Below are 55,631 nucleotides of genomic sequence, written 5' to 3'. Positions count from 1 at the left end.
TCGAAGTCGGGGTCGGGAGGCCTCACGGCTTCGGGGTCGGGCGGCCTCACGCCGTCGGGGTCGGGGCGGCCTCGCGCCCCGCTGCCCGCACCCGTCCCTCAAGGGCGCGGAGTGCGGCCCTCGGCCGTACCGCCCGGTCGGTGCGGCGGCCGGTCCGTTCAGCGGGCGAGCCTGCCGCCGTCCACCGGGACCGTGGCCCCCACGACGTACGAGGAGCGCGCGCTGCACAGCCATGCGGCGACCTCGGCGATCTCGCGGGGGCTCGCGAGGCGCTGGAGCATCGCCTTGCGCGCCATAGCATCCTCCCTGGCGGGGTGGTCCTCCGCCAGCCAGCCGGAGATCATCTCGCTGCGCGTGGCGCCGGTCGCCAGGGCGTTGACGCGGATGCCCCGGTCCGCGTACTCGTTGGCCGCCGCTTTCGTCAGGCCGATCACCGCGTGCTTGGCGGCGATGTACGGGGAGCCCGCGATGGTCGCCACGAGCCCCGCCGTGCTGCTGTTGTTGACGATGGCGCCGCCACCCCGCTCCAGCATCGCGGCCAGTTCGTGCCGCATGCAGTTCCACACGCCGCGGACGTTGGTGTCCATGACCGTGTCGTACACCTCGTCCTCCATGAGGTGCATCGGCTGCGGCAGGGCGGCGACACCCGCGTTGTTGAAGGCGGCGTCGAGGCCCCCGAAGCCGGCGACCGCGACGGCGACCGCGCGGGCCATGTCATCGGACCGGGTCACATCGGCGACGACGTACTGCGCCCGATGTCCCGACGCCGTGAGCTGGGCGGTCAGTTTGGCCAGTTCGGGCTCCCGGCGCGCGACCAGGGTGACGGCGGCGCCCTCCCGGCAGAACACCTCGGCGGCAGCAGCGCCGATACCCATGCTGGCACCCGTGATCAGCGCCGATATTCCCTCGAGAGACCCGCCACCCGTCGTCATGTGGCGTGAGGGTAGCACCGTGCTCGCTCCCCGTGACGGCCTTTCAAGTCTCCCTCGACCCGGGCCACTTCCCTTGCGCGCAGGGCGACTTGGCGCGGAATCACCGCTCAAACACCGGTGACGGTGCCGCCGGCCCGGACCCGTCAGCGCTCCGTCCCCTCGCCGGCGGTCTGGGGTTGCCGGTCCTCGGCGGCCTGCGCGGCGGCGGCGTCGACAGCAGCCGCCGCGGCGGGCGCCTCAACGGGCGCCGAGGGCTCCGTCTCCACCGGTCCGGCACAGACGCGTGCGCGGAGGTAGCCGACCACGGTGTTGCCGACGGCGACGAGGGGGACGGCCACGACCGCGCCGCCGATGCCCGCGACGAGCCCGCCCGTGGCCACCGCGAGGACGACGGCCAGCGGGTGGACCCGCACGGCGCGGCCGAGGATGAACGGCTGCAGTACGTGCCCTTCGATCTGCTGCACCACGAGGACGATCACCAAGGCGATGAGGGCGGTGAACACCCCCTGGGTGACGAGGGCGACGACCACCGCGAGCGCGCCCGAGGCGACCGCGCCGACGAGCGGCACGAAGGACGCGAGGAAGATCACGACGGCGATGGGGACGGCCAGCGGGACGCCGAGGAAGTAGATGCCCACACCGATGAAGACGGCGTCGATCAGGGCGACGATCACGGTGCCCCGGACGTAGGCCGTGAGGGTACGCCAGGCACGCGGCCCGGCTCCCGCCATGCCCGGCCGGGCGGCGGCCGGGACCAGCTTGAGCGTCCACTGCCAGATGCGCTCGCCGTCGTAGAGCAGGAAGAGCGTGGAGAACATGGCCAGCAGCAGGCCGGTGAGGACCTCGACCAGGACGGTCACGCCCTGCAGACCGGTGGAGGTGATCTCGCTCGTGCTCGTGCCGATGCTGTCGCTCAGCCGGTCGGCGATGTCGTTGATCTGCCCCTCCGTCACGTGCAGCGGGCTGTCGACGAGCCACTGCTTCAGCTCGCCGATGCCCTCCTGCACCCGTCCGGAGAGGGTGTCGAGATTGTCCAGAACCTGCCAGACCACGAACCATCCGGCCAGTCCCAGGACGACGAAGCCGAAGGCCGCGGTGAGCGCGGTGGCCAGTCCTCTGGGCAGGCCGCGCCGCTGGAGCCGCGTGACCGTCGGGTGGAGCAGTGCGGTGATCAGCAGGGCGACGGCGAAGGAGAGGACCACCAGCCGCACCGACCCGATGACCCGCATCAGCACCCAGAGGGTGGCGGCGAGCACCAGGAACCGCCAGCCCGCCTCCGCGGCGACGCGCATGCCCCACGGCACCGCCGCCGCGGCGTCGCGGGCCGCGATGCGGTCCGAGCGCCGCTCCTCGATGTGGAGGGCGTCGTCCCACGCCCCGGCGTACTCCGCCTCCTCACGGGCCTGGAGGCGGGCGCGGCGCTCACTGAAGCCGGCGACGCCCTGCTTGGCGCGGCCGAGCCAACCGCGCGGGCCGAGCGATCTCTGTGGGTTCACCGCGGAATTCCTTCTTCTTGTTGCAGACTGCGTGTCGGAACGGGCATGTGTCGCATGCCTGCGGAGGCTTCCGCGTTGGACCCGGGCGCGGGGGTGCGCGAGCCGCCCGGTCGGCGGATCAGCTGCCGCTGCTCCGGCCGAGGCTGTGGAACAGGACCACCAGAGCCGTGGCCATGACCGCCAGGTGTATCCACGCCTGATTCATGGGGACCGCCTTCCCGTGGCACGCTCGGCCACGCCCCGGGCCGGCTCGATCCGCGCACACCCCGGGTGCCTGCCCGGCGTCGGTGGAGCCAGCCGTCCGTCCTTGTGTCCGCCCTGTCGGTCCGCCGACCGGCGGCGGCACCTCGACTGGCGCTGTGCAGCGCGGGTGCCCCCGATCCGCGGCCGTACGCACGGATCGCGGCCGCGGCACGGGAGTGGCCCCCGAACTCTCGCGATCCCGGGCCATGGAGCCATGGAGCCATGGGGCAGGAGCATGCCCGTGAGGGCGGTGCGGTGCACCGGTCGAACTGCGGCGGCCGGTCACGGACTTCGCCCGGCCGGTGTCACCTCGCCGTGCCGCGCTCAGCCGTGGAGCGGCGCGCGCCCCTGTGCGCGTTCATCGGCCCGGCCTCCGGCGCCCAGCAGGCCGGTCGGTTCCACCGGACCGCGCTCCGTGAGGCGCGGCATCGCCCGCCGCGAGACGGCGGTGACGGCGAGCGGCAGGAGGGGTCGCAGGGGCTGGACGAGGCGCAGCCGAGGCGGCGCGTACACGGTCGCGGAGCGGTGGTCGACGCCTCGGGCGACCCAGGCCGCCACGCGCGGCACCGGGTAGGTCCGGCGGGCGCCCGGGGGCATGTGTGCCCGCAGTTCCCGCAGCACCGTGTGCCGGTCGGCGTCGCGGATCATGTCCGTGTCCGTCCAGTGCACGTACGCGATGCCGACACCGACTTGCCGGGACGCCAGCTCGGCGCGCAGGGACTGGGCGAACGACTCCACCCCCGCCTTCGAGGCGCAGTAAGCGCTCATCAGCGGCGCCGAGCCGAACGCCGCGGTGGAGGCGATCTGTAGGAAGTAGCCCCGGGAAGCCAGCAGGCCCGGTAGGAACGAGGAGGCGGTGAGGGCGCTGCCGACCAGGTTGACCTCGACGACGCGCCTCCACGAGGCCATGTCGGCGAGGACGAACGGGCCGCCTTCGGCGATCCCGGCGTTGGCGATCACGACGGACGGGGCGCCCAGGTCGTCGGTGACCTCCCCGGCGGTCCGCCTCATCGCCTCTTCGTCGGTGACGTCGACCTCGTAGCACCGGGTGTCGACCGGCAGGTCCCGGGCGGCCTGCTGCAGCCGTTCCTCCTCCAGCCCGAGGAGTGCGATCCTCATGCCGCGCCGGGCCATTTCCCGCGCCAGGCCGGCACCCAGCCCGCGGGCGGCGCCGGTGACGACTGCGGTACGGCCCCGCAACGCGTGAATGCGACCCATCACGGTCCTCCTCGGTGGTGGCCCCGCTGTCTCGGCGGTGGCCCCCGGTGCGCCGCCGTGGGGCGCCTGCCCGCCCGAGGGGGGCGCGAACCCCCGCATGCCGAAGGGGCGGCCGGCAGACCGCGCGGCTGCTCCCCGCGGCCCGGCCACGGCATCAGGCCGGCGGGCGCCGTTCGCCGTCCGCTGGTGCGCAGAGCCGTCGCCGGGACGCCGTCGGGGCGCTGTGCGCAGGCACCGGCACGCGGACGGCGAGGATCGCCACGTCGTCGGCGTGGTCGCTGGACAGCCCCGCGATGATCGCGTCGCAGAAGGCTTCCAGGGGCTCGCGGCTGAGGGCGGCGGCGTGTTGCCTCAGCCGGGTCAGGCCGGTGTCGAGCGGCTCGCGGCGGCGTTCGATCAGGCCGTCGGTGTAGAGCAGGACCGTGGCGTGGGCCGGCAGGCGTGCGCTGGCGTCGGTGCGCGGCCACGCCGGTTCCACGCCGAGCAGCAGACCCCTGCCGCCGTCGAGGTACCGGGTGTCGCCCTCCCGGGTGATGAGCAGGGGCGGGGGGTGGCCCGCGCTGGAGTGGTCCAGGGTCCAGCTTCCGAGTGTGTCCTGCTCCAGGATTCCGTAGATGCAGGTGGCGGTGGCGTCGGGGTTGAGGGTGTGGTGTGCGAGGTCGAGGCGTTGCAGGATTCTGTGGGGCGGTTCCTGGCGGTCGCAGCCGATGCCGCGCAGCATGTTGCGCAGCTGGCTCATGCCGATCGCGGCGCGCAGGTCGTGTCCCGTGACGTCGCCGATGATGAGGGCGGTGGCGCCCGAGGGGAGGGTGAAGCTGTCGTACCAGTCTCCGCCCACTTCGGCGGTCGTCGCGGCGGGCACGTAGCGGCCGGCGATGTGGAGCGGGCCCGTGGTGGGCAGGTCCGGCAGGAGCGAGCGCTGGAGGCGTTCGGCGATGTGCTGGGTCTGCCGGTGCAGGCGGGCGTTGTCCAGGGACAGGGCGATGCGGTGCGCCAGGTCTTCGGCGAGCGGAAGGTCGTCGGCGGTGAGCGGGGGCCGGCCTCCCGTGCGGGCGAGCGTCAGGGCTCCGAAGACCTGCCTGCGGGACCGCAGGGGCGCGATGATCGCGCTGTGGGCGTCGGGGCCGGCGGCGGGCTCCGGCTGGAGGGTGCCCGCGGTGTCGGCTGGTGGGCGGGGGCCGGCCGGCGCGGTCTGCTCCCCGAGCAGCAGCAGGGGCCCCGCACCGGCGAGGACGCGGTCCAGGGCGGCTGCCCCGCCCGCGGGGGCGGGCGGGTGGACGGCGGCGGTGGCCGGTCCGCGCTGTACGACGCACGCACGCCGCCGGCCACCGCCCCCTTCCTCGACGACGTCCACGGCGCACCAGTCCGCCAGGCGGGCCACCATGACGTGGCACACCCGTTCCAGGGCCCGTTGCGGGTCGAGCGTGCTCGACAGCGCCGTCGCGGCCTCGGCCAGCAGCGTCAGCCGGTCCAGGGCCTGCTGGACCACGTCGTCGACTTCGAAGTCGTCCACCGTCCGCCCTTTCCCTCGCCTCTGTGGGTCCGGCCCGCCTCGGGTGACCGCACGGCGCCCGGGCCCGGGTCGGGTGCGCGGGTCAGGTGCTCAGCCGGCTGTTGGTGCCGCTGCTCTCCGGAGCGCTCTCGTCGTTGAACCAGTAGTCGCCTGCGGCGAGGTAGCGGAAGGAGTGCTCCGTGGCGCTGGGCAGGGCGACGGTCACCGCGCGCCGGCCGTCCTCGCGCGGGACCAGGGTGTGCCGCCCGGGCTCCCAGTCGTTGAAGTCGCCGACGACACTGACCGGCCCGGGCGGGGCGTCTGCGGGAAGGACGAACGTGATCTCGGTACGGTCCTTGCGGACCTTGCGCTCCAGCACCGGTGCTCCTGTCTCGGCATGGCGGGTACGGCGCTCCATCCTGCGGGCGCGGGCGGCCGGAGCCCCCCGGCGCGACGATCCGACCGACGGAAAACCCGCTCAATGCACCCGAACGGTTGCCTCGGCGGGGCGCGGGAAGGCGCATTCCGCGACGGAACCCCGGAGGGCCGTCACGCCGCTCGCGCACGAAGTGGTCGGCGGCCGCTCCCCGAGGAGCTCCCTGCCCGCGCCGTCACCCGAGGAAGCTGAGCCGGACCGTGCGGTGGGGGTTGTCCCGGTTGGTGTCCACCAGGACCACCGACTGCCACGTGCCCAGGGAGAGTTCACCCCGGAGGACCGGAAGGGTGGCGTGCGGGGGGACCAGGGCGGGCAGGACGTGGTCGCGTCCGTGGCCGGGCGACCCGTGCCGGTGTCTCCAGCGGTCGTCGGGCGGGAGCAGCCCGCGCAGCGCGTCGAGCAGGTCGTCGTCGCTGCCCGCCCCCGTCTCGATGACGGCGAGCCCCGCCGTGGCGTGCGGGGTGAACAGGTTGAGCAGCCCGTCCCGCCCGCGGGCCGTCTCCCTCAGGAACGCGGCGCAGGCGTCGGTCAGGTCGTGGACGGTCTCCGCCGAACCGGTGGTGACCTCGATGGTGCGCGTGGCGAATCGGTCGTTCATGCGGCCATCCTCGTCGCTAGTGCCTGCGGTGCGGGGCATCGGACGTCTCGGCGGTTCGCGGCACCGCGCCGGCGCGGGGGGCCGGGACGGCCGCCTTCTCGCCGAGCATCCGCAGCATCGTCTCCGCCGCCCGGACGGACGCGTCGGCGCAGCAGTTGTTGAACAGCACGTGGACCGCTTCGGCCTGCTCCGCCATCTCCCGCACCCGCGGCACCCAGGGCGCCAGCTCCTCCCGCGTGTACACGTGGCGGTACTTCTCCTCCTTGCTGCCGGGGCCGGTGGAACCCCATGCGGGACTGCGCCCGTGGAAGCGCACCACCGCGAGGTCCGGCGCGGTGACGACCGAGACGGGAGGAACGGACGCGGGCAGGCCCTGGACCGTGTCGACGGCCACGGCCGTCATCCCGTGCCGGGCCAGCAGGCCGGCCGTGGCCGTCCGCCGCTGCCCGTCCCACCACCCGGGGTGGCGGAACTCCACTGCCACCGGCCAGCCGTCCGCCCGTCCGGCGCATTCCTCGACGAACGCCTCGGCCCCTGCCCCGGGGGCGAGCGACGGCGGGAACTGGAACAGCAGCGTCCCCAGCCGTCCGCCCTCGCGCAGGGGTTCGAGCGCGCCGCTGAAGCGCTGCCACACCTCCTCGCGCAGCCCGTCGTCGGCCCGTACCCAGGCGGGCCGGCCTCCCGTCGGCCGCAGGTCGGCGGGGAGGGCGGCCGCCCGGGTCGGGTGGCCGGTGAGGAGGGAGAACGCCTTGACGTCGAACCGGAAGCCGGGCGGGGTCCGCTGCACCCACAGCCGGCTGTTGCGGATGCTGGGCAGCCCGTAGTAGGTGGAGTCGACCTCCACGACCGGAAACCGGGAGGCGTAGTACCGCAGCCGTCCCTCCGGGTCGCGTCGGCCGACCGGATACCATCCGCCGGCGACCAGCGCCGGGTCCGTCCAGGAACACGCGCCCACCAGAATCTCACCCATGGGCGCGCGTGTACCCGCCAACGCCCCCGATACCGGGGCACTGCGCCGGGCGGTTCCTCACCCGGCCGGCGGATGGGCGGCGCCCCGGCCCGGGCGCCCCGCCGCCCGACGCCGGGCGGCCCTCCGCCCGCCTGCCGCCCGGGCCGGGGGTGGGCGGCCGGGGTGCGCGGGCCGGTCGTGCTCAACACACTGGTGCGGCAGGTCGTCCCCTGCCGGCCGCCGCCTCACCGAAGGAGTGGACACCGTGTCCGAACAGCCTCCGCCGCACTCCCGTCCCCGGGGCGACATCCGGGTCGCCTCCGTACCCGCCGGCCACGTGTACGTGAGGCACTGCTCCTCGCCGGACCCGGACGGCGTGCGACGGCTGAAGGACCCGCGTCCCAACGGCGCGGCCAGCACCTCCCGACGCTGGTGGCCGCCGGTGATGCTGGACCCCGACTGGGTGAACGCCCACCACCGGGACTTCGACGTCTTCCACCTGCACTTCGGGTTCGACGCCCAGAGCCCCGCGCAACTGTCGGCGCTGGTCGACACCCTCGAGCGGCACGGCAAACCCCTGGTCTACACGGTGCACGACCTGCGCAACCCCCACCAGCCCGATCCTGCCGCCCACGACGCCGCCCTGGACGTCGTCATCCCCGCCGCGGACCGGCTCATCACCCTGACGCCCGGCGCCGCCCAGAGCATCCACAGCCGCTGGAACCGCACGGCGGCCGTGCTCCCGCACCCCCACGTGGTGGAGCTGGCACGGCTGGGGCGCGCCAGGCCCTCCCGAGACCGCTTCCGGGTCGGCGTGCACGCCAAGAGCCTGAGGCCGAACATGTCCGTCCTGCCCGTCGTACGCGTCCTGGCCGACACGGTGGGCGACCTCCCGGACGCCGAGCTGTACGTGAACATCCACCGGGAGGTGACCGACCCCTGCGCCGCCTCCCACGCCCCGGAGCTCCTCCGGGAGCTGGAGGAGCTCGCCGCCCGGGGCCGCCTCACGCTGACCGTCCACGACTACTTCGACGACGGGCAGCTCTGGGACTACCTGGAGTCGCTGGACCTGTCGGTGCTCCCCTACGTGTTCGGCACCCACTCCGGATGGCTGGAGGCGTGCCACGACCTGGGCACCGCCGTGGCGGCTCCGGACTGCGGCTTCTACGACCAGCAGCGCCCCTGCCTGACCTACGGGCACACCCAGCGGGGCGGCCTCGACGAGCAGTCCCTGGCCGAGGCGGTGCGCACGGCCTACGAGGAGCGGCCGGCGCCCCGGGCCACCGCGGGCCGGCGTACGCAGGAGCGGATCGAACTCGCCGCCGCGCACCGCGCCCTGTACGCGAGCGCGCTGCGGTGAGCGGCCTGCGGGTTGCCCTCATCGCATCGGCTCGCTTCCCGATCAGCGAGCCGTTCGCGGGAGGGCTGGAAGCGCACACGTGGGGACTCGCACACACCCTGCACCGGCGCGGACACCGGGTCGAACTCTTCGCCGCGCCCGGCTCCGACCCCGCGCTCGGAGCACGCGAACTGCCCATGCGCCGTACCGAGCTGAGCGCGACGGCGCGCTCGGACGTCAGCATGCCCAGCGACACGTGGATGGAGGAGCACCACGCCTACCTGGCGCTGATGCTGGACCTGGCGCGGGACGGCGAGCACCGGTTCGACGTGGTGCACAACAACAGCCTGCACTACCTTCCCGTCGCGATGGCCCCGGCGCTGCGCGTTCCGGTGGTGACCACGCTCCACACCCCGCCCACGCCGTGGTTGGAGTCCGCCATCCACAGCGGTGACACCTGTCCTGTGACCTTCACCGCCGTGAGCCGCTTCACCGCCAACGCCTGGCGGCCCACGGTGGCTGCCGCCCGGGTCGTGCGCAACGGCGTCGACACCGACTTCTGGCGTCCCGGTCCGGGCGGCGGAGACCTGGCCTGGTCCGGCCGCCTGGTCCCGGAGAAGGGCCCCCACCTGGCGATCGAGGCCGCGCGTGCGGCCGGCCTGCCCCTCAGGCTCGCGGGGCCGATCTCGGACCGCCGGTACTTCGACGAACGGGTCGCCCCCCTGCTCGGCGAGGACGCGCGGTACGTCGGGCACCTGGACCGCCGGGGGCTCGTCGACCTCCTCGGTGCGGCGAGCGCCGCTCTGGTCACGCCCAGCTGGGACGAGCCGTACGGGCTGGTGGTCGCGGAGGCGCTGGCCTGCGGCACACCCGTGTGCGGCTTCGACCGCGGGGCGCTGTCGGAGATCCTCACCCCGGACTGCGGCCTGCTGGCTCCGCCGGGGGACGTGGAGGCCCTCGCGGAGCTCATCCCGCGGGCCGTGAAGCTCGACCGGTGTGACGCCCGGCGGCGGGCTGAGCGCTTCTGCTCCCTGGACCGCACCGCCGACGCCTACACCGGCCTGTACCAGGAGGTGATGGGGTGATCGGCTACTACGTCCACCACCAGGGCCGCGGACACCTGCACCGCGCCGAGTGCATCGCCGCCCATGTGCAGGGCCCGGTCACCGTCCTGTCCTCCCTTCCCCGGCCGCGGACGTGGGAGGGGGGCTGGGTCCCGCTCCCCCCGGACGCCGTCGACGGCCCGGTCGATCCCACGGCGCGGGGCCGACTGCACTGGGTTCCGGCCCGTCACGCGGGCCACCGCGAGCGGATGGGGATGATCGCCGACTGGATCCGCAGGGAGGGCCCCGCGCTGTTCGTCAGCGACGTGTCGGTGGAAGCCGCCACGCTGGCCCGTCTCATGGGCACCCCCGTCGTGGTCGCCGCCATGCGCGGGGACCGGGGGGACGAGGCGCACCGCCTCGCGTACGACATGGCCGAGGCCCTCATCGCCCCCTGGCCCGGCTCCCTGCCCGAGCCGGGCTGGCCGGCCCACTGGCACGCCAAGGCCCTGCACACCGGGGGCATCTCCCGCTACGACGGACGCGTCCGGCCCGGCGCCGACCGCGGGCGCGACCGCGCCCGCGCCCGCAGGGAAGTGGTGGTGATGCTGGGAGCGGGCGGGTCGGACGTCACCGACCGCCAGGTACGGGATGCGATCCGCGCCACCCCCCAGTGGTCGTGGACCTTCCTCGGCGGGCCGCGGAGCGACTGGGTCGACGACCCGTGGCCGGTGCTGTGCCGCGCGGACGTGGTCGTCACCCACGCCGGGCAGAACGCCGTGGCGGAGTGCGCCGCGGCCCGGGTCCCGGCCGTCGTCATCCCCCAGGACCGGCCCCACCGGGAGCAGCACGCGACGGCCCGAGCACTGGAGACGGCGGGCCTGGCCACCGTGCGGGACTCCTGGCCGCCTCCGGACGCGTGGCCCGGTCTGCTCGCGGAGGCCGCCGGCCGCCCGGACCGCTGGGCGCAGTGGTCGGCGGGGGACGGCGCCCGGAGCGCGGGACGGCTCCTCGACGACCTGGCCGCGCGCACACCGGGACGGTCCGCGTGCGTACCGCGGTGATCACCCTCGCGGCCGGCCGCCACGCCCACCTGCGCCTACAGCAGGCCGGTTTCGCCCGCAGCGCGCTCGCCCCCGACCACTACGTGGTCGTCTCCATGGCCGACCCCGGCATCGAGGCCCTCCTCGCCGAGGGGGCGCCGGCGGCGGACGTCATCACCCTGCCGCTGGCGGACGGGCGCCTGCCCCTCGCCGCCGCCCGCAACGCGGGGGCCTCCCGGGCCCTCGCGGCCGGCGCCGACGTCCTCGTCTTCCTCGACGTGGACTGCGTGCCCGGCCCCGCCCTCCTGGGGCGGTACGCCGGTACCGCCCGGGAGGGTGCGCTGCTCTGCGGCACCGTCTCCTACCTGCCGCCCCCGCCGCCCGGGGGCTACCGGCTCGAACAGCTGCCGGAACTGGCGGCGCCGCACGGGGGCCGTCCCGTTCCGTCGGACGACCAGGTCCTGCGCGGCGGGGACCCGCGCTTGTTCTGGTCGTTGTCCTTCGCCCTGACGGCCGCCACGTGGACCCGTATCGGCGGCTTCTGCGAGGCGTACACGGGCTACGGGGGCGAGGACACCGACTTCGCCGCCACGGCGGCCCGGCGGGGCGTGGACCTGTGGTGGGTGGGCGGCGCCCCCGCCTACCACCAGCACCATCCGACACACCACCCGCCCGTCCAGCACCTCGACGACATCCTCCGCAACGGGGCGCTCCACCGGGAGCGCTGGGGGACGTGGCCGATGGAGGGGTGGCTGCGCGACTTCGAGGCGGCGGGCCTGGTGGAGTACGTCCCGGCCACCGACACCTGGCGCAGGGGATGAGACCGGCGGCGGAAGGGCACGGCCCCGTCGGTTCGTCCACACGGCCGGGGGCACGTGCACCGTGTGGTCGCCGCGGGATGAACGGTGATGAACCAGTCCGAGTCAGAACAATCGGCCAGGAGGAATCATGAGGGCACTCACATGGCACGGCAAGCGGGACGTACGCGTCGACACCGTGCCGGACCCCACCGTCCGCAACGGCGACGACGTGGTCATCAAGGTCACGACGACCGGCTTGTGCGGCTCGGACCTGCACCTCTATGAGGTTCTCGGAGCGTTCCTCGACCCCGGCGACATCCTCGGGCACGAGCCCATGGGAATCGTCGAGGAAGTGGGGCCGGAGGTCACCTCGCTGAAACCCGGGGACCGGGTGGTGATCCCCTTCAACATCTCGTGCGGCTCGTGCTTCATGTGTGACCGGGGCCTGCAGTCCCAGTGCGAGACGACGCAGGTCCACGAGCACGGGACCGGAGCCGCCCTCTTCGGCTACACGAAGCTCTACGGGCAGGTGCCGGGCGGCCAGGCCCAGTACCTGCGCGTCCCCTTCGGGAACTCCCTGCCCATCCGGGTCCCCGACGGGCCGTCCGACGAGCGGTTCGTCTACCTGTCCGACGTGCTGCCCACGGCATGGCAGGCCGTCGAGTACGCGGCCGTTCCGCCGGGCGGCAGCGTCGCCGTCCTGGGTCTGGGGCCGATCGGCGACATGAGCTGCCGCATCGCCGCCCACCGGGGGGCCGGCACCGTCATCGGCATCGACCTCGTCCCCGAACGGCTGGAGCGCGTCGCCCGCCGCGGCATCCACGCCCTGAACCTCAAGGAGCACGGCGCCGACCTCGCGGACGCCGTCCGCGCGCTCACCGGAGGGCGGGGCCCGGACGCCGTGATCGACGCGGTGGGCATGGAGGCCCACGGCAGTCGCATCGCCGGCGCCGCACAGAGCATGACCGGCCTCCTGCCGGACGCCCTGGCCCAGCCCATGATGAAGCGGGCGGGAGTCGACCGCCTCTCCGCGCTCCACACCTCGATCGACCTCGTGCGGCGCGGCGGAACCGTCTCGGTGTCCGGGGTCTACGGCGGCGCGGTCGATCCGCTGCCGCTGCTCACCATGTTCGACAAGCAGCTGCACCTGCGCATGGGCCAGGCCAACGTCCGGCGCTGGGTCGACGACATCCTTCCGCTGCTCACCGACGAAGACCCCCTCGGCGTCGACGACTTCGCCACCCACCGACTGCCCCTGGAGCAGGCGCCGGACGCGTACGAGATGTTCCAGAAGAAGCGGGACGGGGCCGTCAAGGTCCTCTTCACACCGTGACCGGACCGGACCCGCAGGCCAGGGCTGTGACGGGAGGGCGCCGCGGGCGGCGGGTGTCCCGGTGGCATGCCGGACGGGCCCCGGAGGGGTGATCAAGCCGACGGGGGGTAGTCCCCGCATGTGACCGTCGCGGCCGGGACCGTACCCGGTCCCGGCACCGCCCCGCGGGCATGACGTGCCCCGGCTCCGCGGCGGTCGGCCTCCCGGCAGTCTGCGCGTGGAACTCCGGAGCGCAGGCGGAAGGACCCGTACAGGAAGACAGGCAGGTCGGACCATGGCCAAGCAGCCGAAGGAATCCCAACCCCCGCACGGCGAGGGCCCCAGCCCCCACAAGGGCACCGAGCAGCACGGGTGGTCCCCCGACGTGGACAGCACCCGGCAGCAGGACAACCCGAGCGCCCACCGCTCCTTCCATCCCGACCGGTACGCACCCGCCAAGGGCCCCGGCCGCACCGTCTCGAAGGAGGAGGCCGGGAACCCGCACGGCGAGCCCGTCAAGAGCACGAGCCGCCGCGGCGAAGACCACAGCAAGGCGGGCAGCGACGACGACGGCATGCACGACACGGGACCGAAGGGCCGCTCCCGGCGCCCCAGCGGGACCAGGGACGCGTCCGCCGTTACCGGCGTCGACCCGCAGGACCCCCCGCCCGACAGCAAGGCCCACTGAACGCCTCTGCCCGGCCCGGCACCCCGGCGGCCCCGGGGTGCCGGGCCGGGCGCCGGCTCAGGCCGGGCGGCGCACGACCGGCGCAGATGTGGTTCCCGCCGCTGCCGAGGGTCCGCCCGTGGCTGCGGTCCCGCTCGCGGCGGCGGGGACCCGGAACGTCGAGGGGTCCGGGTACGTCGCCTTCTCGGCGCGGACGACCGCCTCGACCTCCTCACGGAACGCGGGCTCGAAGAGCTCCACGGCCTGGAGGAGCCGCAGCCCCTCCAGGGTCGGCTCCAGCAGCGGGCGGGCCATCCGGGAGCCGCCGCCGGCGATGCCGGTGAACCCCTTGCGCGCCGCCTCCAGCCGACCGCCCGCCCGGTCCCCCAGGCCCGCCGTCGCGTACCCGACGATCAACGCGAGGTCCGCGAGGAGCCGCCGGGCGCCGCGGACCATCTCCTCGGCGCCCTGCAGGGTCTGGATCGAGCCACCCGCCACGTTGAAGTCGTCGCTGGTCCGCCGGGGGCCGCGGGCCCCGTACACGGCGAGTGCCTCCTCGAAGAGCCGACCCGCCTCGTCGACGGCCTTCATCGCCGCCACCAGTTCATCGATGCCGATCTCGCGCTCCACGCTGCCTCCTGGTCCGGAACTGTGCTGCACCGACCGTAGGAGGCGCAGGCTCCGGTGCGGAACACCTGTGCGCTGTACAGTTCACCTACTTTTTCGGCCGCGGCCGAAACCGCCGGGGCGCAGGGCCCGGTCGTCCGGCCGCGGCCCCCGTGCCCGGGTCCGTTGCGCTCTCGACGGCGCCCCGGTCCGGCTGGCGGGTGCCTCCGGAGGGCAGCTTTCCGGCCATCGCCACGCCACCGTCGACGGCTCCCGCCCGATCGGCCCCCGCGCCGTCCGGCTGCGGACCGGGCCGGGCGGCGCGGACGGAAAGGCCTCCGGGACGGGGCGCGGACGTGGATACTCGGGGCATGGCCCAGACCACCATCCCCCCGCGCGCGTGCGGCCCCGGCCGCGGCGCGGGCTCCCGGGCGGCGTGAGGCGCGCGTGGAGCTGCACATCGACCACCGCTGGCTGCTGGAGCGTCAGGAAGCGCTGTTCAAGGACGTGGAGGTGGCGGACCACTCGGCTCTGGTCGCCGCCGTCGCCCGGCACCGGGTGAACACCCCCCGCCTGCGGGAGGACCGACCGGACGCCTACTGGCGCGCGGCGGCCCTGCTGGAGGCGATCGTCCTGCTGCGGCCGCTCCCCGACCAGAACGAGTACTTCGCCTACGGGGTCGCCGTCGCCTACGTCGAGGCCTGCGGCGGGGCGGTCGACGCCCCGTACGAGCAGTGGCGCGACCTGATCACCGACGTGCGGCGGCTGCGCGCCACCGTCTTCGACGTCGCCGACCGCCTGCGCTCCTGGCAGCGGTAGGGGCCGCTCAGCGCCTGCGCTGCGCGGCCTTGAGCGCGTCGTCGACCAGCCGGACCCCGCGGGCCAGTCGGCTGAGCTGCTCCAGCTCGACCGCGTACATGTGGATGGTGTTCTCGATCACGGAATCGGCCACGCCCAGCGTCGGGAGCTCGGCCCGGCTGGTCTGGAGGGCCACGCGGACGGCGCGCATCTCGTGCTGCAACTGGAGCTGCACGTGCCGGACGAGGATCGCGGGGTGGCGGTTGAGCGTCAGGTAGCTGGCGTAGCGGGCCGGGAGGAGCTCCCGGAGCCAGCGCGTGGCCGTGCGCTCCCAGTCGTGGGTCCCGGGGGGTTTGACCTGCATGGGCCAGTCGGGATTGCGCGTGATGGTGGCCGTCTGGGGCATTCTCGTCACTTCCGAGGGTGTCGAACTCTGATCGAGACGTGCTGGTGGGCGGCCCCGGCCCAGGGGTTGACCGAGGCCGCCGGGGCGCTCTGCGGGATCCGAAAGCCTGGACTCGGCACCCGGGTCGCGACCTGAGGAGGATCGTCGTGCCGGGTGTCTCTTCAGAAGGGCGTGGGGTCGCCCTCCTTGGCATCTGGTGGATCCGGAGCGCCGCCGCCAGTAAACATATATACCGTTGAGTACGCAAGCGTATGAAAAAATTCATGCACGCGGTGGCGTGAATACGCCCCTCGTCCACCCCGCCGAGAGTGGCCTTAGAGGAAGAATCCGTGCTGGTCAGCGACCTGCTCATAGCTTTCGAGCCGGGCCTGCGTCCGTTCCGGATCGGCATCGGCCATGGCTTGGAGCAGTGCGGCGGACAGCACGCCGGGCGCCGCGTACGAGTCGAACACCAGGCGGGATCCGGTGCCGGCCGTCAGCGATACGTCCGCTTCGTCCACCAGGGGCCCCAGCGTGGGGTCCGTGATGAGCACGACGCGCAGCCCCGTGCTGCGGGCCGCCCGGATCGCCGCCAGGGTCTCCTTGGCGTGCCGGGGCATCGCGAAGGCCAGGACCCAGGTGCCGCCGGCCGCCCGGGACTGGAGCAGGGCGTCGAAGGCGACGCTGCCGCCGCGCGTGACCAGCCGTACGTCGGGGTGGATGCGCCGGGCCGCGTACGCGAAGTACTCCGCCAGCGAGACCGAGATCCGCAGCCCCAGCACGGTCAGGGGCACGGAGGCCGCCAGCTCGCGGCCGATGTCCAGGACCTGGTTGGTGTCGGCCAGCAGCCGCCGCACGTTCTCCAGGTTCTCGATCTCGGCGTCCACGGCGGCCTGGAGCTCGTTGCGGCGGATCTGCTCACGGCTGTCCGGGGACCCGGCGACCGCGCTGAGCGCGATGGGCTGGAGCACGTCCCGCAGGGCGGGGTAGCCGCTGAACCCGAGGGACGAGGCGAACCGGGTCACGGACGGCTGGCTGACGCCCACCCGCTCGGCCAGCTCGGTGATCGACAGGAACGCCGCCTCGGTGAGGTGGTCGATGAGGTACTGGGCGATGCGGCGCTGGCCGGGGGAGAGCCTGCGGCCGTCGAAGAGCGCGAGGAGCCGGTCCGCCGGGGGTTTGCCGAGCTCCGCCGGCTGACGCCCGCTCGGCGTGATCGCAGCCGCCTGCGCGCGTGCCTGCTGCCCCGATGACACCGGAGGGCCTCCTTCTCATGTCACTCGTGTTCAAACATAGCTCACGCCCTGTGGTCGCCGACGCGCCGGACCGTCCCCGTCTCCGGCACGAGGGCCGGCCCGGGCCCTGACGGCGCGAACGCGCGGCGGGACCCGCACACTCCTGTGTGCGGGTCCCGTCCGAGCCGCTCGGGTCACTTCGCGGCGGGGTTCTCCCAGCGGTAGAACTCGTGGGCCATGGCGTCCTTCGGGCCGCGCCAGGTCTGCGGGTCGTGCGGGCTGATGTAGGCGGTGAGCCGGTCGCTGAGCTCCCGGAACTCAGGGTGCTCGGTGACCTGCGCGATGGCCGGTCCGGGCGGTCGCTCGGACTCGATCAGGTGGAGGTACACGTCGCCGAACTGGAACAGGCTGCGGCGCGAGACCCCGACGAGCTGGGGAAGCTCGCCCGCGTCCGAGTCGGCGAACAGCTCGGCGATGTCGGGGGCCGATCCCGGCGCCATGCGGGCGACGATGAGAGCGCGGTGCATCCGGTGTGCTGCCTTTCGCTTCGGGGGCGGTCGGGGCGGTCAGCGGCGGCTGACGGCGGGAGCACTGCTCTCGCGCTCGCGCTGCTCGATCTTGTCCCGGATGAGGGCCATCTGGACCTTGGAGTTGCGGTTGATGTTGTCGGTCATCCACGCGTCGTCGACCGGGGCCTCGGGCTTCATCGCGAAGTCCTGCGTCCACTTCATCCGCGTGCCGCCGCCGGGCACCTCGTCGTACTGCCAGTGGATGTCCATGTGCGCGAACGGACCGGTCTCGACCCGGCGGGCGCGCACGGTGCGGCCCTTGCGGTCGGCGGTCCGCTCCGACACCCAGCTCCACACCTGGCCGTTCTCGTCGGGGTGCATGGTGAGCCGGAAGCGGGTGGTGTCCCCCTCCTCCTCCAGGATCTCCAGCGAGGCGTACTCACTGAACAGCTGCGGCCAGTTGGGGAGGTCGTTGGTCACCTCCCACACCAGGTCCAGGGGGGCGTTGACGGTGATCTCGTTCTCGGTGTGGCCTGCCATCTCATGCTCCTGTCATCAGGCTGTTGTTGACGAGGTCGAGGAACTCGCCGGGGGTCTTGCAGCGGTCGGCGTCGCTGGGGAGCGCCCGTCCGCGCCGGTTCTCCAGCTCGCCGACGATCCCGAGCAGACCCAGCGAGTCGAGTCCGTACGACTCGAAGGGGGAGTCGGGACGGCTCGCCATCTCGGCGGGGTCGACGGTGATGCCGGCGGTCTTCATGAGGACGGCCAGCTCCTCCATCGTCAGTCGGTCGGACATGGTGGCGTCTCTCTTCCTGTGAGGGGACTGCGGCTGCTCTGCTACCGGGGCTCCGAGGACCCCCTGCGCAGGACGAGCGCGGAGTTCGAGCCCATGCGGCCGCGGCTGAGGACGAGCGCGGTGCGCAGTTCCGCGGGACGGGCGTTGCCCGTCACCACGTCGAGGTCGTGGCACACGTCGAAGACGTTCGGAGTCGGCGGGACGATGCCGTGCTCCAGTGCCAGGACCGCGGCGGCGGTGTCGAGGGCGGGGGCCGCGCAGTACGCCCTGCCGGTACCGGTCTTGGGCGCCGTGACCGGCACCCTGCGCGCGTGTGCGCCGAGGACGTCGGCGAGGGCCGCCGCCTCGGCCGCGTCGGCCTCCGGCGTGCCCAGGGCGTCCGCGAAGACCACGTCGACCTCCTGGGGTGCGCAGCCGGCCTCGCGCAGTGCGCCCCGGATCGCGCGGGCGAGGCCCTCCCCGGCCGCGTCGGGCCGCCGGGTGCCGGTGAAGGTGGCGGCGTGGCCGGCCAGAACGGCGCGTACGGTGGCTCCGCGGGCCAGCGCCGCCTCCTCGTCCTCGACGAGGAACATCGCGCCGCCCTCGGCGGGTACGAACCCGCAGGCGCTGGGGGTGAACGGCCGGTAGGCGCGCTCGGGGTCGTCGCTGGTGCTCAGTCCCTCGTACTCCAGCTGGCAGACGATGGAGTACGGCGCGAGGGGCGCCTCCGTCGCGCCGGCCAGCATCGCCCGGCTGCCGCGGCGGATCGCCCGGGTGGCGTGCGCGAAGGCGTCGAGGGAGCCGGCCTCGTCGCTGGCGACGACTCCGCAGGGCCCCTTGAGGCCGCGGCGGATGGAGATCTGGCCGGTGCTGGCGGCGTAGAACCAGGCGATCGACTGGTACGGGCCGACGAAGCGGGGGCCCTGCTCCCAGAGCCGCTGCAGCTCGCGCTGGCCGAACTCGCCGCCGCCGGACCCGGCGGCGGTGACGACGCCCACGGAGAACGGCTCGCCCTCGTAGTCCGCGCGGCCGAGCCGGGCGTCCTCCAGGGCCAGGTCGGCCGCGGCGAGCGCGTGGTGGGTGAACCGGTCCGTCTGCACGAGGAAGCGGTCCTCGACCATTGCACCGGGGTCGAAGCCCCGTACCTCGCCCGCGACGCGCAGCGGCAGGTGCTCGCACCCGGGCCGGGTGACGCGGTCCAGCACGCTGATGCCGGACTGGGTGGCCTTCCAGAAGGCGTCGGTGCCGACGCCGTTGGGCGCGACGACTCCGATGCCGGTGATGACCGTGCGGCTGCTCACGAGACCTCCTCCTTCGACCGGGTCATGACGACGGCGGACTGGAATCCGCCGAAGCCGCTGCCGACCGAGAGCACGCTGCGCAGCTTCCGGCTGCGGGCGGTGCGGGGCACGTAGTCGAGATCGCACTCCGGGTCGGGCGTCTCGTAGTTCGCCGTCGGCGGGACCACCTGGTGGGTCATGGCCAGGACGCAGGCGGCGAGCTCGATCGCGCCGATGGCGCCGAGGGAGTGCCCCACCATCGACTTGATGGAGGTCATCGGCGTCTTGTACGCGTGGTCGCCCAGGACCCGCTTGACGGCCGCCGTCTCGTGGCGGTCGTTCTGCTTGGTCCCGGAGCCGTGCGCGTTGACGTAGTCGAGGTCCGTCGGGGATATCCGGGCCTGGGCCAGGGCCGTTTCGATGGCCCGGGCCATCTCCAGCCCCTCGGCGGTCAGTCCGGTCATGTGGTGGGCGTTGCCGAAGGTGGCGTAGCCGTTGATCTCGCAGTACACGGTCGCCCCGCGGGCCCGGGCGTGCTCCAGCTCCTCCAGGACGAGGACGGCGCCGCCCTCGCCGAGGACGAAGCCGTTGCGGTCGGCGTCGAAGGGCCGCGACGCGTGGGCCGGGTCGTCGTTGTTCGGGGAGGTCGCCTTGATGGCGTCGAAGCAGGCCACCGTGATGGGCGAGACGGGTGAATCGGAGGCGCCGGCGATGCAGACGTCCATCCGGCCCTCCTCGATGGAGTGGACCGCGTACCCGATGGCGTCGAGCCCCGAGGTGCATCCGGTGGAGACGGTCTGCACCGGGCCGCGCGCACCCGTCTCCTCCGCGACGGCGGAGGCCAGGGTGGCGGGTGTGAACGCCCGATGCAGGAAGGGGTTGGCGAGCTTGTGGTCGACGTCCCACCAGGCACCCGACTGGCTGACGGCGACGTAGTCGTGCTCCAGGCGGGTGGTGCCGCCGACGGCGGTGCCCAGGGACACTCCGGTCCGCCAGGCCTCGTCGGTGGACAGGTCGAGGCCGGAGTCCCGCAACGCCTCGCGGGCGGCGACCAGGGCGAATTGGATGTACCGGTCCGCGCGGGCCGCCTCGCCCTCGGTGAGCCCGTGTTCGGCGGGGTCGAAGTCGACCTCGGCGGCTATCCGCGAGCGGAACCCGGCCGGGTCGAAGAGGGTGATGCCGCGGGTCGCCGTACGCCCGTTGGCCAGCAGGTCCCAGAAGGCCGTCACGCCGATCCCGCCGGGGGCGACGACGCCGACCCCGGTGACCGCCACCCGGCGGCGCGTCACGAGACCACCCCGGTACGGTCCGGGGGCTGCGCCCAGGCGGTGCTCTCCGGGTGCGGTGCCTCCTCGGTGTCCACGTGGCCCAGTTCCGGGCGCGGGGCGAGCGGCCCGAGGTGGAAGACCATCCGGGCCTCGGTGTCGCCGACGTTGCGGAAGCGGTGGCGCACGTTGAGCGGGACGAGGAGTCCCTGGTCGGTGCGGAGCGGGTGCGCCTCGCCGTCGAGGTCCACCTCCAGCCGGCCGGCGACCACGTACACGAACTCCTCGGAGTACGGGTGGTAGTGCTCGGCGATGGACTCCCCGGGGGCCATGATGGCCAGTCCCATGAAGCCGCTGGTGGAGCCGACCGAGGTGGGGGTGAGCACCGCCCTGAGGTCGCCTCCGCGCCTGCGGTTGGGCGGCGTCTCGCTGAGGTCCACGATGCGTGGGCGCTGATGGGTCATGGCTGGATTCCTCCTGGCGTGTGGTGAGCCTGGACGAGGCTGGGGTGGGGGGACCGGGGGGTCAGGACTGCGCCGGTGCCCGGCGGTCGGTGACCAGCTTCATGCTGCGGTGCGCGGCGCCGACCCGCTCGGCGGGTACGGCCGTCAGCCGCTCCAGCACCGCCGCCTTTCGGGGGTCCCGGATGCCGAAGGCCCTCTCGGGATCGGCGGCCGCGGGGCCGTGCACGTCGACCAGGCGCACGACGGTGTCGTCGCGCTGGAAGATGCTGCTGCGCACGGGGCTGTCGGGGCCGTGCGCCGCCGCCTCGTCCTCTCGGGCGAGGAACCGGGCCAGGGCCGGGCCGCAGCCGGGCTTGGCCGGGTAGAACAGCGCGTGCCGCGTCACGTCGGAGGCGTCCGGTCCGGTGGCGGCGACGTGGTGGACCGCGGGGATGGCGGCGCGCATGAAGAACATGCGGGCGGACTCGGGGTCGTTCAGGTTCCGGTCCTGCTCCAGATAGGGGTTGAGGGCCTCTTCGACGGCCCGGACCCCGGGTTGCTCGGAGACGTGGCGCAGGGCCGCCAACAGGTCGCCCTGCACCTCCACCGTCCGTACGACGCGGTTGCCGTGCATGAACAGGGTCGTCCGCAGGAGCCGGGTGTGGTCGTCGACCCGGGCCGCCGGTGAGGCGTAGCTGGACAGGAGGGCCGCGACCTTCTCCTCGGTACCCGGCTTGACGGTGAACGTCAGGGCGTGGCGCACGATGCCGGCGCCGAGGCGCGGCGCGTGCTGGAGCCGGGCGGCCGCCGGCCGGGCGGCCTGGTCGTAGCCGCGGCCGGTCTCGCGCAGGACCGTGAACTTGAGCGGGCGCATGGCGCGGGCGCAGGCGCCGAGCGGCTTCACCTGTTCGGCGTGGTGCTCGCTGTTCACCCAGGCGAGGTACTGCGGGGCGCTCTCCCACTCGCTGGTGATCAGCCACTGCGAAGGGTTCTCGAAGGACTGGCACAGTTGGTCGCTGATGTGACCGGGGACGGACGCGATGTCGTCGCGGAGCTTCTCGTACGCCTCGAAGAACTGCTGCTGGGTCCCCTCGTGGAGGTCCATCAGGAGGACGACCCGGAGCATGGAGCCGTCGAAGGCTGACTGCGACACCCGTTCGGACAGGGTGGTTGTCATCTACTCACTCCTTCATGAGGGGGTGGAGATCCATCGCGTACGGACCCCTCGTCCGTCACCGGTGGCGGTCCGCCCGGGGCCGGTGGCCGCCTGGGTCGTGCACGGCGGGCCGGCGCGTCTCGGGGGGAGCCGCTGTCGCTCATCGTCATCCGGGAGGGGACGTACCGCTACATGTCCGGATCAAGCGGGTGACAACCGGCGAATCAACCGGGCCTGATCTTCGATCGGGGGCATAAAGACTCCACTCCCCCACACAGAAAACAGGAGCCCGCAGCTGATGGAAGACAACGCCGATGTTCGCGTACCGGTTCTCGTCGTGGGCGGCTCTCTCGTGGGCCTGTCCACCTCGCTGTTCCTGAGCCGCCACGGAGTGAGGCACCTGCTGGTCGAGAAGCACTCCGGTACTTCCGCGCACCCGCGCGGCCGGGGCATCAACGCCCGGACGATGGAGCTCTTCCGTACCGCGGGAGCCGAGCACGCGATCCGCCGGGCGGCGTCCGTGCTGGAGGGCAACCAGGGCATCCTGCAGACCCACTCGCTGACCGGTGACGACCACAAGTGGCTGGTCAAGGCCATCGACCCGTCCGGGGCGCTGAGCCGTTTCAGCCCGACCGGCTGGTGCCTGTGCAGTCAGAACAACATCGAGCCGGTGCTGGCAGAGCAGAGCCGCGCGCAGGGCGCGGATGTGCGCTTCTCGACGGAGCTGATGAGCTTCGACCAGGACGCCACGGGGGTGAGCGCCGTGGTCAAGGACCGGGAGACGGGTGAGCACACCACCGTGCGCGCCGACTTCCTGATCGCCGCGGACGGACCGCGCAGCCCCGTCCGGGAGGCCCTGCGCATCCCCCAGACGGGGAACGGCGAGCTGTTCCACAACGTGAGCATCACCTTCCGCTCCGAGCGGCTCGCCGACGTCCTGGGCGATCTGCGCTTCATCATCTGCTACCTGATGAAGCCGGGCGCGGACGGGGCGCTGCTGCCGGTGGACAACGACGCGCACTGGGTCTTCCACGCGCCCTGGCACCCGGACCGGGGCGAGACCCTGGAGGACTTCACCGACGAGCGGTGCGTGGAGCAGATCCGCAACGCGATCGGCGTACCGGACCTGGACGTGGAGATCGGCGGGAAGGCACCGTGGCACGCCGCCGAAAGGGTGGCGCAGCGGTACTCGTCGGGCCGGGTGTTCCTGGCCGGCGACGCGGCGCACGAGATGTCGCCCACCGGTGCGTTCGGCTCCAACACCGGTATCCAGGACGGGCACAACCTCGCCTGGAAGATCGCCGCGGTACTCGACGGCTCGGCCGGCCGCGGCCTGCTGGACACCTACGAGGCCGAGCGGCTGCCGGTGGCGCGGGCCACGAGCGAGCGGGCGTCGGCCCGTTCGGCGGAGCACAGCCATCCGGGGTACGCGCCCCCGCCCACCATGGGCGGCGGGCCCGGCAGCGGTGTCCTCACCACGGCGATGGGCTACTGCTACCCGCAGGGCGCGGTCGTCGGCGGCGATCCCGGCCGGCCCGTCATCCCGGAGGCACTGCGGCTGAAGGGGGACGCGGGCACCCGGGCCCCGCACATGTGGCTGACCCGTTCGGGTGAGCGGATCTCCACGCTCGACCTGTACGAGCGGTCCTTCGTCCTGCTCAGCGGCGCGGGTACGCCCTGGCAGGAGGCGGCCGCGCAGGCGGCCGGTCAGCTGTCGGTGCGGCTGGACGCCTACACGATCGGCTCCGGCCGGGGGGCGGACCTCGTCCAGGACGGCGGCGCCGACTGGGCCGAGGTGCACGAGATGAGCGCCGAGGGCGCGGTGCTCGTACGCCCGGACGGGTTCGTCGCGTGGCGCTCCGAAGGGGCGGTCACCGACCCCCGGGCGGTGCTGCTCGAAACCCTCTCGACGGTGCTGCGCCGGGCGTGAGCGCCTCGTCCCCCCTTCCGCCGGCCGTGCGCGCGGCCGGCGGAAGGGGTTCAGCGGCAGGCCCAGCAGCCTGCCCAGCAGCCGGCGTCGGCGCGGGCGGCGCGGCGGCCGCGGTGTCCGGGACCGGCGGCCTTCGGTTCGGCCGCGTCGTGGCCGTTGCCGGTCCGGCGCGCGTAGCAGGCGACGACGACCGCGATGGCGGCCAGTTCCTCGGGGGCGGCGACGCCCCTCTCCACGCGGATCAGGCTCGCCGCCGCGACGGTCGGGGCGAGCCCGCCCGGCTGGGCTGCCGGGTCCGGCGGGACCGTGGGGTCCGGCTGGACTGTCGTGCCCGGCTGGGCTGTCGGCGCGGTCGCGGCATCCATCGACATCGGCACGGCCTCTCGTACGGGGGCTGCCCGTGCGCCCGGTCGCCGCGCGAGGGGCGGACCGGCCCGGCGCTGACGCGGGCGGTGCACGGGTGGCGCGGCGCGCTGACGGGAGGGTTTCCGCTGCTGCGAACCGGCCGGCGGATTCTTGTCGGGTCATCAGGACCCCTGACGCGACCGACGCTACAAGCGCCCGCCGGACCCGGCACTCCGGAGCGGCCCCGCCAGCGGGCACCCCGGCGCAGGGCCGTTCGGGTGTACCCGACGCCCTCCGCGGCGGGACATCCGTCCGCGGCGGGGCATCCGTCCGCGCCCTCGGGGCTGTCCGCCCACGGGGCGCCGGCCGCGCCCTCGGTGCCGTCGGCGGCCCGCGCCGCGTCCGCCCACCGCGCCGCCCCCGCGGCGTCCTGCGCCTCCCGGGCCGTCCCCGGGGCCCCGCTCCGGAAGGAGGGCCGGCCATGAGCGGTTACCAGCCCCTGCTCTGCCGTGGTTGTTCCGGTCACCTGTACGCCGTGTGCACCACGGACCGGGCCGGCGGCAACGCGGCCGGGCAGTGGGAGGTCGACCACGAGACCCCGGCGCCGTGCCCCCTCGCGGGGCTGCTGCCCCTGACGGGGACGGCCGCGGCCGTCCACGACCTCCCCGGAGCCGACGAGGTGCTCTGGCCTCCCGCCTGACGCACCGCACGTTGGGCCGCTCGGGTGACGCGCCCTCCCCTCCCGCCCTCCCGGACCCTGCCGGGACCGGGCGACGGGGCGGTGCCCGGCGGCCCCGATCCGCCGCGGACCGGCCGCCTCCCCGTCCTGCCCGTCGACGGTGAAGGCGCCCCGTGGTCAGATGCGTTGCGCCCGGTGGAGGAGGGTGTGCAGCCCGTGCGGGCGCAGGGCGGCGCGGGCCGCGTTCGCCCCGGGCGCGCCGTGGACCCCTCCGCCCGGGTGGGCGGCGGCGGAGGCGAGGTAGAGGCCCTTGACGGGGGTCTCGGGCCGTCCGGTGCCGGGGGTCGGGCGGAAGACCGTCTGCTGGTGGAGGGCGGTGGTGCCGTTGTTGATGGCGCCGTTGTGGAGGTTCTCGTTCATGGCCTGGAGGGTGGTGGGCGCCAGAATCCGGCGGGCTCCGATCAGCGCGCGGAATCCGGGCGCGTACCGCTCCACCTGCGCTTCGACGCGGTCGGCCATGGCTTCCTGTTCCCGGGTGTCCCAGCGGCCGGTGATGCCGTCGGGGCCGGCGTCGGAGGTGATGCGCTGCGGGAGGTGGGTGTAGGCCCAGGCCGACTCCGTGCCGGCGGGCGAACGGGTGGGGTCCGCGGTGGTCATCTGGCCGAACAGCGCGAACGGTTCGTCGGGGACCTGTCCCGCGGCGATCTGCGCGGCGAACCGGGTCAGGCCGTCGACGCCGTCGGCCAGGTGGACCGTCCCGGCTCCGGACGCCTGCGGCGCCGTCCACGGCACCGGGCCGGTCAGCGCCCAGTCCACCTTGAAGGTGGCGAAGTCCCACTGGAAGCGTTCCAGGTCCCGCAGGAGGCGGGCCGGCAGGTGCTCCTCGCCGACGAGCTCGCGGTACAGGGCCGGCGCCGAGGTGTCGGCCAGCACGGCCCGCCGTGCGTCGACGCCCTCCCCGCCGGCCGTCCTGACGCCCACGGCCCGGCCGCCCCGTACGACGACGGAGGCGACCCGCTCCCCGCACCGCAGCACGCCGCCGCGGCGCCGCAGGCGGCTCACGAGCGCGGCGGTGAGCGCGCCCGCCCCGCCGACGGGCACCGGGAAGCCGTGGCTCTGTCCCAGCATCGACATCAGCCAGCCGAAGCCGCCGCTGCCCGCGGCCTCCGGGGACAGGTCGGCGTGCAGGGCGTTGCCGGCCAGCAGGAGCCGGCCGCCCTCTCCGGCGAACTGCTCCTCGCCCAGGCGGCGCACCGGAAGGGCCAGGTCGCGGGCCAGCCGCAACCCGCCGGCGGCCCGGAGCCGGGCGGCCAGGCGCAGTCCGGAGCGGACCGGCGGGAAGGGGGTGAAGAGGGCCTGGACCACGTCGGGGCCCACCCGCGTCCACACCTCGTACAGGGCCTGCCAGGCGTCCGCGTCGGCCGGCGCGAACTCGGCCAGCCCGGCCGAGGTCTCCTGGGCGCGGCGGTGCAGCACGGCGCACCGTCCGTCACGCAGGGGATGGGCCAGTACGGACGGGGCGTGGCTCCACCGCAGGCCCTCCGCGGCGAGGTCGAGGCGGGCGAGGACCGGGGAGGCGGCGGCCAGCGGATAGAAGGAGCTGAACAGGTCTGAGACGTGGTCGGGGTGGACGCCGCGGTCGCTGCGGACGGCGCCTCCCGGCTCCGGCTGCGCTTCCAGTACCTCCACGCTCCAGCCCGCGTCGGCCAGCAGGTTCGCGGCCACGAGGCCGTTCGGGCCCGCGCCGATCACCACCGCGTCAGGCATGGCGGGCTTCGGTGCGGTCCCGCTCCACGACCTCGGCCAGGCGGGCCAGCATGCCGCGGTGCCGCAGTTGGAGCAGCGCTTCGCTGACGGAGTTGTGCAGGGCGCCGCCGAGGCCGCGCAGCGGGTGCTCGTCGCAGATCACGAGGGTCTCCTCGCCCCAGGGACGGAGCTGCAGGAAGATCCTCGCCGTGCCCAGCGCCTTGGCCGACGCCTCCAGCTCCAGCTCCCGGCCGGTTTCCCGGTGGCGCACCGTCGTCACCCCCTCGGCCGACCACGGACCCAGGCGTACGGTGTACCGCAGCCGGGACCCGACCTCGGGCCAGTCCCGGTCGAGGGGCGCGGACGTGGAGGGGCCCACCACCCACTCGCCGTACCGGGTGGGGTCGGCGAGCACCGCCCAGACCGCTTGCGGGGGGCGTCGGATCAGCTGATGACGGACGGCCATGGGATGAGCCCTTCTGCCGGGACGGAGGGTTGCTCCTGCTGGTGCCACCGGGATGTCACGGTCATGGTGCGGGTACCCGCGGAACCTCGCATCTCACCCGTACCGGCTCGCGCGGCCGGGGAGACGGGACCCGGACGGTCTCCGGAGCGGATCGTCCTGGTCCCCATCTCGGTCCCGGCGCCACGACCGGACGGTACGGCTCCGCGCCCCGGCACGGGCGGCGCGCCGGTGGGCCGCGCCCCGGACGCGGGGGCGGCCCACCGGTTTCACACCGTGGTCAGGGAGCTTCGGAGGTGTCAGGGCTGTCCTGCTCCTCACGGCCGAGACCGGGGCGCTGCCGCTTGGCCGAGTGGCCCCCGGCATCCGCTTCGCTCCCGCCCGGTCCGTGCGCCACGGCTTCGTCCGCCTGCTTCCTGGCCTCGCGGTCGCCGCTCTCGCCCTCTGCCTCGGACGGGGTGGTCCGCGGGTGCTTCCGCGGCTTCTCCTGGTCGGTCATGGTGGTCTCCCTCGGTGGTGCGGTCCTCCGGCGACTACCCCGTCCCGTGCCCCTCAGACGTTCGCCCCCGGCGCTCCGGCCGACGCGTGCCGGCTCAGAGCCATCCGTTGCGGCGGAACGCCCGGTAGAGGGCGCCCGACGCTGCCGCCATGATGCCGACGGCCAGCGGGTAGCCGTAGCTCCAGCCGAGCTCCGGCATGTGCTCGAAGTTCATTCCGTAGACGCCGGCGACCATGGTGGGGACCGCGAAGATCGCCGCCCAGGCCGAGATGCGCCGCATGTCGTCGTTCTGCCAGGTGCCCACGCGGGCCTGCTGGGCGTCGAGCACCGAATTCAGCAGCTCGTCGAGGGTGCGCACCTCGGTGTCGGTGCGGTGGAGGTGGTCGGCCACGTCGCGGAAGTACGGCAGGACCCTCGGTGAGAGGTCCTCTCCTTCCTCGCCGAGGCCCCGTAGGAGACTGTGCAGCACGGGGACGAGGGGCTGGACCGCGTCGCGGAATTCGCGCACCTCGCGCTTGAGGGAGTAGATGTCCTCGGTGTGGTCCACGCGGGACGTGGAGAACACCCGGTCCTCCAGTCCGACCAGCTCGGCGCGGACGCGTTCGGCGGCGTCGCTGTAGGCGTCGACGGCCACGTCCAGGACCGCGTGCAGCACGGCGAGCGGCCCGAAGCGCAGCAGGGCCGGGTCGGCGTCCAGTCTGCGGGCGGCCTCGGCGGCGGGGTCGACGTCCCCGTGGCGGACGGTGAGGACGTACCGGGGGCCGACGAAGAGCATCATCTCGCCGGTCTCCACCGCGGTCTCGTCTTCGACGTACCAGAGCGTCTTGAGGGCGACGGCGAGGACGTCGCCGAACCGCTCGCGCTTGGGACGCTGGTGCGCCTGCACCGCGTCCTCCACCGCCAGCGGGTGCAGGCCCAGCTCCGCCGCGAGTTCCGCCAGCTCGGACTCCTGCGGATCGACCAGCCGGATCCAGCCGAACTCGCCCTCGCCGAGGTCCCGCAACCGCTTCAGGACCACCCTGCACGCCTCGTCGCCGAGACCGCACTCCACCGTCTCCGCGGCGCCCGAGCGCTCCTCGTACATCACACATTCCATGTCACGCTCATGCTTCGGCGCGGCGCGTTCATGCGGGCCGGGGGGTGGGCCTGCTCACACCCCGGCCCGGGGACCGCCGTCCCGTGCGGGCCCGCCGGGCCGGCCGGTCAGGCGGTGCGGGCCTGGCGCAGCGGCGCTCCCGCCGCGTGGAGGCTGGCCAGGGTCTGCCGGTAGGAACCGATCAGGCTGGTCTCCAGGTAGCTGACGCCCAGCTCACGGCAGTGGCTGCGGACGATGGCCTGGGCCCGGCGCAGGTGCGGGCTGGGCATGCTCGGGAAGAGGTGGTGCTCGATCTGGTAGTTCAGACCGCCGAGCACCAGGTCGGTGAACCGGCCTCCGCGCACGTCGCGCGAGGTCAGCACCTGGCGGCGCAGGAAGTCCGGCCGGTCCGCGCCCCGCAGGACCGGCATGCCCTTGTGGTTCGGGGCGAAGATCGAGCCGAGGTAGACGCCGAAGAGGCACTGGTGGACGAAGAGGAAGGCGACCGCCTTCCCGGGGGGCAGCACCAGGAACAGCGCGCCGAGGTAGGCGCCCGTGTGCGCGACCAGGAGGGCTGCCTCCCACCCGCGGTTCTTGAGCGTGCCGCCGAACAGCGAGCGCATCCCGGACACGTGCAGGTTGAAGCCCTCCAGGGTGAGGAGGGGGAAGAAGAGGAACGCCTGGGAGCGGCCGAGGAGCCGGGGCAGTCCCCTGGCGGCCCGGGCCTGGCCCTGGGTCCAGACGAAGATGTCCGGATCGAGATCGGGATCGAGCTCCTCGTGGTTGGGATTGGCGTGGTGGCGGGTGTGCTTGTCCTGCCACCAGCCGTACCCCATGCCGATGCCGAGGTTGCCGGCGATGCGCCCGGACAGTTCGCTGGCCCGGCGCAGGCGGAAGACCTGGCGGTGCGCGATGTCGTGCGCCAGGAGGGCGACCTGCCCGAAGACGACGGCGAGGAAGCCCGCGGCCGCCAGCGTCCACCAGCTGTCGCCGATCAGCACGAAGGCGGTCCAGCCGGCGGCGTACAGGGCCGTCACGAGCGCGATGCGGAGCGCGTAGTAGCCGGGGCGGCGAGCCATGAGCCCGGCGGCCTGGATCTTCTTGGAGAGGCGGGCGAAGTCGCTCCCCGTCTCCGGCTCTCCGGGCGGGGGGCGCACCGTCTGCTGGGAATTCATGTCCGAAGTCACTTTCCGTAGGTGTCGGGCCGCGACCGGGGCCCGGCTGCTCGGCGGAGGGCCGGCGCCCGCCTCGTACTGCGCCTACCCGGAATGACGGAAGTGACGTGCGGCCGCACCGACGGGTTGCGAAGCCGCCGCGGCCCGGACGCGGCTTCCGACCGGTCAGACGCCGACCGCTTCCTCCATCTCCTCCTCCGTCTCCTCCTCTTTCTTCACGCGTCGCGGGTCGGCCGGGTGCGGTGCGGAGGGCGGCTGCACGGCGGCGCGACGGTGTTCGACGAGCGCGGCCGCGGCGGTGAGCAGCAGGCCGAGGACCAGCCACAGGACGAGGGTCCACACCTGGTGGGAGAGGCCGTCGTGGCCGAAGTAGAGGAGGCTGCGCAGCCCCTCGACGTATCCGGCGCCGTTCCAGAAGGCGTGCAGGGCGCCGAAGAAGCCGTCCTGGAGCTCGGGGCGGAACAGTCCGCCCGAGCTGGTGAAGTTGAGCATCACGAAGAGCACCATCATGGCCAGCGTCGTCCAGCGCTTGAGGAAGGTGTGCAGACCCACCCCTGTGAAGAGGATGCCGGCGGAGTAGAGCCAGCTCAGGCCCCAGACCCCGGTGAGGCCGTGGTGGGCGAGGTGGAAGACGGGCCCGGCGAGCAGGGCGCCGATGGCGCTGACGGCGCCCGAGACGCCGACCACCAGCAGGGCGCGGCCGCGCATGCGCAGCGCGGCTCCCGCGCCGCCGAGAACGGCCACCGACGCGTACGAGCCGATGCTGACCGCCACGAGCAGGAAGAACAACCCCTGGCCGGCGGGGTCGTCGGCGACGGTGGGCACGACATCGGTGACCTCGAGCGGAGCGCCCTGCCGGGCGGCGACCGGGGTGAAGACCTTCTCCGCCACGGTGGCGCCCGTGTCGGAGGCGGCGGTGGCGACCAGCAGTTCCGGCGCGGTGTCGTTGAGCACGTAGGCGCCCGTGATGCGGCGGTGCCGCAGCGCGTCGACGGCTTCGGCGCGGTCGCCGAGTGTGCGTACGTCCAGTGCCCCGCCGGCCTCGTCCTCGACCGTCTGGGCGAAGACCATGGCCCGGGGGCCCTCGCCCACCACGGCGACCGGCAGGTGGTGGGGCTCCGGCTGGACGAAGGCGCCCATGTAGGCGAGTCCCATGCCGAGACACATCAGCAGCGGAGTCAGCAGGTGGGTGAGTACGTGGCGCAGCGCGGGATCGCGCGGGCGCCCGCCGGCGGCGGCCGGGCCGGATGCGATCCGCGGCTCACGGGGGGCGTGCCCCGCGGCGTGATGGCGGACGGGCGGGTGAGCGGGGGTGCGACCGGGTGCGTGACCGGACATGCGAGTGGACCTCCGGTGTCGGCGCGGGCCGCACGGCGGCGTACACCCACACATGGTTGGCATATACAACTTCCTATTGAGTTGTACCATACAACTACATGGCGAGAGGAGCCACCGTGGCCACGGACACGACCGGCGCGGACCGCCCGGACGACGGGCGGCGGGAGGCGGCCGTCGAGACGATCCAGCACCAGATGACCTCCTTCGCCCGGCGGGCGCGCTCCGCCGCCGCGCGGATGCACCCGGAGCTCTCCCTGGTCTCCTTCACCCTGCTCAGCCACCTGGAGGAGCGGCGCGGGTGCCGCGCCCGCGACCTCGCCGACCACTACGCGCTGGACAAGTCCACGGTCAGCCGCCAGGTGGCCGCGCTGGAGCGGGCGGGGCTGGTCGAGCGGGGCACCGATCCGCGGGACCAGCGGGTGCAGGTACTGGAGCTCACGGCCGCGGGTGCGGCGATCCTGGCCCAGGTGACGCGCGACCGGCGGGCGGTGTTCCACGAGCGCCTCGCGGACTGGGACCCCGACGACCTGGACCGCTTCGCCGCGTACCTCACGCGCTACAACGGGACGGCCGAGCCGCCGGGAATGCCGCCGCCCAATTAGTTGCTATGTACATCGACCAATGGGCGCCGGACTCCGCAGCCGGCGCTGCCCGACCCCAGGAGAAACACATGTCGGACCAGCCCCAGGCACAGCCCGCAGACGTCGTCGCACGGCTGCGCGCCACCTTCGCCACCGGCCGCACGAAGCCCCTGTCCTGGCGCACCGCCCAGCTCGATGCGCTGCGGACGCTGCTGACCGAGCGCGGCGACGAGCTGGCCGCCGCGCTCCGCGCCGACCTCGGCAAGAGCCGCGCGGAGGCGTACCGCACCGAGATCGACTTCACCGTGCGCGAGATCGACCACACCCTGGAGCACCTGGCCGGCTGGCTGGCCCCCCAGTCCGCCCCCGTACCGGAGCGGCTCCACCCCGCGGTCGCCCACACCGTGCTGGACCCGCTCGGCGTGGTGCTCGTCATCGCCCCCTGGAACTACCCCGTCCAACTGCTGCTCGCCCCGGTCGTCGGCGCGCTCGCCGCCGGCAACTGCGTGGTGGCCAAGCCCAGCGAACTGGCGCCCGCCACCTCGCGCGCCGTCGCCGACCTCCTGCCGCGATACCTGGACACCGACGCGGTGGCCGTGGTGGAGGGCGCCGTGCCGGAGACCACCGAGCTGCTCGCCCAACGCTTCGACCACATCTTCTACACCGGCAACGGCCAGGTCGGCCGGATCGTCATGAGGGCCGCCGCCGAGAACCTCACCCCGGTCACGCTCGAACTCGGCGGCAAGTCGCCCGCCTTCGTCGACCGCGGCACCGACCTGGGCGTCGTGGCCGCCCGGCTCGCGTCCACCAAGTTCATGAACGCGGGCCAGACGTGCGTGGCTCCCGACTACGTGCTGACCGACCCCGAGACCGCCCGGGAGCTGGAGAAAGCGCTCACCACCGTCCTGCACGGACTCTACGGCGACGACCCCGCGGCCTCCCCGGACTACGGCCGGATCGTCAACGAGCGGCACTTCGACCGGCTGACGGGCCTGCTCGACTCCGGCCGCACCGTCGTCGGCGGCGGCCACGACCGGTCCGAGCGCTACATCGCCCCGACCGTCCTGGCCGACGTGGCACCCGACTCCCCCGTCATGCGCGAGGAGATCTTCGGCCCGATCCTGCCCGTGGTGGAGGTGGCCGGGCTGGACGAGGCCATCGCCTTCATCCGCGACCGCGACAAGCCGCTGGCCCTGTACGCCTTCACCGAGTCCGCCACCACGCGCGACCGCCTGACCCGGGAGACCTCCTCGGGCGGCCTGGCCTTCGGCCTGCCCGTGGCCCACCTCACCGTCTCCGACCTGCCGTTCGGCGGAGTGGGCGAGAGCGGCATGGGCAGCTACCACGGCCGCTACTCCCTGGAGGCCTTCAGCCACCGCAAGGCGGTGCTCGACAAGCCGCTGGGCTGACGGGCCCCTCTCCGGGCTCCCGCCGATCCACGCCCGGTGCCGGCCGCTCGGGGTCAGGTCTGCGAGGCCGGGGTCGGGACCGCCGCGGGCCGGTGCCGGGCCCACGCCGGCGGATCGGTCGGAACCGGGCGGGATGGACGGGCCGAGTCAGGGCAACAGCAGGACATGGCTGTCCTTCGAAAGCTCGCCCGTCCCCTGCTCGCCGCCCCGCTGGTCTCCGGCGGACTGCGCACACTGCGCCGCCCCGAAGCCGTGGCGGAGCTCGCCCGACCCGTCGCCCGCGCCGTCGGGGACCGCATCCCGGCCCTGGCCGCGGACCCGCTCCAACTGGTGCGCGCCACCGGCGCCGTCCAGCTCGGGGCGGGCCTGCTGTTCGCGACCGGCCGCGCCCCGCGCCTGGCCGCGCTGACGCTGGCCGCCACGCTGGTGCCGACCGCCCTCGCCGACCACGCCTTCTGGACGGAGGAGGACAAGGAGGAGCGCGCGCGGCAGCGCGCCCTCTTCCTGACGGACCTCTCCCTGCTGGGAGGACTGCTCATCGCCGCCGCCGACACCCACGGGAAGCCCTCGCTGGCCTACCGCTCCCGGCACGCGCTCGACCACGCGCACCCGGTGCGGGCCGTCCGCCGCCCCGTCGAGGCCGCCGCGGCGGTCACCGCCGCCCGCGCGAAGGCCGTGGCGAGCCCCCTCCTCGACCGGTGACCCACCGGTACGGCCGGGGCTCCCCCGGCCGTACCGGCTACCCTGCTGCCCGGCGGGGCGCGCGCGCCCGCGGACACCCAGGAGGAGCACCCGTGCCCGAACGACGTCCGGGGAACCGGCCCACCCTGGAGGCGGTGGCCGCCCTCGCCGGAGTGTCCCGGGCCACGGCCTCACGCGTCGTCAACGGCGGTGACGGGGTCCGCGCCCCTCTGGCGGGACGGGTGCGCGACGCGATCCGGGACCTCGGGTACGTGCCCAACCACGCGGCCCGCACGCTGGTCACCCGGCGCACCGGCGCCGTCGCGGTGATCATCGCCGAGCCCGAGATCCGGATCTTCTCCGACCCCTACTTCTCCCGCCAGATCCGCGGCATCAGCAAGGAGCTGACGGCGCACGACACCCAGCTCGCGCTGCTGCTCGTGGAGGACCGGGGGGACTACGACCGCATCGAGCGCTACCTGGCCGGCGGCCACGTGGACGGCGCGCTGGCCTTCTCCCTCCACACCGACGATCCGCTGCCCGCGATCACCCGGCGCATCGCCGTGCCCACGGTCTACGGCGGGCGGCCGGGCTGGCCCGGGGACGTGCCGTACGTCGACGCGGACAACCGCGGCGGCGCGCGCGAAGCCGTACGGTACCTGCTGGCCCGGGGGCGGAAGCGGATCGCGCACATCGCCGGCCCCCTCGACCAGACCTCGGCGGCCGACCGGCTGAGCGGGTACCGGGACGTGCTGCCGCAGGCCGATCCCGCGCTGGTCGCCGAGGGGGACTTCACCGCGGCCGGCGGGGCCCTCGCCATGGAGCGGCTGCTGGACGGCGCCGCGGGGATCGACGCGGTGTTCGCGGGGAACGACCTGATGGCGACGGGCGCGCTGCGGGTGCTGCGGGAGCGGGGCCTCGCCGTACCTCGGGACGTGGCCCTGATCGGCTTCGACGACACCGAACCGGTGGCGGAGGCGACCGATCCGCCGCTGACGACCGTACGCCAGGACATCGAGGGCATGGGGCGGCTGATGGCCCGACTGCTGCTCGGCATCCTGAACGCCAACGGGGGCGGGGGCGGGCGCGCCGTACCCGGACCGGTCGTGACGCCCACCTCCCTGATCCGCCGCGCATCGGCGTGAGACCGGGGCGGGGCGTCGGGGCGACGGCGCGCGGCGCCGAGTCGCGCCCGGGCATTCGGTCCGCCTTCTCCTAATATCGGCGCAGTCAACCCGATGTTCAGGGGCCCGGAGCCGGGCAGGACAGGCGCCGGGGCCTCCTGCGGTGAGGAGTTCCATGCCCCGCGCCCGCGCCCACCGGTCCGCCGCCGTGTCGGCATGGCTGATCGCCTCCGCCCTCGCCCTCACCGCGGCGGGACCCGCCCCGGCCTTCGCCGCGCCGGGCTCCCGCGCCGTCCCCGCCGTCCCCGCAGTGCCCCGCGTCCCCTCGGGCGCCGCCGGCCACGACGGCGGTCCGGCACCGGGGCCCGGCGAGGCCGCCGTGCTCGGCGCGGAGCACGCCCGGGTGCACGCGCGGCTGCGGGAGGCGGTCAAGGGCACCCAGGGCTATCCGCAGTCGAAGCGGACGGCGAGCCTGAGCGCCCACGAACAGTCCCAGCTCAGCGCCAACCGGGCGTTCCGGGCGGCGGAGTCCGGCCGCTTCGCGCAGTACTTCCCGTCGCCGGACTTCGGGGTGCACGTCGCCCAGCTGCCGACGGGCAAGGTGCTGCTCTTCTCCTTCGAGCGGGTGGAGGCCGACCCCACCAAGGAGACGGGGCCCACCAGTACGGTCGGGCGCACGAACGCGGGCCGCGGCTATCTCTGGGACCCGGCCAGGGGCACGGGGGCCACCGCCTTCAAGAAGGTCGCCCCGCCGGTCGTACTGGTGCCCGACGGCGCGTACGCCCCCCGTCCGGCGCCCTTCTTCTGCGCCGGACACGCCTACCTCCCCAACGGCATGGTCGGGGTCTTCGGCGGGAACGTCGGCGGGAAGGGCGGCAGCGGCGCCAGACTCTCCTTCGTCTTCGACCCGTGGACGGAGAACTGGTACCGCAACCGCGACATGTCCGTGGGCCGCTGGTACCCCTCGGCGGTGACCGGGGCGGACGGCCGCCAGATCATCATGTCCGGCCAGTCCGAGCGCGGTACGGGCACGCCCACTCCGGTGGTGGAGCGGTTCCCCGCCCTGAGGCACGCGGTGCCCCGGCGCCCGTTCGACATCCCCGTCGGGCTCTCCGTCGACCGGCTCCGCTCCGACGCGCCGTTCCGCAACGACTACCCGCACCTGTTCTCCCTGCGGGACGGGATGATCTACGGCCTCGGACGCGACGCCGACCAGCAGTGGCTCTTCGACCCGGTCAAGGAGGTCCGCACCGACCTGCCCCGGCGGCCGGCCGACTTCCGGGGTTACGGCTCTGCCGTGCCGCTGCCCGCCGGGTACCGCGGCCCGGACTCCGTCCTGGTCCTCGGGGGCGACCCGCGCGACCCGTCGACGTACCGGCTGTCCGGCGGGCGCTGGACCACCGAGGAGCCCAGGGCCTTCGGCCGCACCCAGGACGACACCCTGATCCTGCCGGACGGCACGCTGCTCACCGTCAACGGGGCGCTCGACACCCGGGACTACGGACACGGCCCCTTCAACCCCCGGGCGGACCCGAAGTACCGGCAGGTCGAGCTGCGGGACGCGCGCGGCCACTGGCGGCTCGGCCCCGCGCAGCGGCTGCCGCGCGGCTACCACTCGAACGCCCTGGTGCTGCCGGACGGCCGGGTGATGGTCACCGGCGACGAGCTCCAGCAGATCGCCAACGACCCGGACATCGACGACGCGATGGACGGCAGCATCGAGCTGTACGAACCTCCCTACCTGCACCGGGGCGACCGGCCGGCCCTGGACCGGGTCCCGGCGGGCGAGCTCGGCCACGACGAGGCCTTCGAGGTCACCAGCTCCACCCCGGCCGACGTGAAGCGGGCGGTGCTGCTGGCGCCGTCGACGGTGACGCACTCGGTGAACACCAGCCAGCGCCACCTGGAGCTCCGGATGACCGGCGCCCGGGGCCGGGTGATCGGGCTCAGAACCCCGCCGACGGCGGCCGACGCGCCGCCCGGGTACTACATGCTGTTCCTGCTCGACGCGAAGGGGGTGCCGAGCGCGGCGAAGTGGGTGAAGCTCGGCCTCTGACCGGAGCACGACTGGCCGGCGGCCCAGGTGCTCAGGGGTGCGGCGGGCCGAAGCGCACGACGGCGGTGCGGCCGGTCGTCCGCAGCAGGCGCCTGAGCGGGCCCACCGCCAGGGCCGCGTCGTACGGGGCCAGCTCCTCGGGGGCGTCGGCGCCCGCGGGCCGTTCCAGTACGGCGGACCCGTCCAGCGCGACCACCAGCAGGGTCTCCCCCGGCCGGGCGGCGAGGGCGACGCGGCCGCGCACGACGGCGGTCCCGGCCCGCACCGCACCCCGCCGGTACATCACGTTGAAGTTCACGACCGGCCCGTCGAGGAGCCGGCAGTCGGTGGGCTCGTCGCCGGGGAAGTGCTGCGGCGTGAACCGCTCGTCGACGAGGCGGCGCGCGCCCCCTACGACGAGGTCCATGCCCGCGCCTTCGGCGAGGGTGAGCGTCCGGTCGATCCCGGGGAAGACCGAGAACGGCCCGTCGGCCGCCACTTCGGCGAGACTCACCCGCCAGGCGAAGTCCTCGGCGCCGGCCCCCTCGGGCCGGGCGGCGACCTCCCGGGTGACGCCCCCGCCGTTCTTCCAGACGGCGGACCTGCGATCGGCCGCCCTCAGGATCCGGACCCCGTCGGCAGTGTTCATGGCGGTGAGCCTATCCGGGGCGCCGCGGCCGGACGGGGGCCGCCACCGGGCGGAGGACGCCGCACGGGACGGCGCCGCCGGCCGGGGCGTCGCCTCAGGCGCGCTTCTCCAGGGTGGGGCGCAGGCGCTCCAGCAGTGCGTAGAGCGTGGCGCTCTCCGCTCCGTCGAGGGCGTCGAGGGCGCCGTGGGTGGCCTGCATCTCCTCGCGCACGCGGCGGATGACCTCGCGGCCGGCGTCCGTGGCCACGACGTTCTTGACGCGGCGGTCGGCGGGATCGGGCTCGCGGCGCACCAGTTCGCGGGCCTCCAGCCGGTCGACGATCCCGGTGACGTTCGAGGCGTCGCAGACGAGCAGGGCGGCGAGGCCCCTCATCGGCAGCGGGCCGTCGAGCTGGGCGAGCACCTTGGCCTGGGTGGAGGTCAGGCCGTGGTGCGCGGCGGCCGCGGCGAAGTCGCGCCATTGGGCGGTGCCGATGGCCGCGAGGAGTTCGAGCAGCTGGAGCTTGGTGGGGGCGTGCGGGGCCGTGTCGCTCATGGTCCGAGCGTACGCGGGATGGTTGACATTATCAATTGTTTACTTGACCACCTTAACTATCGCGGTCTACCGTCGGCCGAGTTACTTGATGAGCTCAAGCATCAGTGCCCTGAAGTACCTGCGCACCACCCGACGCCCACCAGAAGGTCCGCCCGCCATGAGCACCCCCTCCCCCGCCGACTCGCCGGACTCACCGGACTCCGGGCCCCGGAACGAGACGGTCATCGTCTTCGCCCTGAGCCTCGCCGCCATGGTCGTGTCGATGATGCAGACCCTGCCCGTCCCGATCCTGGGCCTGATCCGCAACGACCTCGGCACCTCCACCGCCAACGTGAGCTGGGTGACCACCGCGACCCTGCTGTCCGCGGCCGTCTTCACCCCGCTCCTGGGACGCTTCGGCGACCAGCACGGCAAGAAGCCCACCCTGGTCGCCGTACTCGGCGTGATGGTCGCCGGCTCGATCGTCGCCGCGCTGGCCTCCTCGCTGCCGTGGCTGATCGTGGGCCGGGTGCTCCAGGGGGCCGCCACCGCGATCTTCCCGCTGGCCCTGTCGGTCCTGCGCGAGGAGGTCCGCCCGCACAAGCTGCCCGGCGCCATGGCCCTGGTCAGCGGCACCCTGGCGTTCGGCAGCGGTCTCGCGCTCGTCGCCACCGGGCTGCTCACGTCGGGGGCCGGCGCGGACTACCGCAACGCCTTCTGGATGGCGACCGGCTTCGCCGCCCTGGCCCTGCTCGCCGTCGTCCTCCTGGTCCCCGCGACCCGGCACAAAACGGGCGGACGCACCGACTTCCTGGGGGCGCTCACGCTCGGCGCCGCCCTCCTGCTGCTCCTGCTGCCCGTCTCCCAGGGCCACGAGTGGGGCTGGGCCTCCGGCCGGACGCTGGGCAGTTTCGCAGGCGCGGCCGTGATGACGGCGGTCTGGGTGCTGACCGAGCTCAAGGTCCGCGAGCCGCTGGTCGACATGCGCATGTTCGTCCACCGCCCGGTGCTGATGGCCAATCTGGCCGGCGTGCTCGTCGGCTTCGGCATGTTCGCGAACTTCCTGGGCGTCTCGTACCTCGTCCAGATGCCCCGGGCCCTCACCGGCTACGGCTTCGACGCCTCGATCCTGCGCGCCTCCGTGCAGTTCCTGCTGCCCGGCGCGATCGTCTCGCTACTGGCCTCACCCGTGGGCGGCCGGCTGGTACGCCATCGCGGTCCGCGCGTCGCGCTGACCCTGGCCGCCGGGCTCGGCGCCGCCGGCTTCGCCTGGCTCGCCCTGGACCACCGGCACAGCGTCTCGGTGATCGGCGCCGGGCTCGTCGTGGGTGCGGCCGTCAGCTTCGGCTACGCCGCCATGCCCGCCGTGATCATGGCGAGCGTCCCGCACCGCCAGAGCGGCATCGCCAACGGCATCAACTCGATCTCCCGCTCGACGGGCAGCGCGATCGGCAGTGCCGTCGTGACGACCATCCTCGCGTCGAAGACGATCGAGCACCTGCCGGCGGGCGTACCGCCGCTGCCCGCGGAATCCGGCTTCACGCTCACCTTCGGCATCGGGGCGGTCGCCTTCGCCCTGGTCGGGCTGATCAGCCTGCGGGGACTGCGGGGCGGGCGCGGAGCCGTCGCCGCCGGGTCGCCCCGGCCCGCGGCGACCGCCGCGACCCCCGCTCCGGCCCCTCCGGCCCCCGAGCCCGCCCGGACCGACAAGGCCGGCGCGAGCGCCACCGCCTGACCGCACCCGTCCGGGACCGGCCCGGGAGGACACGCCGGCACCCCGTGGTCCGGAGGGCGGACGGGTACCGGTTCCCGGGCCGACGACCTGGAGGAACGCGGTGGCGCACGGCACGGGCCGCACCCCGAGGGCGGGCGGCGGAAACTGGTGGTACTGAAGGAGGCCGCGCACCGGCACCTGGACGTCGCCGGCAGGAGCCTGCACCAGCCGGAGGCCGCGCCGGCGGGCCGTACGGACCTGGGCACCCCTGCGGCGGGAACTCGGCCGTCTCCTCGGCGCCCTCACCGACGGCCGGGGAGCCGCCGCCGCTGCGCCCGGTGTGGTGACGGACCCCGTCCGCCCGAGCGCCCCGGCGGCCGCCAGGGGTTTGAAACGCCCCACCGGGGCATCCGAACCAGGCACACGGCCTTCGCCGGCCCACACGAGGAGGCAGAGCAGTGACCACGTACGTCATCACCGTGCCCGGCACGTTCCTCAAGGACATCAACGACACAGCGCGCTCCGAGCTGGTGCGGAGGCTGGCCTCCCACCACACCGACCTGAGTGAGACGGAAGACCTCGACCTGTTGACGCTCCACGACGACGGCACCTTCTCCGTGCGGCTCGAGGTCGACGCGCACGACCGCGCGGGCGCCGAGCGCGACGCCGTCCGCCTGACGGCCGGCGCCCTGGAGCAGTCCGGCTTCACCGAGAAGGACGCACCCCTGGGACCCCCCGCGGTGACGGGGATCGACGCGGACGTCTGAGCCCCGTCCGGCGTGGCGGGGGGCGCTCCCCGCGTCCCGCCGCGCCGACCGGACACCGGGTTCTCGATCAGGGTGATCCGGCCGGTTGCCGTCCGGGTCGTGCAGGCGGCGAACCGGACCCGTCGCCCGGAGCCGGGCCGGACCTCGCCGACCGCCCGCCGCCCCCTCGCCACCGGCTCCTGCCACCCGCCCGCCGCGTGTCGGTTCCGCCGGGCGGGCCCGCGCGCCTTGCATGGTGGGGCGCATGAAGGCTACGGACGTCATCGCCGACGGGTTCGCGCGCATCCACGAGGTCGTGCACGAGGCCGTCGAGGGGCTCTCGGCGGAGCAGCTCGGCGCGCGCGTCGACCCGGCGGCCAATTCCATCACCTGGCTCGTCTGGCACCTGACCCGTGTCCAGGACGACCACGTGGCGGACGCCGCCCGGCGGGAGCAGGTCTGGCTGACGCAGGGCTGGGCCGCCCGCTTCGCCCTGTCCCAGCCGGCCGGGTCCACCGGGTACGGCCACACCGCCCGCCAGGCGGGCTCGGTCCGGGTGGACTCGGGCGAGCTGCTGCTGGGGTACTTCGACGCGGTGCACGAGGAGACCCTGCGCTTCGTGCGGGGCCTGTCCGCGGCCGACCTGGACCGGGTGGTCGACGAGGACTGGGACCCGCCGGTGACCCTGGGCGTGCGCCTGGTCAGCGTGATGGGCGACGACCTCCAGCACGCCGGTCAGGCGGCGTTCGTACGGGGGGGTGCTGGAGCGGCGGTAGGCCTGTCCCGGCGGGTTCCGTCACCCGTACGGTGTCGCCCGGAAGGCGGTACCGCCGTTCGTGGTCCAGGCTCGTGGGCACGGAGGGCACGGGAGGTGCACGATGGAACCGCGCGTCACGGGGTTCGTCCAGTCGTACAACCGCGAGCGGGGCTACGGCTTCATCCTGCCCCTCGGCGAGACCGCGCCGGTCTATGTCGAGCGGGAGGACATAGAGGGCGAGCCGCAGGTCCTCTCCGAGGAGCAGCAGGTCACGTTCACCATCGAGCTGGGCCGGGGCCGGATGGCCGCCCGCCGCGTCAGGCCCTGACCGGGCGGACGAACACCGCCGGCACGACGGTTCCTGAATGCGCTGCTCCGGGGCCCCTTTCGGCGACTCCGGCAGGGCGAACACGTCGTCGCAGTTCACAGGGGTGCGCTGCGCGAACGGTGGCCGTTCCCCAGATCGCACAGCCCTCACCTGCGGGTTTACATCCACCATGCTTGCCTTTGCAAAGGTTTTAGCCCCGTAACCCCCCGACGGTTTGCGTGGAGCAACCAACTAATTTTACGGTTGCCCCAAGCAACGACATGGGAGGCGCGATGGCCGAGCAGGCGCAGTACGAGGAACTGGCCCGCGCCCTCAGTGCCATCGGCGCCGTGAAGCGGGACCTGGGGCGCATCCTGCCGCCGCACTGCCCGGCGGGATCCGCCGCCGTCCTGACGCTGCTCGGACGGCACGGAGACATGCGGATGAGCAGGCTCGCCGAGCTGCTCTCCGTGGACATGTCGGTGACCAGCCGCCACGTGGCGCACGTCGCGGACCGCGGATGGATCGAACGGTCCCCCGATCCCGGTGACCGGCGTTCCCGCATCCTGCACCTCTCCCCCGCGGGGCAGGACCAGCTCGACGACCTCTCCCGACGCACCTCCCGGCTGCTCGCCGACCGGCTGAGCGACTGGTCCGACGACGAAGTCGGCCGCCTGGTCCAGCTCATGACCCGGCTGCGGATGAGCTTCGGCGACTGCCGCTCCGCGCAACGGCTCCCCCACGCAACCGAACAGACCACCCGTACACCCGCATAAGAACGTAAGGAAGCCCATGGCAACGACCACACCAGCCGGTGTGCGGGGCTCTCACGCCAAGCACGGAGGCGGCCACGACGGCGCACCGATGACCCACCGGCAGATCATGGAGGCGCTCTCCGGTCTGCTGCTCGGCATGTTCGTCGCGATCCTGTCGTCGACGATCGTCTCCAACGCCCTGCCCGAGATCATCGGCGACCTGGGCGGCGGCCAGTCCGCCTACACCTGGGTCGTGACGGCGGCGCTGCTCTCCATGACCGCGACCACCCCCCTGTGGGGCAAGCTCTCCGACCTCTACAGCAAGAAGGCGCTCGTACAGACGGCGCTGATCGTCTACGTGCTGGGATCGGTCGTCGCCGGCCTCTCCCAGAGCGCCGGCATGCTGATCGCCTGCCGCGTGGTCCAGGGCATCGGCGTCGGCGGCCTGTCCGCCCTCGCCCAGATCGTCATGGCCGCGATGATCTCCCCGCGCGAGCGCGGCCGGTACAGCGGCTACCTCGGCGCGGTCTTCGCCGTCGCCACCGTCGGCGGCCCCCTCCTCGGCGGCGTCATCACCGACACCTCCTGGCTCGGCTGGCGCTGGTGCTTCTACGTCGGCGTGCCCTTCGCGGTCATCGCCCTGATCGTGCTCCAGAAGACCCTGCACCTGCCGGTCGTCAAGCGCGACGTCAAGGTCGACTGGTCCGGTGCGTTCTTCATCTCCGCGTCCGTCTCGCTGCTGCTGGTCTGGGTCACCTTCGCCGGCGACAAGTACGACTGGATGTCGTGGCAGACGGCCGCGATGGTCGGCGGTTCGATCGCCCTCGGTCTGCTCTTCCTCCTCGTCGAGTCCAGGGCGGCCGAGCCGATCATCCCGCTGCGGCTGTTCCGCAACCGCACCATCGCCCTGTCGTCGATCGCGTCGCTCTTCGTCGGCGTCGCGATGTTCACCGGCACGGTGTTCTTCAGCCAGTACTTCCAGCTCGCCCGCGACAAGTCCCCCACCATGTCGGGCGTGATGACGATCCCGATGATCGCCGGACTGTTCGTCTCCTCCACCGTCTCCGGGCAGGTCATCACCAAGACCGGCCGCTGGAAGGCGTGGCTGCTGTGCGGCGGCGTACTGGTGACGGCAGGCCTCGGCCTGCTCGGCACGATCCGCTACGACACGGAGTACTGGCACATCGCGGCCTTCATGGCGCTGCTGGGCCTCGGCATCGGCATGATGATGCAGAACCTGGTGCTGTGCACGCAGAACCAGGTCGACCCCTCCGACCTCGGATCGGCCAGCTCGACCGTGACGTTCTTCCGCTCCCTGGGCGGTGCGATCGGTGTCTCCGCGCTCGGCGCGGTCATGGCCCACCGGATCACCCACTACGCCCAGGACGGGCTCGCCACGCTCGATCCGAAGTACGCGGCCGCCGCGGCGAGTGCCGGCTCCGGCAGCAGCATCCCGGACATGGACAGCCTCCCCGGTCCGCTGCGCACCGTGATGGAGAGCGCCTACGGCCACGGCATCGCGGACGTCTTCCTGATCGCCGCTCCGCTGGCGCTGATCGCCTTCCTCGTCACGATCTTCATCAAGGAGGTACCGCTGCGGACGTCGGGAGGCATGGCCCAGGCGGCCACGTCCGCCACCGGCACCGGCACCGGCACCGGCACCGGCACCGAGAGTGACGCCGAGAGCGACGGCGACGTCCACGCGGTGAGCGCGGCGCCGGCCGGAGCGGCCGGACCGGGCGGGACCGCCCGGGCATCCGCGGCCCCGCCCGCCGCCGCCACCGTCGCCTCCCCCGGCGCCGGCCCCGGGGCGGCACGGCGACCGGCCGCCGTGGCCGCGGTCGCGGACGCGGGAGGCGGCCCCGTGAGCGGCGGCACCCCGGTACGCGGCTTCGTGCGCGGCGCCGAGAGCGTGCCCGTGCCCCGGGCCGCGGTGACCCTCATCTCGCTCGCCGGACGACAGCTCGGCCGGTCGGTCGCGCAGGCCGACGGCTCGTACGCGGTGGACGCGCCGGGCACCGGCTCGTACGTCCTGATCGCCTCGGCAGACGGCTTCCAGCCGCAGGCCTCGACGGTCGTGGTGAACGGCGAGCCCGTCGCCTACGACATCCTGCTGAGCGGAACGAGCGGGCTGGGCGGTACCGTACGGGCCGCCGAGACCGGGACACCGGTCGAGGGCGCCATGGTCATCGTGACGGACGTGCGCGGTGACGTGCTGGCCGCCGGGACCACCGACGAGCAGGGCGGATTCGCCTTCGCCGAGCTGGTTCCGGGCTCCGTGACGGTCGCCGTGAACGCCCTCGGACGCCGCCCGGCGGCCCTGCCCGTCGAGGTCGGCGGCGCCGGCGTCACCCGGGTCGAGGTCGAGCTCAGCACGGGAGCCCGGGTGCAGGGCACCGTACGGGCTCCGGGCGGGCCGCTGGAGGACGCGCGGGTCACGCTGCTGGACGCCGCGGGCAATGTGGTCGGTACCGCGCGGACCGGCGCGGACGGTGCGTACGCCTTCACTGACCTGGACGGCGGCGAGTACACCGTCATCGCGACCGGTTACCCGCCGGTGGCCACGGCGCTGACCGTGGGCGCCCGCGGCGTCGACGACCACGACGTCGAACTCGCCCACCCCGGCGAGTAGTCGACCCGGCCCGTGGGGCGCATCCCGAGCGGGGACGCCCTGCGGGCCGGTTCCGACCGGGCCGGTTCACAATGCTTTCGCAGGGAGAAAACGGGATGGGACTCACCGCACGGATCCGCACGCGCGACGGATGGGCCGTGTCGCACGCGGTCGTCACGGTGACGGACACGACGGGCACCCAGGTGGTGCGCGCCGAGGCCGACGGCGACGGCGCCGTACACGACACGACCGCGCTCGCTCCGGGCGCGTACACCGTCATAGTCACCGCGCTCGGGTACGCGCCCGCCGCGTCGAGCGCGATCGTCACGGCGAGCGGCCGCGCCGAGATGGGCAGCATCGTCCTCGCCCGGCAGGGCGGCAGCGAACTGCCTCCGCCCGGGCCGTGGACGATCGATCCGGCGCACTCGTCCGTGGGCGCCGTCGCCCAGCACCTGGGCATCTCCAGCGTGCACGGCAGGTTCACCGACTTCGCCGGGCGGATCGAGATCGCTGCCGGGGACGTGACCGCGTCCCGCGTGGACGCGGTGATCCGGGCCGCTTCCATCGACACGGGCAACGCCTTGCGCGACGCGCACCTCACCTCCGGCGACTTCCTCGACGTGGAGGCCTACCCGGAGATCACCTACCGTTCGACGGGCGTGATACCGGCGGGCACCGACCGCTGGACGGTGCGGGGCGAGCTGAGCATGCACGGCGTCGCCCGCCCCGTCGACCTGGACCTGGCCTGTCTCGGTACCGGCGCCGATCCCTGGGGCGGCACGCGCGCGGCGTTCCGCGCCACGGCCGAGCTCCGCCGCGAGGACTTCGCGATGAACTACAACCAGGTGGTGAAGGCGGGGATCGCAGCCATCGGGGCCACCCTGAGGGTGGAGTTGGACATCCAGGCCGTACAGGGCGAGTCGCTGCCGCAGGCATAGCGCGCACGCCGAACGGCCGATGCACGCATCCGCTCCAAGTGCGGTCGGAAGAAAGCTGGTTGGGCGCCCGGCCCCGCGGGCGCCGACCACCCACGGGGCCGCATCCACCGCCCCGGGGCGGCATCCCGCCGGCTCCGGGGCGCCCGGCTCCGGAGCCGGCGGTGCGCCCTGGTCCCCGAGGTGCCGAGTGGCGTGAGCGCGACTAGCCTTTGTGAGTGAGAGCCGCACCTGCGGAGCACGTCCACTGCGGCCGCGGTCCCCGCACCAAGGGGGCCGGGACCTGACGCCTGCCCGGCTCGGGACAGTGCGCGGCGCACGGCCGCGCCGTGGCGCACGACGTGCTCGGTGTTCATCACGCGGCGACGCACCCGACCCGCGCCGTACGCCTTCCTGCTGCGGCCGCGGCCGACCCCCTCATGCCTCGTGGAGGCGGACGGGGCGGAAGGAAAGGTTTTCCCATGCATGCTCAGAGAGTGAAGCGTCTCTTCGCGGTGTCAGCTGCCGGAGCCCTGATGGCGGGTGGCGTCGCGCTCGGCACGGCGGGCACCGCCTCGGCGGCAGCCCCGACCCACTCCGTCAGCTACGTCACCGGCGGTGACTGCGGTGACGACGACGACGGCTGGGGCGGCCACCGCGGCGGCTGGTCCCACAACAGCGGCTGGGACGATGACGACGACGACTACGGCTACGGAGGCCACGGCCACGGCCACCACGGCCACGACAAGTACTGATCCGTCCCGATGAGGGCATGATGTGCGGTCCGGTCCTTCGGGCCGCACATCGTGGTGTCGCGCCGGCCCCGGGCACCGGTCCCGGCCGGCACCGACACCGACACGAACACCGGGCCCCGCCCGGCGCCGGCCCCCGCTCGCGGCGGGGGCCGGCTCCGTGGCGCCGGGCGGGGCCGGCGCGGTCAACCGCCCGCGCCCACCCCGTTGTCGGGCGCCCCGTCGCCGGTCTTCGGCAGGTCTCCGCGTTCGACCGGCTGTCCGCCGTCCCGTTCCGCGGGCAGGACCGCGTCCAGTTCCATGTCGCTCGCGGGGTGCGCGGCTTCGGCCGCCGTGCGCAGGGTGGCGCGGTCCACGGTTCCGGTGTCGGCGTTGACCCGTATGAGGCGGCCGTCCACCTCGGTCGCGTACTCGTGCTGCGTGCCGCCGTCGCGGTACCACCGCTTGCCGTCCTTCACGCACTCGACGGCGCCCTCCGTGCCGCCGTTACCGACGCCGAGCGGAGTCCTCGGGCAGCTCGCCGCGTCCATGGTGCCGCGGTCGACCCCGAGGCGTATCTGCTCCCCCGTGCCCTTCTTCACGTACGTCGCCGAGAATCCGTCGGCGCCGAGGACCCCCACGGACTGCACGGCCAGGTCGTAGCCGGGCACCGCGGTGACGTACACGTTCTCGATCGCCACCTGGGCAGAACGGGCGCGCGCCTCCAGTTCGGAGCGGGGGGCCGCAGAGCCGGCGGTGACGCTGCCGCAGGCGGCGAGGGCGACGGACACCAGGGCGGTGACGCCCATGAGGGGCAACGGGGGGAGCGGCACGCGGCGTACGGCGGTGGTCATGGGGACATGGTGCCGCACCCGCGTGCGCACCGTGCGGCGCGGGGGGGGGCGCCCGCCCAGCCGCTGAGGACCCCGGCGAGTCCATCCCGGGCCTGCCGGCAGGCAGCCACCCCTGCAGGCCCGATCGCCGCGGTCCGCCGTTGAACGACAGGACGTCAGGACCCTTCTCCTCTCGACGCCTTGAGCGTCGTGTGCCGGTCCGCCCGCTCCCCCGCCCGGCACGCGAGCGGGCTCCCGCTCCCGTCCCTCCCCCGGCAGCCGTACACGGCAGGTGATTCCGCCGATGCGCGCACCCGGGGTGCGCCGCGACATTGATCCGGCCAGCGAACGAGGCGGTCCAGACCCGCGTGCAGCACGGCCCCCGGCCCGGAGCCGCGGGCCCGCCGCCACGGCCCGGCTCCGCCCCGACCGAGAGGACGACTCCGTCGTGCATCAGAACATCGAAAGCGCCCACCTCACCGGCAACACCCGCTCCGAGCAGCCCGCCCGCAGTGGGAGGATACGGTTGCGGTCACTCGTGTCCGGTCTGGCGGCGCTCCTCGCCGTCGGCGGCATCGGCACCTTCACCGCGCCGGGTGCCCAGGCCGCGGCCAATCCGTACGAGCGGGGCCCCGCGCCGAGCACGTCGAGCATCGAGGCCGCCAGGGGCTCCTACTCGGTGTCGCAGGCCAACGTCTCCTCCCTGAGCGTCTCGGGCTTCGGCGGGGGCACCATCTACTACCCGACGTCCACGGCCGACGGCACCTTCGGGGCCGTGGTGATCTCACCCGGCTTCACCGCCAGCCAGTCGTCCATCGCCTGGCTCGGCCCGCGGCTGGCCTCCCAGGGCTTCGTCGTCTTCACCATCGACACCCTCACCACCCTCGACCAGCCGGACAGCAGAGGACGTCAACTGCTCTCCGCACTGGACTACTTGACGCAGCGCAGCTCCGTGCGGACCCGGATCGACAGCAGCCGGCTCGGCGTGATGGGCCACTCCATGGGCGGCGGCGGCACGCTGGAGGCCGCGAAGAGCCGGCCTTCGCTGCAGGCGGCGATCCCGCTCACCGGCTGGAACACGGACAAGACCTGGTCCGAGATCCGGACACCCACCCTGGTCATCGGCGCGGACGGCGACACCGTCGCACCGGTCGGCTCCCACTCGGAGCCGTTCTACGAGAGCCTGCCGGGCTCGCTCGACAAGGCGTACCTGGAACTCAACGGCGCGACGCACTTCACTCCGAACGCGTCCAACACCACCATCGCGAAGTACAGCATTTCGTGGCTGAAGCGGTTCATCGACGACGACACCCGCTACGAGCAGTTCCTGTGCCCGCTGCCGCGCCCCAGCCTGACCATCGAGGAGTACCGGGGCAACTGCCCCCACACCTCCTGAACCGCCCCGTCCGGCGTACGGCCCCGTCCGCGGCGCCCCCGCGGACGGGGTTGTACGCCGGCACACACCTGGACCGCCGCCACTGGGACGGGTCCCAAGCCGCGCCCGTCCGCCCACGTCAGCGCAGGTCGGCGGTGTGACGGCCCGTCGGACGGCACCGTGACGACAGCCTTCCGCTCCTGTTCACACAGAAGTAACGTGACCGCCGTGACGGGATCGATGACATCGGCCGGTCCCCTCCGGCTGTACGGCCGGAGCGCGGAACGGGAGCGCGTGGCAGCCCTGTCCGACCGGCTCGGGCCCGGACAGGGCGGGGCGCTGCTGCTCGCCGCCGAGCCCGGACTGGGTCGTACCGCCCTCCTGGACCGGGCCGCAGGCGACTTCACCGCCGGGCCCGTCCTGCGTCCCCGCGTCGCCCCGGCCGAGAGCGGTCTGCCGTACAGCGGGGTCCACGCCCTGCTCTGCGCCGCTGCCGGGCGGACGGACACGGCGCCCGCGTCCGTGCTCCGCGCGGGTCTGGCTCCGGCGGGCCTGCTGGAACTGCTGCCGGTCATCGCCTGCGGAGGACCGCTGCTCGTCTGCATCGACGACGCCCACCTCTGGGACGCCCCGTCGCGTACGGCCCTCGGCTTCGCCGCGCGGCGCACCGGTTCCCTTCCCGGAATCGGACTGCTGCTTTCGGTCGACGGAGCCCGCGCTGGCGACCCCGACTTCTCGGGACTGCCCGTGGTCCGGCTCGGTCCGCTCGACGACCGTGCGGCCACCGCCCTCCTCGACGGGCTGACCGGCGGGGAAGCGGCCCCGGCCGTACGGGATCAGCTGCTGCACGCGGCGGAGGGCAACCCGGCCCTGCTGGCCGCTCTGGTCGAAGGCCTGTCACCGGACCGGCTCCGCGGCCATCGTCCGCTGCCCCGCCCGCTGGTGGACGGCGGCGCCCTGTCGAGGGCCTTCGGTGCCCGGCTGGCCCCGCTGCCGGCCGACACCCGCCTGCTGTTGCTGCTGGCCTGCGCGGCGCACGAGGCCGATCCCGAGGGAGCCGGCGCGGACGCCGACCACGTCCTGCGCGCCGCCCGGGCCGCCGGACTGGATGCGGCCGTACTGGACCCGGCCGAGGCGGCGGGGGTGGCCCGGTGCGACGGGGAGCGCGTGGCGTTCGGCAGTGCGCTGCTCAGGCGGGCGGTATACGCCGCCGCCCCGCGGCCGCGGCGCCGGGCCGCCCATGCGCTCCTCGCGTCCGTCGTCGACGGCGGGCGCCACCCGTTGCGCCGGCTGTTCCATCTCGCCCTGGCCGCCGAGGGCCCCGACTCCGGTCTCGCCGCGGCCCTGACGGACGCCGCGACGGCCTCCGGCTCCCGCATGTCCGACGTGCGGCGTTCGGCCGCCCTGGCCCTGGCCGCCGGCCTCACCGCCCGCACCGGCGCCCGGGTGTCACGGCTGACCGCGGCGGCCGAGTACGCCCTGCTCGGCGGGCGCCCGCACCAGGTGCGGGAGCTGCTGTCCACGACACGCGACGCGGCGGTCCACGACGCCGTGCGCGGGCGCGCGGAACTGGTCCGCGGCACCCTCGCCCTGCGGGACGGAGCGGTCGGGGACGCGTACGAGACGCTCATGATGGCCGCGGTGCGCCTCGGTCCGTACGATCCGCAGCGGGCACTGGCCGCGGGATTGGCGGCGATGGAGGCCGCGTGGGCCGCCGGGGACGCCGGAGCCTGCCTCGCCGCCCTCGACGGGACGGCCGCGCACGCCCCAGGGGCGGGCCGGGTGACGGCGGCGCCCGGAGCGGCTGCCGCCCAGGCACAGGACTACCGGTCGGGGCTGCGCACCGCCCTCGGCGGGCGGCCGGGGGAAGCGCGGGAGGCCCTGCGCCGGGTGCTCGACCGCGCGCGGAGCGACGACGACCCGACGCGACTGCTGCGGGCCGGTGTCGCCGCGCTCGTCCTCGGTGACACCGGGGCCGCCTGCCACGCCAATGCCCGGGCGCTCGCCGTCTCCCGTGCACGCGGGCTCGCCTCCCTCGCCCCCCAGGTGCTCGAACACCTCGCCTACGCCGAACTGCGCGCCGGGCAGCACGCACGGGCCGGGGCCCACGCGCAGGAGGGGCTGCGCGCCGCCCACCGGGCGGGCCAGCGCAACGTCGTCGCCCATCAGCACGCGATCCTCGCCATGGTCGCGTCCGTGGAGGGCGGTGCGGCGGCCGTCGCCGCCCACGCCCGCCAGGCCTTGCAGATCGCCGGTCCGCACGGCCTCGCCCAGGCCGCCACCCTCGCCGAATGGGCGTCGGCCCGCGCCGACCTCTGTCACGGGCGGGTACGCGAAGCCGCCGCCCGGCTCGGCCCGCTGACCGGGGCGGGGCCCCACCGGGGCCACTTCGCCATCCGCATGCTCGCCGTGCCGTGCTTCGTCGAAGCGGCCGTGTCCTCGGGGCTGCGGGCGCAGGCGCGGGCCGCTGTGGAGGAGTACACCGGGTGGGTCGCTCAGGGGACCGACGCCCAGGCGTCCGCGCAGTTGGCCAGGTGCCGCGCCCTGCTGGCCGCGCCGGAGGACACCGATGCCCTGTACGCCGTGGCGCTGGCCCGGCACGAGGCCACCGACGGAGCCTTCGAGCGGGCGCGCACGCAGTTGCTGTACGGGAAGTGGCTGCGCCGGCAGCGTCGGCCGGGAGAGGCCAAGAACCGGCTCAGAGACGCGCTCGTGGGCTTCGAGCGATGCGGCGCGCTCCCCTGGGCGGAGCAGACCCGCGCGGAGTTGCGGGCCACGGGCGAGGCCCCCGCGCCCGCCCGGACGGGGAGCCTCGCGGCGCTGACACCCCAACAGCTGCGCATCGCGCGCCGCGTGGCGGAGGGGGCGACCAATCGCGAGGTGGCGCTGAGCCTGTCCGTCAGCCCCCGTACCGTCGACCACCATCTGCGCAACGTCTTCGCCCTCTTGGGGGTCCGCTCCCGGACGGAGCTGTCGCGGCTGGTGGACCGCGCGGAACAGCACGGCGCGGAGTAGGACGGCACGGAGTAGGACGGCAGGGAGCAGGACGGTACGGAGCGGGAACGCGCGAGCGGGACGGCCCGGCGCGGGGGCCGTCCGGCGGCGCCGAGCCGGCACAGCCGGGCCGCCGGGTCCGGAGGGCTCCATGGTGCAATGGGCCTGTCCGGTGCCGCCTCGGCGCGGATCTTCGCGCGTCCGGTACGGGGTCCCGGCCGGCATCGAGCAGTAAGGGGTCGCTGTGACCGCAGGAGAGCCGGACGACGGGCAGGTCTCCCGTCCTCCTGAGGGCGGCAGCCGCCGGGGCAGGGCGATGACGTTGGCGGGGACCTTGGAAGCGGCGGAGGCCGCGGCGCCCGTGGAGTCGCTCGACGTGGTCGCGCGCATGCTCAGGGAGCACCTCGGGGCCGCGTCGGTGTCGTTCCTGATCAGCGATTTCTCCGGCAGTTCGGTCGTACGGCTGGGCGCCGCGGGCAGCGTCGAGACCGGTGAGCCGGCCCGGCGCATCCCGCTGCGGGGCACCCTCTACGACGACGTGATCCGCAGCCAGCGGCCGCGGGTGGAGGACAGGGGCGGGGGCGAGCTGGTGCGGGTCGTCGCCCCGGTGACCAACCGCGGGGATGCCGTCGGACTGCTCGAACTGTTCCTGCCCGCGGCGCCGGGCGCCGAGGTGATGCGGGAGATCGGCGAGACCGCGCACGCGTTGGCGTACATCGTCATCGCGAACAGGTCCCACACCGACGTATACCAGTGGGGCCGCCGCACCAAGCCGCTGAGCCTGGCCGCCGAGATCCAGCACCGGCTGCTGCCGGCGTCGCTGGCGTGCGAGGCGGCGCAGTTCGCGGTCGCCGGGGCGCTGGAACCCGCCGACCACGTGGGGGGCGACACCTTCGACTATGTGATCGACCGGGACACCGTCCAGCTCTCCGTGACCGACGCCATGGGCCACGACGTCGACGCCGCGCTCCTGGCCACCCTGGTGGTGGGCGCCCTGCGGCGGGCCCGACGGGCGGGGGCCGACCTCGTGGAACAGGCCCGCCAGGCCGACGAGGCCATGCGCGGCCACGGCCGCAAGGGCTACGTCACCGGCCAGCTGCTGCGCATCAGCCTGCTCGACGGCGGGACCGAGTTCGTCAACGCCGGGCACCCCTGGCCGCTGCGGATGCGCGACGGGGAGGTGCGGGAGATCGTTCCGAAAATCGATCGGCCGTTCGGCCTCGATGTCAAGGGCTCGGAGGCCAACACCTACCGGGTGCAGTCGCTGGACCTGCGGCCGGGAGACCGCCTGGTGATGCTGACGGACGGCATGCAGGAGCGCAACGCCGAGAACCTCGATCTGTCGGACCTGATCGTCCAGACGCGCGCACTGCATCCCCGCGAGGCGGCCCGCACCCTGATCGGGGCGATCGTCGACGCGAGCGACGGCCATCTGCAGGACGACGCGACGGTCATGTGCCTGGACTGGCACGGCGTCGGCAACTCCCGGCGTGACGCCGCCACCGGCGCCGACCTCGTCGACGCCTCGCGGCCGTCGTCGGAGACGGGACGGCCCGCTCCCGGGCAGTGACCCGCGGGCGGGAAGAACGGAACGGCTCCGTCCTCGGGAGAGGGCGGAGCCGTTTGCGTCCGGGTGGGACCGGGTCGACCGGTCGCTCAGGCGTGGCTGTGGTGGCGCTTGCCGGCGACCAGTCGGTAGACGGCCAGGAGGATGACGGAGCCGATGATGGCCGCGATCCAAGTCGAGAGGTCGAAGAAGCCGTCGATCGAGTCGACGCCGAAGATGACCTTGCCGAGCCAGCCGCCCAGCAGACCGCCCGCGACACCGATGAGCATCGTGATGATGACGCCGCCCGGGTCCTTGCCCGGCATCAGCGCCTTCGCGATGAAGCCCGCGAGCAGTCCGATCAGAATCCAGGCGATGATGCCCATGACGCTTCTCCTACCTCGATGAGTAAAGCCGGTGTCAACGAACGTCTTCACCGCCCGGCGGATTCCAAACGCCCCGATCTCTTGATCGTTCGCCGACCGCCCGGGCGGCACGGGCGGCCGGTCGCTCGTCGCGGCGCACCGTGACGCGGCGGCGCGATCGGGGACGCCAGACCGTGCCGTGTGGAGCGCGGTGGGCGGGGGAATCGGGGACCGCGGCCCGGCGTTGTCCCACGCATGGGCGATACATCCCGGTACGGCCAGGAGGAGCGCGGCCCGTCCGCCTTCGCGACCGCCCGCGCGCGCCTGGCGGCCGACCGCGCCGACACCCTCGCGCGGGCGGCGGCGCTGGGCCGCGACTTCGACGGGATCGTCGCGGCGAACGCCTTGGTCGCGGTCGACGACGAGCACGACCCCGAGGGGGCCAGCACCGCCTTCGAGCGGGCCCACGTCGCCGCCCTGATGGCCCGGGCGCGCGAGCACCTGGAAGAACTGGACCGGGCACGGGAACGGCTCGAACGGGGCGAGTACGGGCAGTGCGAAGGCTGTGGCGGGACGATTGCGCCCGAGCGCCTGGAGATCCGTCCGGCGGCGACCACCTGTGTCCACTGCGCCCGGTCCGACCCTCGCCGGTAGGCGGCGCCGCTGTCCGAGGTGGCGGCCCACCGGGCCACAGCGGCTACCCCCGCCTCCGGCCCGGCCCCGCGCGGTGTTGTCCGTCAGACGGCCGCGGGAACGCCGAGCATCGCGGAAGCCCGCTGGAGCGGGCTGAGAACGCGCGCGGGCGCGGCGGCCTGGGGAAGGCCGCGGCAGGTGAACCCGAGCTGGGTCATGGCCCGGAGGACTTCGCCGATGCTGAAGTCACGGCGGTCCTGGCGGGTGATGACCTGACCGACCTGCTTGACGGGGTAGGTCCGGCGGCCGATGATCACGGACTCGCCGATGACCTGTTCGGGCTTGACGCCCTTCATCGACTCCAGGACACCGCTCTTGGTCAGGTCGAACGGGAAACGGGCGATGACACAGCGCATGAGACCTCACAGGAAGAAGCAGAAGGAGAGGGAGGGGACGACGGTGCCGCGGGTGAGGCGGTTCAGCGGGCGAGCGCGAGGACGCCCGGAGCGCCGCTCAGCTCTCCGACGGCGGGGAGGGCATCGAGCCTGCGGGGGCGCTTGGCGTGCTCGGCCCCGGCCATCGTGGCCGCGGACGGGCTGGACGGCCCGCGGTCGCCGAGCACGGCGCGCAGACGAATCCGGTCCGTGTACGCGGAGCTGTCGCGGACGGCGGTGAGGTGGGCCCGGGTGACCAGCCCCGTGCACAGGCCGTCCTCGTCGCAGACGAGCAGATGACCGGCGCGGGCACTGGCCATGACGGCCAGGGCCACCTCGACCGTCATGTCGTCACCGACCTGCGGACCGGCCGCCTCCGTCGCGTCGTCCACCGTCCGGTGCACGGGATCGGCGTTCGCCGAGCGGGGCTGCATCTGAACCAGCGTCAAAACATGCCTCCTGCAGAGATGGGTCAGTTTTCGGATCACTGGTTCTCAGGCCGCCGCGTCGAAGGCGGACTGTCGCACGCTCACGCGCCGGGCAGCCGAAACGGGCCGACGTCGGCCGCGGGAGGATGCTGCGCTGCGGCGGGGGCGGTCGGATGCGGGTGCGGTGATGGTGACCGGGATGCCGGAGGGGGTCTGGGCGCCGGT

55 protein-coding genes and 1 pseudogene are annotated in these 55,631 nt (G+C 74.0%); 26 read left to right on the top strand and 30 right to left on the bottom strand.

Annotated features, from left to right (window positions below; translation table 11 throughout):
* Window positions 1-158 precede the first annotated feature (158 nt).
* From ACFWU6_RS17365 to ACFWU6_RS17335, 7 genes are all read right to left on the bottom strand, one after another.
* A complete protein-coding gene (locus tag ACFWU6_RS17365; protein ID WP_383809357.1) occupies window positions 159-932 on the bottom strand; it encodes an SDR family NAD(P)-dependent oxidoreductase in 774 nt (257 codons plus the stop codon).
* Between the two features lie 143 nt (window positions 933-1,075).
* On the bottom strand, window positions 1,076-2,428 hold the full coding sequence (locus ACFWU6_RS17360; protein WP_383809360.1) for an AI-2E family transporter: 1,353 nt from the start codon (window positions 2,426-2,428) through the stop codon (window positions 1,076-1,078).
* A gap of 567 nt (window positions 2,429-2,995) precedes the next feature.
* Window positions 2,996-3,889 (bottom strand): SDR family oxidoreductase, encoded by an 894-nt coding sequence (locus ACFWU6_RS17355; RefSeq protein ID WP_383981763.1) that lies wholly within the window; start codon window positions 3,887-3,889, stop codon window positions 2,996-2,998.
* 154 nt (window positions 3,890-4,043) lie between these two features.
* Window positions 4,044-5,402 (bottom strand): PP2C family protein-serine/threonine phosphatase, encoded by a 1,359-nt coding sequence (locus ACFWU6_RS17350; RefSeq protein ID WP_383809366.1) that lies wholly within the window; start codon window positions 5,400-5,402, stop codon window positions 4,044-4,046.
* A gap of 82 nt (window positions 5,403-5,484) precedes the next feature.
* Entirely contained in the window at window positions 5,485-5,760 is a 276-nt protein-coding gene (locus ACFWU6_RS17345; RefSeq protein WP_383809369.1) for an isoamylase early set domain-containing protein, read from the bottom strand.
* A 232-nt stretch (window positions 5,761-5,992) separates the two neighbouring features.
* Entirely contained in the window at window positions 5,993-6,415 is a 423-nt protein-coding gene (locus tag ACFWU6_RS17340; RefSeq protein WP_383809371.1) for a YjbQ family protein, read from the bottom strand.
* Between the two features lie 16 nt (window positions 6,416-6,431).
* Window positions 6,432-7,385: a DUF72 domain-containing protein gene (locus tag ACFWU6_RS17335; protein WP_383809374.1), complete on the bottom strand. Its 954-nt coding sequence runs from the start codon at window positions 7,383-7,385 to the stop codon at window positions 6,432-6,434.
* A gap of 244 nt (window positions 7,386-7,629) precedes the next feature.
* On the opposite strand from ACFWU6_RS17335, the gene ACFWU6_RS17330 reads away from it, so the two are divergent.
* From ACFWU6_RS17330 to ACFWU6_RS17305, 6 genes are all read left to right on the top strand, one after another.
* On the top strand, window positions 7,630-8,724 hold the full coding sequence (locus ACFWU6_RS17330; protein ID WP_383809377.1) for a glycosyltransferase family 1 protein: 1,095 nt from the start codon (window positions 7,630-7,632) through the stop codon (window positions 8,722-8,724).
* Entirely contained in the window at window positions 8,721-9,788 is a 1,068-nt protein-coding gene (locus ACFWU6_RS17325; RefSeq protein ID WP_383809380.1) for a glycosyltransferase family 4 protein, read from the top strand. Before ACFWU6_RS17330 ends, ACFWU6_RS17325 begins: the two co-directional genes overlap by 4 nt.
* A complete protein-coding gene (locus tag ACFWU6_RS17320) occupies window positions 9,785-10,810 on the top strand; it encodes a glycosyltransferase (protein ID WP_383809383.1) in 1,026 nt (341 codons plus the stop codon). The genes ACFWU6_RS17325 and ACFWU6_RS17320 overlap by 4 nt, the downstream gene beginning before the upstream one ends.
* Window positions 10,795-11,610 (top strand): glycosyltransferase family 2 protein, encoded by an 816-nt coding sequence (locus ACFWU6_RS17315; protein ID WP_383809385.1) that lies wholly within the window; start codon window positions 10,795-10,797, stop codon window positions 11,608-11,610. The genes ACFWU6_RS17320 and ACFWU6_RS17315 overlap by 16 nt, the downstream gene beginning before the upstream one ends.
* Window positions 11,611-11,737: 127 nt before the next feature.
* Complete coding sequence (locus ACFWU6_RS17310; RefSeq protein WP_383809388.1) at window positions 11,738-12,922, top strand: zinc-dependent alcohol dehydrogenase; 1,185 nt, start codon at window positions 11,738-11,740, stop codon at window positions 12,920-12,922.
* Between the two features lie 274 nt (window positions 12,923-13,196).
* The gene (locus tag ACFWU6_RS17305; RefSeq protein ID WP_383981761.1) at window positions 13,197-13,589 is read left to right on the top strand and encodes a hypothetical protein; all 393 of its coding nucleotides are present in this window, start codon (window positions 13,197-13,199) and stop codon (window positions 13,587-13,589) included.
* 57 nt (window positions 13,590-13,646) lie between these two features.
* Here the strand turns inward: ACFWU6_RS17305 and ACFWU6_RS17300 are convergent, their stop codons facing one another.
* A complete protein-coding gene (locus ACFWU6_RS17300) occupies window positions 13,647-14,198 on the bottom strand; it encodes a hypothetical protein (RefSeq protein WP_383808921.1) in 552 nt (183 codons plus the stop codon).
* Window positions 14,199-14,621: 423 nt separating this feature from the next.
* On the opposite strand from ACFWU6_RS17300, the gene ACFWU6_RS17295 reads away from it, so the two are divergent.
* Window positions 14,622-14,993 (top strand): toxin Doc, encoded by a 372-nt coding sequence (locus ACFWU6_RS17295; protein WP_383808924.1) that lies wholly within the window; start codon window positions 14,622-14,624, stop codon window positions 14,991-14,993.
* Between the two features lie 7 nt (window positions 14,994-15,000).
* Here ACFWU6_RS17295 and ACFWU6_RS17290 read toward each other — a convergent pair whose 3' ends face one another.
* The 9 genes from ACFWU6_RS17290 to ACFWU6_RS17250 all read right to left on the bottom strand — a co-directional run bounded on the left by ACFWU6_RS17290 (window position 15,001) and on the right by ACFWU6_RS17250 (window position 22,041).
* Entirely contained in the window at window positions 15,001-15,378 is a 378-nt protein-coding gene (locus ACFWU6_RS17290) for a hypothetical protein (protein ID WP_383808927.1), read from the bottom strand.
* A gap of 314 nt (window positions 15,379-15,692) precedes the next feature.
* Window positions 15,693-16,613: a MurR/RpiR family transcriptional regulator gene (locus tag ACFWU6_RS17285; protein WP_383808930.1), complete on the bottom strand. Its 921-nt coding sequence runs from the start codon at window positions 16,611-16,613 to the stop codon at window positions 15,693-15,695.
* A 173-nt stretch (window positions 16,614-16,786) separates the two neighbouring features.
* The gene (locus ACFWU6_RS17280) at window positions 16,787-17,119 is read right to left on the bottom strand and encodes a TcmI family type II polyketide cyclase (protein ID WP_383808933.1); all 333 of its coding nucleotides are present in this window, start codon (window positions 17,117-17,119) and stop codon (window positions 16,787-16,789) included.
* A 39-nt stretch (window positions 17,120-17,158) separates the two neighbouring features.
* Window positions 17,159-17,641: an SRPBCC family protein gene (locus ACFWU6_RS17275; protein WP_383808936.1), complete on the bottom strand. Its 483-nt coding sequence runs from the start codon at window positions 17,639-17,641 to the stop codon at window positions 17,159-17,161.
* 1 nt (window position 17,642) lies between these two features.
* Window positions 17,643-17,897 carry an acyl carrier protein gene (locus ACFWU6_RS17270; protein ID WP_383808938.1) on the bottom strand — a complete coding sequence of 85 codons (255 nt, stop codon included), beginning with the start codon at window positions 17,895-17,897 and terminating at the stop codon, window positions 17,643-17,645.
* 41 nt (window positions 17,898-17,938) lie between these two features.
* Complete coding sequence (locus ACFWU6_RS17265) at window positions 17,939-19,177, bottom strand: beta-ketoacyl synthase N-terminal-like domain-containing protein (RefSeq protein WP_383981759.1); 1,239 nt, start codon at window positions 19,175-19,177, stop codon at window positions 17,939-17,941.
* Window positions 19,174-20,445, bottom strand: a complete 1,272-nt coding sequence (locus ACFWU6_RS17260; RefSeq protein WP_383808944.1) for a beta-ketoacyl-[acyl-carrier-protein] synthase family protein — start codon at window positions 20,443-20,445, stop codon at window positions 19,174-19,176. Before ACFWU6_RS17260 ends, ACFWU6_RS17265 begins: the two co-directional genes overlap by 4 nt.
* On the bottom strand, window positions 20,442-20,885 hold the full coding sequence (locus ACFWU6_RS17255) for a cupin domain-containing protein (RefSeq protein ID WP_383808946.1): 444 nt from the start codon (window positions 20,883-20,885) through the stop codon (window positions 20,442-20,444). The genes ACFWU6_RS17260 and ACFWU6_RS17255 overlap by 4 nt, the downstream gene beginning before the upstream one ends.
* 61 nt (window positions 20,886-20,946) lie before the next feature.
* The gene (locus tag ACFWU6_RS17250; protein WP_383808949.1) at window positions 20,947-22,041 is read right to left on the bottom strand and encodes a SchA/CurD-like domain-containing protein; all 1,095 of its coding nucleotides are present in this window, start codon (window positions 22,039-22,041) and stop codon (window positions 20,947-20,949) included.
* Between the two features lie 277 nt (window positions 22,042-22,318).
* On the opposite strand from ACFWU6_RS17250, the gene ACFWU6_RS17245 reads away from it, so the two are divergent.
* A complete protein-coding gene (locus ACFWU6_RS17245; protein WP_383981757.1) occupies window positions 22,319-23,950 on the top strand; it encodes an FAD-dependent oxidoreductase in 1,632 nt (543 codons plus the stop codon).
* Window positions 23,951-24,000: 50 nt separating this feature from the next.
* Here the strand turns inward: ACFWU6_RS17245 and ACFWU6_RS17240 are convergent, their stop codons facing one another.
* Window positions 24,001-24,321, bottom strand: a complete 321-nt coding sequence (locus ACFWU6_RS17240) for an acyl-CoA carboxylase epsilon subunit (RefSeq protein WP_383981755.1) — start codon at window positions 24,319-24,321, stop codon at window positions 24,001-24,003.
* A 455-nt stretch (window positions 24,322-24,776) separates the two neighbouring features.
* Here ACFWU6_RS17240 and ACFWU6_RS17235 point away from each other — a divergent pair, with 455 nt between their 5' ends.
* The gene (locus ACFWU6_RS17235) at window positions 24,777-24,995 is read left to right on the top strand and encodes a hypothetical protein (protein ID WP_383808958.1); all 219 of its coding nucleotides are present in this window, start codon (window positions 24,777-24,779) and stop codon (window positions 24,993-24,995) included.
* A 156-nt stretch (window positions 24,996-25,151) separates the two neighbouring features.
* On the opposite strand, the gene ACFWU6_RS17230 is transcribed toward ACFWU6_RS17235, so the two are convergent.
* The 6 genes from ACFWU6_RS17230 to ACFWU6_RS17205 form a co-directional block, all read right to left on the bottom strand.
* Window positions 25,152-26,741, bottom strand: a complete 1,590-nt coding sequence (locus ACFWU6_RS17230; RefSeq protein ID WP_383981753.1) for a phytoene desaturase family protein — start codon at window positions 26,739-26,741, stop codon at window positions 25,152-25,154.
* Window positions 26,734-27,186 (bottom strand): SRPBCC family protein, encoded by a 453-nt coding sequence (locus ACFWU6_RS17225; RefSeq protein WP_383808964.1) that lies wholly within the window; start codon window positions 27,184-27,186, stop codon window positions 26,734-26,736. Before ACFWU6_RS17225 ends, ACFWU6_RS17230 begins: the two co-directional genes overlap by 8 nt.
* A gap of 277 nt (window positions 27,187-27,463) precedes the next feature.
* The gene (locus tag ACFWU6_RS17220) at window positions 27,464-27,682 is read right to left on the bottom strand and encodes a hypothetical protein (protein WP_383808967.1); all 219 of its coding nucleotides are present in this window, start codon (window positions 27,680-27,682) and stop codon (window positions 27,464-27,466) included.
* A 94-nt stretch (window positions 27,683-27,776) separates the two neighbouring features.
* Complete coding sequence (locus ACFWU6_RS17215) at window positions 27,777-28,778, bottom strand: magnesium and cobalt transport protein CorA (RefSeq protein WP_383981751.1); 1,002 nt, start codon at window positions 28,776-28,778, stop codon at window positions 27,777-27,779.
* A 107-nt stretch (window positions 28,779-28,885) separates the two neighbouring features.
* Window positions 28,886-29,932 (bottom strand): fatty acid desaturase family protein, encoded by a 1,047-nt coding sequence (locus ACFWU6_RS17210; RefSeq protein WP_383981749.1) that lies wholly within the window; start codon window positions 29,930-29,932, stop codon window positions 28,886-28,888.
* Between the two features lie 165 nt (window positions 29,933-30,097).
* On the bottom strand, window positions 30,098-31,099 hold the full coding sequence (locus ACFWU6_RS17205; protein WP_383981779.1) for a hypothetical protein: 1,002 nt from the start codon (window positions 31,097-31,099) through the stop codon (window positions 30,098-30,100).
* A 365-nt stretch (window positions 31,100-31,464) separates the two neighbouring features.
* Between ACFWU6_RS17205 and ACFWU6_RS17200 the strand changes: the two genes are divergently transcribed.
* From ACFWU6_RS17200 to ACFWU6_RS17180, 5 genes are all read left to right on the top strand, one after another.
* Window positions 31,465-31,872: a MarR family winged helix-turn-helix transcriptional regulator gene (locus ACFWU6_RS17200; protein WP_383809011.1), complete on the top strand. Its 408-nt coding sequence runs from the start codon at window positions 31,465-31,467 to the stop codon at window positions 31,870-31,872.
* Between the two features lie 68 nt (window positions 31,873-31,940).
* Window positions 31,941-33,260, top strand: coding sequence for an aldehyde dehydrogenase family protein (locus ACFWU6_RS17195; RefSeq protein ID WP_383808976.1), 1,320 nt, complete (start codon window positions 31,941-31,943; stop codon window positions 33,258-33,260).
* Between the two features lie 165 nt (window positions 33,261-33,425).
* Complete coding sequence (locus ACFWU6_RS17190) at window positions 33,426-33,962, top strand: DoxX family membrane protein (protein ID WP_383808979.1); 537 nt, start codon at window positions 33,426-33,428, stop codon at window positions 33,960-33,962.
* Between the two features lie 92 nt (window positions 33,963-34,054).
* Window positions 34,055-35,086, top strand: coding sequence for a LacI family DNA-binding transcriptional regulator (locus ACFWU6_RS17185; protein WP_383808981.1), 1,032 nt, complete (start codon window positions 34,055-34,057; stop codon window positions 35,084-35,086).
* 154 nt (window positions 35,087-35,240) lie between these two features.
* Window positions 35,241-37,121, top strand: a complete 1,881-nt coding sequence (locus ACFWU6_RS17180; RefSeq protein ID WP_383981747.1) for a galactose oxidase-like domain-containing protein — start codon at window positions 35,241-35,243, stop codon at window positions 37,119-37,121.
* A gap of 31 nt (window positions 37,122-37,152) precedes the next feature.
* Here ACFWU6_RS17180 and ACFWU6_RS17175 read toward each other — a convergent pair whose 3' ends face one another.
* Complete coding sequence (locus ACFWU6_RS17175) at window positions 37,153-37,749, bottom strand: HutD family protein (protein ID WP_383981745.1); 597 nt, start codon at window positions 37,747-37,749, stop codon at window positions 37,153-37,155.
* Between the two features lie 94 nt (window positions 37,750-37,843).
* Window positions 37,844-38,284: a MarR family winged helix-turn-helix transcriptional regulator gene (locus ACFWU6_RS17170; RefSeq protein WP_383808990.1), complete on the bottom strand. Its 441-nt coding sequence runs from the start codon at window positions 38,282-38,284 to the stop codon at window positions 37,844-37,846.
* 157 nt (window positions 38,285-38,441) lie between these two features.
* Between ACFWU6_RS17170 and ACFWU6_RS17165 the strand changes: the two genes are divergently transcribed.
* From ACFWU6_RS17165 to ACFWU6_RS17130, 8 genes and pseudogenes are all read left to right on the top strand, one after another.
* Entirely contained in the window at window positions 38,442-39,998 is a 1,557-nt protein-coding gene (locus ACFWU6_RS17165) for an MFS transporter (RefSeq protein ID WP_383981743.1), read from the top strand.
* Between the two features lie 437 nt (window positions 39,999-40,435).
* The gene (locus ACFWU6_RS17160) at window positions 40,436-40,744 is read left to right on the top strand and encodes a hypothetical protein (RefSeq protein ID WP_383808996.1); all 309 of its coding nucleotides are present in this window, start codon (window positions 40,436-40,438) and stop codon (window positions 40,742-40,744) included.
* 232 nt (window positions 40,745-40,976) lie between these two features.
* Window positions 40,977-41,420 (top strand): annotated as a pseudogene (locus ACFWU6_RS17155) (DinB family protein); the annotation flags it as partial.
* Between the two features lie 181 nt (window positions 41,421-41,601).
* Window positions 41,602-41,808 (top strand): cold-shock protein, encoded by a 207-nt coding sequence (locus ACFWU6_RS17150; RefSeq protein WP_383809000.1) that lies wholly within the window; start codon window positions 41,602-41,604, stop codon window positions 41,806-41,808.
* A gap of 272 nt (window positions 41,809-42,080) precedes the next feature.
* Window positions 42,081-42,563 (top strand): MarR family winged helix-turn-helix transcriptional regulator, encoded by a 483-nt coding sequence (locus tag ACFWU6_RS17145; RefSeq protein WP_383809003.1) that lies wholly within the window; start codon window positions 42,081-42,083, stop codon window positions 42,561-42,563.
* 16 nt (window positions 42,564-42,579) lie between these two features.
* Entirely contained in the window at window positions 42,580-45,174 is a 2,595-nt protein-coding gene (locus ACFWU6_RS17140; RefSeq protein WP_383981741.1) for an MFS transporter, read from the top strand.
* 95 nt (window positions 45,175-45,269) lie between these two features.
* Window positions 45,270-46,091 (top strand): YceI family protein, encoded by an 822-nt coding sequence (locus ACFWU6_RS17135; RefSeq protein WP_383813240.1) that lies wholly within the window; start codon window positions 45,270-45,272, stop codon window positions 46,089-46,091.
* Window positions 46,092-46,549: 458 nt separating this feature from the next.
* On the top strand, window positions 46,550-46,822 hold the full coding sequence (locus ACFWU6_RS17130; RefSeq protein WP_383813238.1) for a hypothetical protein: 273 nt from the start codon (window positions 46,550-46,552) through the stop codon (window positions 46,820-46,822).
* A 182-nt stretch (window positions 46,823-47,004) separates the two neighbouring features.
* On the opposite strand, the gene ACFWU6_RS17125 is transcribed toward ACFWU6_RS17130, so the two are convergent.
* Window positions 47,005-47,652: a hypothetical protein gene (locus ACFWU6_RS17125; protein WP_383981739.1), complete on the bottom strand. Its 648-nt coding sequence runs from the start codon at window positions 47,650-47,652 to the stop codon at window positions 47,005-47,007.
* Between the two features lie 427 nt (window positions 47,653-48,079).
* On the opposite strand from ACFWU6_RS17125, the gene ACFWU6_RS17120 reads away from it, so the two are divergent.
* From ACFWU6_RS17120 to ACFWU6_RS17110, 3 genes are all read left to right on the top strand, one after another.
* Window positions 48,080-49,027, top strand: a complete 948-nt coding sequence (locus ACFWU6_RS17120) for an alpha/beta hydrolase family protein (protein ID WP_383981738.1) — start codon at window positions 48,080-48,082, stop codon at window positions 49,025-49,027.
* Between the two features lie 207 nt (window positions 49,028-49,234).
* Window positions 49,235-52,021 (top strand): LuxR C-terminal-related transcriptional regulator, encoded by a 2,787-nt coding sequence (locus tag ACFWU6_RS17115; protein ID WP_383981736.1) that lies wholly within the window; start codon window positions 49,235-49,237, stop codon window positions 52,019-52,021.
* A gap of 295 nt (window positions 52,022-52,316) precedes the next feature.
* On the top strand, window positions 52,317-53,570 hold the full coding sequence (locus tag ACFWU6_RS17110; protein ID WP_383813074.1) for a PP2C family protein-serine/threonine phosphatase: 1,254 nt from the start codon (window positions 52,317-52,319) through the stop codon (window positions 53,568-53,570).
* An 86-nt stretch (window positions 53,571-53,656) separates the two neighbouring features.
* Here ACFWU6_RS17110 and ACFWU6_RS17105 read toward each other — a convergent pair whose 3' ends face one another.
* Window positions 53,657-53,932: a GlsB/YeaQ/YmgE family stress response membrane protein gene (locus ACFWU6_RS17105; protein ID WP_383812010.1), complete on the bottom strand. Its 276-nt coding sequence runs from the start codon at window positions 53,930-53,932 to the stop codon at window positions 53,657-53,659.
* A 234-nt stretch (window positions 53,933-54,166) separates the two neighbouring features.
* Here ACFWU6_RS17105 and ACFWU6_RS17100 point away from each other — a divergent pair, with 234 nt between their 5' ends.
* A complete protein-coding gene (locus ACFWU6_RS17100) occupies window positions 54,167-54,565 on the top strand; it encodes a TraR/DksA family transcriptional regulator (protein WP_383813284.1) in 399 nt (132 codons plus the stop codon).
* A gap of 83 nt (window positions 54,566-54,648) precedes the next feature.
* Here ACFWU6_RS17100 and ACFWU6_RS17095 read toward each other — a convergent pair whose 3' ends face one another.
* Window positions 54,649-54,960 carry an SCO5918 family protein gene (locus tag ACFWU6_RS17095; RefSeq protein WP_383813286.1) on the bottom strand — a complete coding sequence of 104 codons (312 nt, stop codon included), beginning with the start codon at window positions 54,958-54,960 and terminating at the stop codon, window positions 54,649-54,651.
* Window positions 54,961-55,022: 62 nt separating this feature from the next.
* Window positions 55,023-55,427 (bottom strand): CBS domain-containing protein, encoded by a 405-nt coding sequence (locus ACFWU6_RS17090; RefSeq protein WP_383813288.1) that lies wholly within the window; start codon window positions 55,425-55,427, stop codon window positions 55,023-55,025.
* Window positions 55,428-55,631: the final 204 nt, after the last annotated feature.

Origin of the sequence: Streptomyces sp. NPDC058674 (assembly GCF_042716505.1) — a bacterium.
In the GTDB taxonomy this organism is placed as follows: domain Bacteria; phylum Actinomycetota; class Actinomycetes; order Streptomycetales; family Streptomycetaceae; genus Streptomyces.
The sequence above is the reverse complement of the archived record's forward strand: the minus strand, read 5'-3'. Positions and strand labels throughout refer to the sequence as shown.

Excerpts from the sequence above, each read along its gene's own strand:
- ACFWU6_RS17365 (WP_383809357.1), bottom strand. The coding sequence starts at position 932 with ATGACGACGGGTGGCGGGTCTCTCGAGGGAATATCGGCGCTGATCACG.
- ACFWU6_RS17355 (WP_383981763.1), bottom strand. The coding sequence starts at position 3,889 with ATGGGTCGCATTCACGCGTTGCGGGGCCGTACCGCAGTCGTCACCGGC.
- ACFWU6_RS17340 (WP_383809371.1), bottom strand. The coding sequence starts at position 6,415 with ATGAACGACCGATTCGCCACGCGCACCATCGAGGTCACCACCGGTTCG.
- ACFWU6_RS17335 (WP_383809374.1), bottom strand. The coding sequence starts at position 7,385 with ATGGGTGAGATTCTGGTGGGCGCGTGTTCCTGGACGGACCCGGCGCTG.
- ACFWU6_RS17310 (WP_383809388.1), top strand. The coding sequence starts at position 11,738 with ATGAGGGCACTCACATGGCACGGCAAGCGGGACGTACGCGTCGACACC.
- ACFWU6_RS17305 (WP_383981761.1), top strand. The coding sequence starts at position 13,197 with ATGGCCAAGCAGCCGAAGGAATCCCAACCCCCGCACGGCGAGGGCCCC.
- ACFWU6_RS17290 (WP_383808927.1), bottom strand. The coding sequence starts at position 15,378 with ATGCCCCAGACGGCCACCATCACGCGCAATCCCGACTGGCCCATGCAG.
- ACFWU6_RS17280 (WP_383808933.1), bottom strand. The coding sequence starts at position 17,119 with ATGCACCGCGCTCTCATCGTCGCCCGCATGGCGCCGGGATCGGCCCCC.
- ACFWU6_RS17275 (WP_383808936.1), bottom strand. The coding sequence starts at position 17,641 with ATGGCAGGCCACACCGAGAACGAGATCACCGTCAACGCCCCCCTGGAC.
- ACFWU6_RS17270 (WP_383808938.1), bottom strand. The coding sequence starts at position 17,897 with ATGTCCGACCGACTGACGATGGAGGAGCTGGCCGTCCTCATGAAGACC.
- ACFWU6_RS17255 (WP_383808946.1), bottom strand. The coding sequence starts at position 20,885 with ATGACCCATCAGCGCCCACGCATCGTGGACCTCAGCGAGACGCCGCCC.
- ACFWU6_RS17250 (WP_383808949.1), bottom strand. The coding sequence starts at position 22,041 with ATGACAACCACCCTGTCCGAACGGGTGTCGCAGTCAGCCTTCGACGGC.
- ACFWU6_RS17245 (WP_383981757.1), top strand. The coding sequence starts at position 22,319 with ATGGAAGACAACGCCGATGTTCGCGTACCGGTTCTCGTCGTGGGCGGC.
- ACFWU6_RS17240 (WP_383981755.1), bottom strand. The coding sequence starts at position 24,321 with ATGTCGATGGATGCCGCGACCGCGCCGACAGCCCAGCCGGGCACGACA.
- ACFWU6_RS17235 (WP_383808958.1), top strand. The coding sequence starts at position 24,777 with ATGAGCGGTTACCAGCCCCTGCTCTGCCGTGGTTGTTCCGGTCACCTG.
- ACFWU6_RS17230 (WP_383981753.1), bottom strand. The coding sequence starts at position 26,741 with ATGCCTGACGCGGTGGTGATCGGCGCGGGCCCGAACGGCCTCGTGGCC.
- ACFWU6_RS17225 (WP_383808964.1), bottom strand. The coding sequence starts at position 27,186 with ATGGCCGTCCGTCATCAGCTGATCCGACGCCCCCCGCAAGCGGTCTGG.
- ACFWU6_RS17220 (WP_383808967.1), bottom strand. The coding sequence starts at position 27,682 with ATGACCGACCAGGAGAAGCCGCGGAAGCACCCGCGGACCACCCCGTCC.
- ACFWU6_RS17215 (WP_383981751.1), bottom strand. The coding sequence starts at position 28,778 with ATGGAATGTGTGATGTACGAGGAGCGCTCGGGCGCCGCGGAGACGGTG.
- ACFWU6_RS17210 (WP_383981749.1), bottom strand. The coding sequence starts at position 29,932 with ATGAATTCCCAGCAGACGGTGCGCCCCCCGCCCGGAGAGCCGGAGACG.
- ACFWU6_RS17205 (WP_383981779.1), bottom strand. The coding sequence starts at position 31,099 with ATGTGTCTCGGCATGGGACTCGCCTACATGGGCGCCTTCGTCCAGCCG.
- ACFWU6_RS17200 (WP_383809011.1), top strand. The coding sequence starts at position 31,465 with ATGACCTCCTTCGCCCGGCGGGCGCGCTCCGCCGCCGCGCGGATGCAC.
- ACFWU6_RS17195 (WP_383808976.1), top strand. The coding sequence starts at position 31,941 with ATGTCGGACCAGCCCCAGGCACAGCCCGCAGACGTCGTCGCACGGCTG.
- ACFWU6_RS17190 (WP_383808979.1), top strand. The coding sequence starts at position 33,426 with ATGGCTGTCCTTCGAAAGCTCGCCCGTCCCCTGCTCGCCGCCCCGCTG.
- ACFWU6_RS17180 (WP_383981747.1), top strand. The coding sequence starts at position 35,241 with ATGCCCCGCGCCCGCGCCCACCGGTCCGCCGCCGTGTCGGCATGGCTG.
- ACFWU6_RS17175 (WP_383981745.1), bottom strand. The coding sequence starts at position 37,749 with ATGAACACTGCCGACGGGGTCCGGATCCTGAGGGCGGCCGATCGCAGG.
- ACFWU6_RS17170 (WP_383808990.1), bottom strand. The coding sequence starts at position 38,284 with ATGAGCGACACGGCCCCGCACGCCCCCACCAAGCTCCAGCTGCTCGAA.
- ACFWU6_RS17165 (WP_383981743.1), top strand. The coding sequence starts at position 38,442 with ATGAGCACCCCCTCCCCCGCCGACTCGCCGGACTCACCGGACTCCGGG.
- ACFWU6_RS17150 (WP_383809000.1), top strand. The coding sequence starts at position 41,602 with ATGGAACCGCGCGTCACGGGGTTCGTCCAGTCGTACAACCGCGAGCGG.
- ACFWU6_RS17145 (WP_383809003.1), top strand. The coding sequence starts at position 42,081 with ATGGCCGAGCAGGCGCAGTACGAGGAACTGGCCCGCGCCCTCAGTGCC.
- ACFWU6_RS17140 (WP_383981741.1), top strand. The coding sequence starts at position 42,580 with ATGGCAACGACCACACCAGCCGGTGTGCGGGGCTCTCACGCCAAGCAC.
- ACFWU6_RS17135 (WP_383813240.1), top strand. The coding sequence starts at position 45,270 with ATGGGACTCACCGCACGGATCCGCACGCGCGACGGATGGGCCGTGTCG.
- ACFWU6_RS17130 (WP_383813238.1), top strand. The coding sequence starts at position 46,550 with ATGCATGCTCAGAGAGTGAAGCGTCTCTTCGCGGTGTCAGCTGCCGGA.
- ACFWU6_RS17125 (WP_383981739.1), bottom strand. The coding sequence starts at position 47,652 with ATGACCACCGCCGTACGCCGCGTGCCGCTCCCCCCGTTGCCCCTCATG.
- ACFWU6_RS17110 (WP_383813074.1), top strand. The coding sequence starts at position 52,317 with ATGACGTTGGCGGGGACCTTGGAAGCGGCGGAGGCCGCGGCGCCCGTG.
- ACFWU6_RS17105 (WP_383812010.1), bottom strand. The coding sequence starts at position 53,932 with ATGGGCATCATCGCCTGGATTCTGATCGGACTGCTCGCGGGCTTCATC.
- ACFWU6_RS17100 (WP_383813284.1), top strand. The coding sequence starts at position 54,167 with ATGGGCGATACATCCCGGTACGGCCAGGAGGAGCGCGGCCCGTCCGCC.
- ACFWU6_RS17095 (WP_383813286.1), bottom strand. The coding sequence starts at position 54,960 with ATGCGCTGTGTCATCGCCCGTTTCCCGTTCGACCTGACCAAGAGCGGT.